Raw genomic sequence first — 57,671 nt, forward strand, 5'->3', positions numbered from 1 at the left:
CAGTTGCAAAAGCCATTGAAGTGAACAATGCCAAAGTCAAAGTCAAAATTATTTTTCTCATAAATTCTATTTTTTTAAAAGACGACAATCAATTTCTTATGTTGCAAAATTTCGGTCTTAAATGTTTTACAACGGTTAGTGTATGATTAGTTGCGGACTTTTCCAACGGAAATTGTCCGCCTGTATCGAAGATAGTTAATTGCAAGGATTTCCATTTTGGGAAATCCGCCCGCAATTAATTATACACCGTGTTGGCAATAGTTATTTATACCTTCATAATTCTGAATTTAGCAGAAACTCCCTATATAAACCAACGTAATGGGTATCTCCATAAACAACTAAAACTTTCTTTTTCTTGCTGTCGATTATTTTTTTAGCTAAATGTCTGTTTCTATAGTCTTGAATAAATTCCTTTTCGAATTTTTTACGTAAACTTTTATTAGCCATTTTGCATTTGTAATTTTTATCTTCTAGCCTAAATCTAAAATCACAATCTTCTAATTTTATTTCCGAATATTTTTTTTCAAATTCAGTTATCAATTCGGACAAATTCACATCGGCTTTTATTGAAGTATAAGTACTAACATTTAATTGAGTATACTTTGGTTGGTTAAACAATTTATGATTGCCTTTAAATTTTATTTTTCCAGCAATAATATTCGTAGTTGTATCTAAGTATTTATCAGGAAAAAATCCCATTAGTTTTCTCAATTTCATTCCGTTTTTTATTGTAATCAAAGAATCTGTTTCTTCATCAATAGCGCTTTCATAAAAAACCGTATAACCTAACTTTTGCAGGGAATCGATTTTATGTGCTACATCATTATAAAATTCCTTTTTGCCTACGTGGTGCATTTTAAGAAATAATATTTTCTGATTTTTATTCTTTATAATTCCCAACTCACTTCTTGTGTCGAAAACTCCAATTTTTTTAAGAGTACTATTTTGGGAAATTGAACCACAAGAAGTAAAAGTGTAAATAGTAAACAGAATTAGAAGTTTTTTCATTTCATATTAGGTGATTTTAATTATTGCTAACGGTCTCGTATAACCGTCAGTTACGGGTTAATATGCGTTAATTTTCGGTTTGGCACAGACTTTAGCAATTCCGAGTGGATTCGGACGTAGTCGAATCCGCCGTAATTGCGGTTATACATTGTTGGCAACTGGCTTTTACCATTTGATAGTTATAAAATATTCCAGAATTCTCAATCCGACAAATATTCCAAAAGCTATCAGAATTTTCACAAAGTATTTGCTTTTCGTCTGCCCTGTTTTTTCAGATGTCAATAACGTTTTTATACTTTTTATTAATTTTTCTTTATTCAACCATAAAATAATCAAAATCAATAACTGATATAAAATTGCAGCTTTTAAAGCTCCTAAGTGAACTCCAAAGTATATATCTTGAAAGATAACATTCACAAGGATAGTCGATGTGAATAAGCAGCCAATTATTCGAGTTCTTTTTATCAGAATTAAAATTCCGCCAATCAATTCAAAAATGCCTAATGTGATAGCAAATGACTTTGAGTAGCCATAAAATGCCCACATCAATTCCATTCCAGTCATTTCAGAAACAGTTTTGTCAATTTCAGCTGCGCCATCAAATTGAATTAGTTTAGCTCCACCGTAAATAAACATTGCTAAAACTACAATCCAACTGATAGAATTTTCAAATATTTCAATTTTGTCTTTTTTAGTGAAGTTCATTTTTAGTTCGGTTTTGTTTAGCTTGTTGCCAACGTTCTCGGCTATGATTTCGTTGTGGAATTTCACGCAGTGAACATTCCGCCCGAAATCAAACCTTGGCTTGAAGTTAAGGATTTCCGTTCAAGGAAATCCGCCCACAATGAATTATAGCCCGTGTTGTAGCACGTTTTTTATTTAATCACATTTATTTAGTTCAGAATAATATTTAATCGGATTGTGCTTAACATATTCTTTTCCGTTTATTGAATTGCAAAATTTTTCTTTGTCCATTTCTATTAACAATTCCAAATGTTCAATAAACCCTTCTGCAAATTCTCCATCTGCAAAACTTATAAGTTTTAAGCTTGGTAGGTAAAAGTCATTATTTTTTTCGGATGTAACTTGTTCTAAAATAAGTTGGGTGGTTTCGTGAAAAAATCCTGTTTCCGTCATTTTATGGTCAGGATAAGTTGTTCTGTAATACAGCTCAAATTCCAAGTAGTCTTTTGGAACTAAACGAACTAAAATGTCCAACGGAATATCTTGTTTAGACAAAAAATATTCAGTCGCAATATTTAAATTTTTCTCATATGCGGTTTCATTCTGATTATTTAGTTCATTCGTGTTAATTGAATACACAAACAAGCAGAAAATTAATAATGGTAACGTGAATATGTTATTCATATGTTGTTCTAAATGTGCTACAACGTTAAATGTATGGCGAGTTGCGCCCAGAAGAGCCCGTACCACACGGTTGGGAATAAATATAGTTAATGCGGTTGAATTTCCGTCTGGAAATTCGACCGCAATTAGCTATACATCTTGTTATAAATTGCCTGCAGGGCAGAACAAACCCTTGGCACAAAAGTAAAATTGATTTTCCAAAGTTTTGCCGCATTAATCGTTCCATACCCCGTCCACCTTGCGTAACCCTTGCGCACAGGCGGCAAAAAGGAGGGTAACAAGCCACAATCTACTTTAAGACCCAAACGTGTGACTTTGGACAGATTTAAGCAATGAAAGACAAGCATTTTTTGCTTTTCTGATAAACGTTCTACTTGCACATTGTTGCGTCCGACTAACACGCTAAAAGCAAAAAAGGGAAGGTAGCAGACCAAACTCTACTTTTTTAAGTGCGGGTTATTTATAACAATTCAATATCCGTCATATTACGGATATACAACTTTTAGGCTAAAGATAGAAATTATTCTTACGCAGAACAGTGAACCAATGCCAATAAAATAGCATGTATAAAATCGCATTAAACATAAAACCATCCCAACACATCTTATTAACTAAACTAAAAGATGCATTAGAATGGTAATTTTAAGCTAAAAACAAACTATTGGTATACGCGTATATAATCTATTATAAATTCTTGTGGCAACACACTGTCATCAATATCATACCCCCCAAATTTACCGCCTATGGCAGAATTTACAATAAGATAAAAAGGCTGGTCAAAAGGCCAAGTTTCTTTATTTTTTAGGGTGGGATTAAATGTATACAACACCTCCCCATCTACAGAAAAGGCTATTTTTTCTTCGGTCCATTCTGCCTCATACACATGGAAACCTTCTTCTATGTTGTCTATTCTGGTTTTCTTGGTATTTATTGTTTCGCCATGACTATCGGGTGTGTGTAAACTGGTAAAAACCATATGCGGTTCCCTGCCTACATATTCTAAAATATCTATCTCTCCACATGCCGGCCAACCTACTTCTCTATGGTTGGCACCCAACATCCAAATAGCTGGCCATATGCCTTTACCTACAGGCAATTTTGCACGAGCCTCTACCCTACCGTACTTAAAATCCAACTTATTCTCTGTAGTTATTCGTGTAGAGGTATAGAGCGAATCTTCTTTTTTAATCTTTATATGCAATTGGCCGTCTACCAACTCATGATTGGTTTTGGTATAGTGTTGGGGTTCATTATTACCCCAACCACATAATTCTGGGCAACCGTCTCCCAATTCAAAATTCCAATAGGTTTCGTCCAAGGTTGTACCGCTAAACTCTTCTGACCAAACCAAGCGTTCTTTGGAGGCAGTACAACTAGCCAATACCCCCGTTAGTACCAAAACAGGCATCCAATTAAAAAACTTCATAGATTGTCTCTTCTTTTATTGATATACGCGTATATAGTCCACTTCCATGGTAGATTCCGTAAATTCTGCATCTACTTCCCCGCCAAACGTACCGCCCATGGCCACGTTAAGTATCAAGAAAAAATCTTTGTTAAAGGGCAAACTACCATCGTTGCTCACCGTGTGATACACTACCCCATCTACGGCAAATTGAATTTCCGTACTGGTCCATTCTACCTCATAAATATGAAAATCGTCCGATACGCCTGGCACCAATGTAGACCCCGTTCTTGCATTACCGGCAGAATTATTTTGGTCATGTGTAGAACCAAATATGATATCTTGTTGGTTGCCTACATGTTCCATAATATCAATTTCTCCTGCTGCTGGCCAAGGGTTGGTTTGGTAATCTGCACCTAGCATCCAAATGGCAGGCCATGTACCACCACCTGTTGGCAGTTTTGCCCTAGCCGCTACCCTACCGTAGGTAAACTCTTGTAACCCTTCGGTTTTTATTCTTGCAGAGGTATACCCAGATGCAGCGGGACCTACTTCGCCAAAATCAAAGAATACCACAATGCGGTTATAGTTAAAATTACCAGCGGCAGAAAAATCAAACGTTAATTCTTCCCACGCATTGTTCACCGTGGTAGTAGCATCGGCTTCATAAAACTCATCGGTATTGGCTGCGTTCTCCAATTTAACTCGCACTACCGCACCTATCTTGGGCGACCATGTTTTTAGTTTGATGTTTTTATTGACGGATAAATCTATTGGCGTGCTTACTTCATAAAAACTTCCTGCAAAGAAAGCTGCACCAGGATTTTTGGTGAACTGTACCACGTTGCCCGAAGCATTCCCATTTGTATCTGGATTGGTTACAACCGTAGCACTGGCACCTTCAAAATCGGTAAATTCCGGAGCCGTTCCTTCAAAATCCGAGACGGTTTGCGTTACGGTTCCTGCATCATCGGCAACCGCTACATCATCAAAATAATAGACCTCCGCACCGGTACTACCCGTTGCTCTAGCTGTTATCTGTAAAACATCATTGGCTACTCGTACATTTTCAGTAGCATCTGTGTAGGATTGCAATTCGTTATTTCCCCAACCATTATCTCCCGTACCTAAGTCATACGTCCAATTAACTGGATTAGGCGCTCCGTCTACATCAAACTCATCTGACCAAACCAAGGTATCATATTGGGTTTCTAGCATTTCGCTACCCGTATCTGTCATCGTTTCGGGTACAAAAACCGCATACCAAGCCAGTGGGTCGTCTCCGTTAAAGGGTTGACTTATACCGCGTACCGCCAAACGGTTTTCTGATAACTCCAAAATTTGATATTGGCCAGGAATCACAGCCCAGTAACTTAAAAAACTACTACCCACATTCAAGGTTTGGGTACCATCTGTATTTTCTATTACCGCATAATTGGTGGTAAACGGCACTTGATCCGTAATATCCCTACACTCGTCCGCAAATTGTTGGGGCGTAGCATCTGGAAAAAAACGGTTTACCTCTGTCCAGTTGATAAATACTAGATTATCCTCACCCGCATCTAAAGAATAGGTATAATTATCGTTGCCATCGTGCTCAAAAGTTAAGACATCATCATACAAACAACTGTTTAATTGATTAGGGCCGGCACTAAAAAACTCAGGAAAATCATTAGTTAAAGGGCCTACACCAAAGTGCCCACCAACGGTACGGTCCCATACCCATCTTTTACTGCTAGGCGTAGTACCATCACCACCTGCCAATAATCCTAAGGTTGCCGCATCTATTCGCAACCGCACATTTAAGTCTACCAGCACCGTTGCACTGGAACTTAATCCGCCACGGGCAAAGGCTACTGCTGTAATAGGCTGTTGGTATTCTCCAGAACGGGTATATCTAAAGCTTGCCGTTTCCCCTGCTGAAACGACAACAGGTTCTGCTCCTGGATTAAAAAACACATGATAATACAAGGCATTTTCTGCCGTTGGTGTTACCGTAACAAAACCAGACTGGTCTTCTGCCACATTAGTGGTCAACACCAAATTTGTTGGCGTTACCAATGCTTGTAATTCTGGTTCTTCTTCTTGGCAAGCCAAAACCAAGCAAAGCAAGCCCAAAAGGTAACTTAATGTTTTTATGCTTTTCATAGTGATGTGTTTCTACTAGTTATGAAAATAAATATTGTCCACATATAGGGTCATGGCCCCAGAAGGGTTACCGGATAGAATTAACTGAGAAATCTTATCCCTATTGGTAAGTCCTGTAAAATCGGATAAGGGTATATCTAAACTTAACCATTGGTTCTGTGCAGGATTCGCAATAACTATTTCATGTTCTGTATCATCCCCACCATCAAAGCCACCATCAGCGCCAAAGTCAACTAGTTTAATACGAATTTCCGTAGCATCTGCCGTCCAAACGTCTAAATAAAAATGGGTCATACTAGTTGCATCTATCTGATTGGCAATTGTTTCAATCCCTACAAAATTGAGGTTGCTATATTTTTTTGTGGCATTGCCTGCAACCATCACATCCTCAAAATCTGCTTGAGACCAATCTGTACGCCACGTATCTACCGTTACATCCGTATATGCATCGCTATACAATGAAATTACATTGGCAGAGGCTACTGTTGGCGTAGGTGCCGCTGCTGTAGGTTCCGTGCTAGCCGCTGCTGCGGAATAGAAATAGATGTTATCTAAAAATAGCGTTGAAGCACCGGTTGGGTTGCCCGAATAAATGAGTTGTGCTATGTTAGATTTACTAGTTAATCCCGTGAAATCTGATAGGGGAATATCCAAACTAATCCATTCGTTCTGTGTGGGATTCGCAATAACTATTTCGTGCTCTGTATCATCACCGCCGTCAAAGCCACCATCAGCGCCAAAATCAACTAATTTAACACGGATTTCCGTGGCATCTGCCGTCCACACATCTGTACGAAAATGCGTCATGCCAGTAACATCTATTTGGTTTGCTACCGTTTCTATACCTACAAAACTTAGGTTGCTATACTTTTTTGTAGCATTTCCTGCAACCATGACATCTTCAAAATCTGCTTGCGACCAATCTGTACGCCACGTATCTACCGTTACATCCGTATAGGCATCGCTAAATAAGGAAATTACCGATGCTGCATCTTCATTTGGCGTTGGTGCAGCCATCATAGGCTCTGCAGTACCACCAGTGTTACCGCCACCTGTGCCTAGCATAATATCATCAAAGTAAAAATCCTCGTCACTACCTGCGGAACCAAAATCTGGGAACAGGATTACACGGTCATAACTAATATTGGTATCAAAGGCTGCCGCCGAAGTTAAATCGAACGCCAACTCTTCCCAAGCCATTGCCGTTGTAGTGGTTGCGGTAACCTCTACAAAAACAGAAGGGTTGCCGTTGTTATCTGGCGTAGACGAAGTATCTTCTATCTTAAATAAAATTGGTGTTCCCGCACGTGGAGACCATACTTTTACCAAGGCTGTTGTACCAGATGTAAAATCTATTGCCCCCTCTAATTGTAAGCTAGCTCCCGCCCAGACTTGCGCCCCTGCGGTTTTGGTAATTTCTACCACATTGGCGCTGGTATTGCTACCAGACATATCTGGATTTGAAATTACGGCAGCTGGAATTGGTCCAAAATCTGCCGCTCCAAAACCTACCCATTCATATGCCAAACCTGCTTCAAAATCTAGTGGTAATTGCGGCAATGCTACAGTAGCCGTTACTTGGCTCACATCGTCAAAATAATACTCCGTTCCATCACCAGCGGTACCAAAATCAAAAAACAACACTACTTTCTGTAGTTCTGTTGTAGTATCTATCCCTCCAAAGTCGAATACTAAATTTTCCCATGCATTTGCGGTGGTAGTTACCGCATCTAGTTCTGCAAAAACATCTGGATTTGTTGCATTCTCTAATTTTAAACGCACCGTAGCTCCACTTTTTGGCGACCAAACGCTTACTTTGAACGTGGTACTTTGGGTTAAATCTATAGGGGCACCCAATGTTAAGAATGTACCAGCCCATACTTCTGCGCCTTCGGGTTTCACCAACTGACCTACTTTGGCCGATGTATTGACTCCGGAAGCATCTGGGTTATCTATTACCCCAGCACCTGCATTACCAAAACTCTCGAACGCGTAGTTTATCGTAGCCGATTCAAAATCTATAGGTAATACAATTGGGTCTGTGGCCCCTGCAATACTAACCGTTTCCGTAGCTTCTATGGTTGCGGCACCTGCACCTCTGGCTACCACTCTTATAGTGTAATCGCCTATTTCTGCATAAGTATGCTCCGCAGATTCGCCATCCATAATTGTTGTGGGCTCCGCACCATCTTCTTCATCGCCAAAATACACATCATATACCGTGGCATTTTCCGCTGTTGGAGTCACCGTTACCATAAACGGATTGGTAGTAGATACCGCTACCGCAATGGCCAGTTCTGTGGGTGGTGTAAAGGAAATGGTAACCACGCGGCTCAGTTCACTAGTTAATCCGGTAGCACCTATGGCAACTACCCGTAAAGTGTATTCGCCCTCTACGTAAACATGACTAATAGTTTCACCCGGACTTACCGTAGTAGGCGTTTCGTCTGTGACATCTCCAAAATATACTTCAAAAGAAGAAGCACCTTCTGCCGTTGGTGTTACGGAAACTGTACCCGTATCATCATTGGCAATATCAAACACCGCATTTACTTTAGTTGGTGCGGAAACCTCTTGTAAAACAAAAGAAGTCTCGTCTGTTTGTTCACAGGCCACAATACCTGCTACTAAAACAAATAGGGTTATTATTCTGTTTATGGTTTTCATGCTGTTCAGTTTTAGTTTTATTAATATCCCGGGTTTTGTGCCCATCGGTTACCTGCTAATTCAATTTCTATGGATGGAATAGGAAATACCTCGTGCTTACCACTTGTAAAACCATCTATGGCATTTGCTGCTCTGCCCGTACGCACCAAATCAAAGAAATGGTGCCCCTCTCCCACTAGTTCTAATCGTCTATCCAAATAAATAGCTTCTAATAATTCTGGACCTGTTACCGTTACTGGGTCCAAGCCTGCCCGCTCACGTACCTCATTTAAATAGCCTTGTGCCCTGCCCTCATCTATGCCGCCACGTTGCAATGCTTCTGCCGCCATTAGCAATACATCTGCATAGCGTATAGCCCTGTAGTTGTTCGGGTTGGTTAGGTTGGCATCACCTGTGTTCAAATCGCCCTGGCGGGCCAAATACTTTCTATTGTAGTAACCGGTATGTTCAAAGCCCTCTACAAAACTTACATCGCTATTGGCCGCTGCCCAAGCCTCTATATCCAATATGGCCACATCTCTACGCAAGTCTGCTGGGTCAAACAAATTATAAACCTCCGCTGTGGGTACATTAAAGCTAAAACCAGACTCAAAAACCGGTCCTGAATAATTACGGATACCATTAAAGCCAACAGCTACATTACCCTCGCTACATTGCAAACAACCAAAACCGGCGCCTTCCACATCTGTGTACTGTACCTCAAAGACGGATTCTACATTGTTTTCAAATTCATTCTCAAACAACTGGTCGTACGTTTCTAAAAGGCTGTAATTATTCGTATTAATCAGTGTCTCTAAGGTAGTAGCCGCTTCTGTAAATTTATCCTGGTACAAGTACACCTTACCCAATAAAGCCAAGGCAGCTCCTTGTGTGGCACGGCCAACTTGTGTTTGCGTGGCAGGTAAGGTTTCGCTTGCAAATATTAAATCTTGTTCAATTTGAGCATAAACCTCCGCTTTAGGCGTGCGCTCTACTTCGTTTTGGGCCCCAAATAATAATCTTTGGTCTACCGCTAAAGGCACGTCTCCAAACCATTTTACCAGTTCAAAATAATAGTAAGCACGTAGAAAGGTGGCTTCGGCCAATACAATGTCTTTGTTGGCAAAATCGGTATTATCCTTAAATTCCAGTATGTAGTTTGCCCTGTTAACCCCAGCGAACATCCAGCTCCAAATGTCTCGTAATTGCTGATTTACCGGCGTATGTACCATATCATCTATTTCCTGTATTCCAGGTACATCCGTTGCGCTCTCACCACCTGCCAAGGTGTTATTAGAGGCTATTTCTCCCAGCATAACGTTAATGTAGGTAGACTGTAAAATATCATAAGCCGCAATAAGTGCGCTTTCATAATCTTCTTCTGAATTAAAGAAGTTTTCGGAATCTTCATCAAAAGAATCTACCTCGATAAAGTCGTCCGTACATGCCAAAGACAAAAACAATAGGCACAGCAAACTGTAAAAACTTAGGCTCGATTTCATCTGTGTTTTATATTGATTTTTCATGCGATTAAAAGTTGAGATTGATACCTAATAAAAATGTACGTGGCACGGGATAAAATCCTTGGTCTATACCAGCGCCAATTGGCGAGCCCGAAGAGGCACTTGGATCGTACCCGCGGTATTCCGTAAAGGTGAAAATATTGTTCGCAGATACGTACAAGCGTAATTTATCTGCCCCAAAACGGTCCATAAACGCCTGTGGAAAGGTATACCCTACCTGAGCATTTTGTAAGCGTACAAAAGAACCATCTTCCACAAAATAATCTGAAAACAAGGTGTTGGAAGTTGCTCCTGTGGTTAGTCTAGGCGTGGTGTTAGAAGTACCCTCACCTACCCATCTATTTATAGCATAAACCGATTTATTTACTAATGGTTGATTGCGCTCGTAATTACGTACAATTTCATTACCTACCGAAGCGAAAGCATAGGCTCCAAAATCAAATTGTTTGTAATTGATAGAAAGGTTAAAGCCCATTGTAGCGTCCGGAATTGGGTTTCCAATATCTACCCTATCATTAGCATCGATGATTCCGTCATTGTTTTGGTCTACGAATCTAATATCGCCAGGAGCGGCATTGGCCTGTGTGGCATGCGCGGCTACCTCGTCTACATTTTGAAATATCCCATCTGTTTCTAGACCATAAAAATAACCGATTGGTTTACCCGCTTCCATACGGGCAGGTGGGTCTTGACCAATACCAAAAGAACCGCCTTGTAAAAAACCGGCTTCATTGTTCACCTCGGTCACTTCATTATTTAAAAAAGTAACGTTGTAATTTAGGTCGATAGAAAAATCTTCTTGGCGTACAGGACTATACCCAATAGCAAATTCAAACCCTGAGTTTTCTACCGTACCACCATTTACTACGGGCGCTTGGGCTCCTGGAGCACTGGCTCCTAATATACCCGAAACCTGAGGTTGTAACAACAACCCTTCCGTCGTCTTTTTAAAGTAATCTGCCGTAATATCCACGCGGCTATCGAACAGCCGTAGGTCTACACCAATATCTAGGGTCTTCTGTTCTTCCCATTGAATTTCTGGATTAGAAAGCACCCCTACCGCTTGGCCAAAAACCAATTGGCCATCAAACACATAAGCACCTTCTCCATTAAGAATAGACCTAAAGGCATTACCCGGAATACGGTCGTTTCCAAGAATTCCATAACTACCCCTAAATTTCAGGAAGTTTACAACTGAATTATTGGCTAAGAAATTTTCTTCGGAAACTATCCACCCCAAAGAACCCGAAGGAAAATACCCAAACCGATTCTCTGGTCCAAATTTGGTAGAACCATCTCTTCTTAACACACCAGAAAATAAATATTTGCCTTTATAATCGTACTGTACACGGGTAAAGTAAGACAACAAGCGCTCATCAAACTTGCCGCTAAGGCCGCTGTCCTTTAATCCGTTCTGCAAGTCTACCGCATTGGCAATATCTGCTTCCGCGAAATTTACAGGCGACTCAAAAAAGCCTTGCGTACCACCAGAAAACTGGCCCTTGGTCACAAAAACCGACGAACCTAAGGTAAACTGAACTTTGTGGTTTTCTTTAAAAGTGTTGCTGTAGCTGATGTAATTATCCCAGGTGTAATCTTTAAAAATATCCTTATTTACCGTCAACGTATTTCTGCCAGAATTGTTAAATACCTTACCCGCGCCATAAAAGATGGTTGGCGTAAAGAAGCGTCCCTGAACTTCAGAATAGTTAAATTGAATACTAGAGTTGGCAGAGAAGTTATCCCAGAAATCATACGCCAATCCTATCTTACCACTTATACGGTCTACATCCGTACTATTAAAGGAATTTTCTATTTGGGCAAGCGGATTTATTACTTCATTGCCTAAACCTTCTGCAAGTGTAAAAGCCCCATTAGCATCCCTAACCGCAAAGGTAGGCGCATTGTTCAAAGCATTAAACAGCACAGAACCAATACCATTTTCCGAAAGGGTTTTGCGCTCGGTTCCCGTGTAAATTAAGTTGGTTGTCAACTTAAGATTTTCTAGTAAATCCGTGTCGTAATTTAAACGTGTGGTATACCGTTTAAAATTGGCCTTGCTACCGCCAACAATACCGTCTTGGGTTAATAGCGAAGCCCCAAAAGAATATCTGGATTTTTCGCTACCACCATTTACCGTAAGGTTATGATTGAATATGGGTGCATTTTGAAAAACCTCGTTCTGCCAATCGGTTCCCGTACCCAAGGTACTAAGGTCTGTAAAAGGTATTGCGCTACCACCAGCGGCAAAAGCTTCGTTCACCAACAACGCATATTCTGTTGCATTCAACACCGGAATTTTGCGTGATGTTTGTTGAAAACCTCCGTAAGCATCATAACTAAATTTTAAGGGCGAATTTTTACTACCCGTTTTTGTAGTTATCAATACCACCCCATTGGCCGCCCTTACGCCATAAATACCAGCTGTAGCATCTTTTAAAACGTTGATGCTTTCTATGTCGCCAGGATTTAAAACACTTAAATCCTCAATTACGTTACCATCTACAAGAATTAAAGGGCGGTTGTCACCATTTGTAGAAATACCCCTAATTCTAATATTACTACCACTACCAGGAGACCCTGATTCTGCCGTAATATTTACCCCAGCAACTTGCCCTTGTAGTGCTTGTTCTATCCTAGTTGGGTTTAGTTCTTCTATAGTCTCTGAACCCACAACGGCTACCGCTCCTGTAATTTCTTTCTTTACCTGTGTACCATAACCTATAACTACTACCTCATCTAATGCCGCCACATCTGGCTGTAGGCTAATAGCAAGGTTTGTTTGCCCCGTATACCTTACCTCTTTAGTTACAAAACTGATGTACGAAAAGACTAGGACATCATTTTCATTGACATTGGCAAGTACAAATTTTCCATCAAAATCCGTAGTGGTTCCAGTATTGCTATTCTTAATAACAACATTTACACCAGGTAAAGGTTCTTGGGTTTCGGAATCTAGTACAGTTCCGGTTACCGTAGTGCTCTGTGCCATTAGAAAATGGCCCATACAGAGAAATACTAAAATACGTATGCAGTTTTTCATTTTTAGAACAGTTTGCAGTCCTAAAATTAGAAAGCATTTTTACGAATTTGATAATTTACACCTATACAAATAAGCTACATTCGTAATTTTAACATCAATAAATTGCGTTATATATAATTTTTAATTGATAAGCCCTTTAAAAATGGGCATCTTAAGATTTGCCTAAATAAGCGTATTAAATACACTAAAAACACCTATGTATGGGTAATGTAGTGGTGAATTTTAAGTTTGTAGGGGGGGGTTAAATATTTAGGATGTATTCGGTAAGGTTATCATCATGCTCTAAATTCATCTTTTTACGCAAACGATACCGTTTTACCTCTACACTTTTTATGGAAATATTTAGCAACGGTGCTATCTCTTTGGAGGTTAAATTAAGACGAAGGTAGGCACAAAGGCGCAAATCGTTAGCAGTAAGTTCGGGATGCTTTTCTTTTATCTTCTTCAAGAATTTTTTATCGGCATTATTAAAAGCTTCTTCAAACAGTTTCCAATCGTCTTCATTGTTGATGTTTTTATCTATTAGACGAATAACCGATTTTACTTGAGTGGGATTTTCAGCGTTTGCCAAACGATTTTTTAGCACATTCAAGAATTCGTTCTTCTTGATCATGCTCATCGTAGCTACTGCCAATTCTCTGTTTTTGGCATCAATTTCTTGCTTTAGCTTTTCATTCGTCAGTTGTACTAATTTTCGTTTTGCTTTGTTTTTTTTGCGCTTTTCTTCTAGCGCATTCTGCTTCAGTAGTTTTTCTTGTTGCTTTTTATAATAGCCCCTGTAGGTTCTATGTATAAATGTTCCTAAGATCAAAAGCGTAAAAAAGTAACATATCATCGCCGCATAGGACCAATACCACGGCCTTTGGATAACAAATGGAATTTGCAAGGTATTTTCTGTCAACGTATCCCCAACCTTAGCGCGTACTTGCAAGGTGTAGGTGCCAAACGGTAAATTTTCAAATGAAACCTGTGACTCGTTTGTCCATTTACTCCAATCTGTATGGAAATTTTCTAATTTATATTGATAAAATACTTCTGTGTATTTATCATAATTAGGAACCGTATACGCAAACCGAAGCTTATTGTCTTTATAAGGCACAATTATAGTGGAGTCTAATGCTAAAGGGTTTGCATTAGCATCAAAATATTCACGCCATGCTGATTTAAAGTTAATCTTATATTCTACAGGCTTAACCGCAGCTAGGTCTAATACCACGTATCCATTGGAAGTACCCAGTAAATACTCATTTTTCTTAGTAGACCTAATGTTTTCAAATCCGGAAACGCCCAAATTTTTACGTAAGGTAGTGGCTATAGGTATTGTTTGAAGTTTGTATTCGTTGTTAATTTTGCCAGGTTCCACGTACATGATAGATTGGTCTCCCAACCGCCAGATACGCTCTTGTTGGTCGTCTTCTAGAACAATGCTTAAATTGGTATTTTTGGTTTCTTGAAATATACGGGTCAACGTAGTGTCCAATACAAAAGGCTCTGGTGCATTGGTAATGGTAAACACCCCGTTATTGGTAGCATAACGCAACTGGTGATCAAACTTAAAAATACTACTACCATACCCCATTTGTTCTTGGTGGTATAATTGGGTTACATTAGTAAGCGCAGCATCTAATTGCAACTTAAAAACGCCTTTATATTCGTGATTTACCCAAAGTGTTTTTGGATTTACGAATGCCAAAAAACGGCTAGAAATATCAAAACCATCTAACTTACGCTCAAAAGACCATTCGCCATTTACTTTTCTTAAAATTGCCAATCCTGTATAATTTCCTTGTATGAGCACATCTTCATTTTCTGGAATTGCCTTTACGAGCCAAGTACCCGGAATGGATGCAACTTGTTTGGCTGTAGAATCGGTAATCAAAAATGTTCCTTTATGGTGCCCACAAAACAATTGATCCTGTAATACTTGCAAAGACCATACTTGACCTTCGGTATTTGGAATCAACCTAAAATCTATACCACCCTTAACAGCATTCTCGGCAACATATAATCCCTGATTGGTTCCTAAATAAAGTTGGTTTTTAAACCATATAGAGGTGTATACTACCCCAATTTCCCCTTCTTTATCTATATATTCTTTAAAAAAAGAATTCCTGTTTATAATGCTTATCCCCTTATCGTGCCCTACCCAAATATTTCCCTTACTGTCTTCTGTTAGGGATAATACCGTATTGTCTTGTAAACCCTGTTTGATGCTAATTTGTTTTACAAAGTGGCCTTGACTGTTAAGCTGCAGCAACCCATTGGCTATAGTGCCCAATAAAATGCCACCATCTTTTAAGCGGTAACTGCAATAGATAGAGACAGGCCCTAAAAACGAAAAAGGGTTTTCTAAACCCTTTGCAGTACCATCTGGGCCAAAAACAACACGTTCGCCATTATCCAAGATAGCTTGCTTATTACCATCTTTCTCAGTAAAGCTCACTACTGCTTGTTTACCAATGACATTTTCAGGAATCAGCAATTTAGCACCCGACTTGTTCCAAACATACAAACCTTTATTTTTAACTTGATAATACAAACCATCTGCAAGTTCAAATATTGCCGCACGGTTTACCTCTGCAGGTATTTCTTCTATAGCTTCTTTATCCGGATTAAAAAGTAAGATTCTTGAGAAGGATTGAAACAATACCAAATCATCTACCACTTGAATATTCCAAAACTCTTCATCTTCTAGTAAAGAAACCTCAAGAAGTTTAGTTAAAGAGGTATAGATTAATGCACCCTGTTCATTACGCTCCCAATAACCAAACTCCATATAACAACCCGCATATAAACGTTTGCCATCAAAAGCCAAACTACGAATAACAGAACCATTTGGAGTACCATATTTAGACCAGCGTTCCCCATCAAAAGAAAGTATACTATGGTTGTTGGCAAAATACAAATAGCCATTTTCCCCTTCTTCTATGGACCAGTTCTGGTTTTCACCATCATAAGTTAATGGTGAAATTGCCTGTATAGGGGCGCTTTCTTGGCCCTGCACAAGTAAACACAGCAATAAAAACAATACCAGGTATACTCTTTTCATAGCTTTTGGTAGTGGTATAAAGATAAGCAACAATAAAAATTAAGCAGTTATAGTTTAACGCTAACAAAAAAGCCATACCGATTTCTCAGTATGGCTTTTTTATTATTTAATAAACCCGTTTTATTTAAAACCGATTTCTTTTAAGCCTTCATGGCTAATCTTAATAACCTCTAATGGTTTTTTATCCCACGTCATATCTTGCTCTACAAAATAACCTTCCATTCCAGATTTGTCTTTTTGGGCAAGAATTCGTTTAAAATCGATATGGCCTTCCCCAACAGGAGCAAATTTACCTTCATCGTCCATATCCTTCACGTGCCATAGTTTAAACCTACCTGGGTATTTTTCAAAATACGCCAAGGGGTCCGCACCTGCTTTGGTTACCCAGTATAAATCCATCTGAAAATTCACGTATTTTGGGTCGGTATTTTCTAATAAATAATCTATTAAAATACTGCCATCTTCACCTTTCATAAATTCAAAATCATGATTATGATAAAGTAATTGAACACCCGCGGCATCGGCTTTTTTACCTAATTCGTTTAAAATTTTTAAAAGCTGCTCATTTGTACCCTTCATACCCATTTTCATGGTACTTTGATCAAAAGTAAACATGCCCATTGGAGGTATAGGAACCACTACGTATGTAAAACCTGCGGCTTTGGCATCTGCCAATTGCTGTTCCGCATTATCTAGAGTGATAGAACTTTGGTGAGAACTTAACGGTTTAAGACCTAATTGCTGTAACGAATCTTTAAACGCTTCTGGTTGCATACCATAATACATACCATTGTCATAACCTGCTGCTTCTACGTAAGCATATCCGGTTTCTGAAACAGTTTTTAAGGTTTCAATTGGTGCCTTGCCCATATCGTCCCTAACGGTATAGAGGGCCAAACCGCCAAAATTGCCGTTGTTACAAGATTGTAATACAAATACGGATAAGCCAAAATAAATTAGCTTTTTAAGTTTTGATGTCATTTTATACAGTTTTTGTGGTAGTTAATAAAGATACATGATTAAAACAAAATCCATAAAAAAACCCGCTTTTAAACGGGTTTAAATTTTATGCTAAAGGATTTCCTTTTAAACGTTTTTCAATTTTCTTTTTCTTTTCAGTCAACCGTTTCATCAAATCCATAAGTTCTGAATCTTTGGTCTCCTTATATATTTCGTTGATATCTAAAATTAACTGTTTTGCTTCCCTTGAAGCTTCTACACGGTCGCTTGTGGACATATGACTTAGCGTCCTGTTCTCAAACTCCGTAGCCTTTTCCAATAATTCTGCAGTCATTTTTCAATAAGGTTATGTATGTTACACCAAAAGCGTACTAATCTTGAACTTTTATAGCCTTTGGCTCCATAATTATTACAAATTTATTTTTTAACATAAACAAATTTTGCAGCAAAAATGCAAGTGTTAAAAAATAATTTTCGAATATAGGGAATTAAGCGTTAATCTTAATATTAAATAATACTTAAAAAAACTTTTGGCAAATAAAAAGTTTCCGTTAACGGAGGCAACTAAATTGTATCTCTAGTTTTGATAACGTTTTTTAGTTCCTTTATTTCTAATAGAAGTTGTTTATTTTGGCTGTTTACCTGCTCTATTTTTTTATTCACATCTGCCTCTGTCAGGTATTTCTTTTTACCTACTAGCGTACCCAGCATACTGTAAACCGTAAATACAAAGCTAATGGCCACCGCGGCCAATAATGAAAACAAATACGCTTTTTCTTTTCTAAATTTCTTTTTTTGTTTTAACGCTAAGTCTTGCTTTTCTGTAGCAGATAACTTTCTATTATTAGACAGCTGATCTATGAATACGTCCCATTTCTCTTCTTCTTGAATAAATAACTGGGTAAAGCCACCTTCTTCCAAAAAATCAGCAGTTAGTGCAGTTGCGGAAAGCATAAAAATTTTTGAGCCATTACCACTCATTATATCTAGCAAATCATGGTCATAATCCATAATTTCCCGTATTAATCGTATAACGTATTCTAAACTATAATGGGGTCTTAAAAACTCATCGTAGAGCAATTGTACTTGGAAATAATCCTCACGATCCGCTGCATACTGCAAGAATTTGTCTTTTAGTTCTGCTTTAAAAAAGTTGCTCATGCTTGGTAAAACAGTTTGGTCTAGTTGGTTAGGCTAAAAACAAATATAGGCGTAAGACATAAAAACTGCCTTTTAAAAACGTAAAAGTATGGTTAGCAAAAGATTTATGCTAAACAATTTCTGCACTTAATCCTGCTTGCAATAACCGGGTACATCTTGGCTTAAGATCCTCATAATCCCCTGTCTTAACCGTGCATTTTCCGTTGTAATGTACAATTAAAGAACATTGCTCTGCTTGTTCTGGTGTATGTTCACAGACTGCAATTAATGTATTAATGACATGGTCAAAGGTATTTACATCATCATTAAACAATACAATCTCATTTTGATTGGCAACGTCCTCTTCTAGTAAAAGCTCTTCTGAATATTGTTCTTGTGCGCCCATAGCCCTTTGCTTCTTATCCTAAAATACATATTTTGCGGCAACCCAATTATTTTTGTCTAATTTTTTTTCAAATTGCAAACCAGTTGCTTCACATTTTGAGGATATCATTTCTAAATCCTCTAAATAGAAGCCACTTAAAAATAGTGCTCCGCCTTTATTAAGACAAGAAACATATGTTGGGATGTCTTTTAAAAGAATATTTCTATTGATATTGGCCAAAATAACATCGTAATTTTTATTGCCCAGTAAACTGGCATCGCCCTCTTTTACCGTTATCTTATTGCAATTATTACGTTCTGCATTTTCAAGACTATTTAGGTAGCACCAATTATCTATATCTATGGCCTCCAAATCAGTAGCGCCTCGCATTTCTGCCAAAATGGCCAAAACACCCGTACCACAACCCATATCCAATACAGATTTTCCCGTAAAATCATAATCCAAAATATGACTTAACATCATAAATGTGGTTTCATGATGCCCTGTCCCAAAACTCATTTTGGGCTCAATAATTATATCGTAAGTAACCTTCTGTTTTTCATGGAAGGGCGCCCTTACCATGCATTTATCTTGGACCAGTATGGGTTTAAAGCTTTTTTCCCATTCGGCATTCCAATTTTGTTGTTTTACCGTTTTACTGGTCCAAGTAATGTCAAATTCTTTTTGTTGAAATAGATAAATTTCTTCTAATGCGTTAAGATCAAAAATATCTTTCTGCACATAAGCTATTAAGCCATCTTCTTGCTCCACAAAACTCTCGAACTCCATTGCATCCAACTCTGCAATCAAAATATCCGATGCAGGTTGTAATGGCGAAATTTTAAATGCTATTTCTAAGTATTCCAATTTATATCGCTTTCACTATATCTATAAAATCATCGCTTTTTAAGGAAGCCCCGCCAATTAAACCACCATCTACATCTGGTTTGGAAAAAATGTCTTTGGCATTAGCTGGCTTTACACTGCCACCGTAAAGTATGGTTACATTTTCTGCAACACCTGAATTTACGGCATCTGCAATAGTTTTTCTGATAAAAGCGTGCATTTCTTGCGCTTGTTCTGGAGAAGCTGTTTCGCCTGTACCTATTGCCCAAACCGGCTCATAGGCCAATACTATTTTACTCCATTTATCTGCAGACAATCCAAATAATACATTTTTTAGTTGGCGCTCCACAACTGCAAAGTGATTATCTGATTTTCTATCCTCTAATTCTTCACCAAAACAAAAAATAATACGCATGTTTTTTTCTAATGCGGTTTCTACTTTTTGCACTAGTAATTGGTCATCTTCACCAAAAAGGGAACGTCTTTCTGAATGCCCCAAGATTACCGTATCTACCCCTATATTTAATAACATATCTGCAGAGATTTCTCCAGTATAAGCCCCGCTTGCGGCAAAGTGCATGTTTTGCGCGGCTACTTGTATAATAGACCCATCTAATTCCTTAACAGCGTTAGAAAGATTTACAAAAGTTGGTGCTACTATAACCTCTGCTTGGGTATCTGGAAGTTTGGCTGCTAATTCTGACAAAAGCGCCTCCGTCTCTTCTAAGTTTTTATTCATTTTCCAGTTGCCTGCTACTATTTGGCTTCTCATAGGATTCTATTTTAATTTAAGTGTTTCAATATCGTTGTAATGTACTTTCTCTATTATGGTTCCTTTCTCCAGTACCAATATTCCCGGGTTAGACCTTACTATTGTTTTTAGGGTAGTTTGGTCAGTAAAATAAAAATCAAATTCCAGATTGTATTCTTTTCTTACCACCTGGGCTTGTTGGGTGTTAGAGGCAGACATTCCAATAACCTTATATCCTTTTTTAATGGCTCTATCCGTAATTTTCTTTACCGCTTCAAAAGCCTCTAATTCCGCCTTGGCCAAATCATAAGAAATAACCATGACCAATTTGGGCTCTGCCAACATTTCCAAAGTAAAATCTGCTCCATTATGCTCTATGGTAAAATCATGAATTGGCGGCTCATAACCTTTTTGTATCTCTACGGTTTCTACTCCAATAAACTCTCCATCCACATTTGGATAATCACCGTTGGTAACATATTCCTTTTCAGTACCGTTTTCATTGAACGTCCAAGTATATTCGTATAAAGGTTGAGGCGCATTTTCTGGAACAGACATACCTTGCCCTATGTTCGCACCAATTTTATAGGGCCTAAAATCTTTTGAAGGCAAATGGTTTAATACGTGATAACAAAAAAGCACACAAGATAAGGTAGCAAGCCCAACAGCCCACCATTCTTTATTTTTGGGCAGAATTGGATTAATGTATTTAAGGCCTTTTAGTAAAATTAAAATAAGTACCAATAGAATTACATCCTTTGTAAAAGATTCCCATGGCGTTAACTTAATGGCATCTCCAAAACAACCACAATCCGTAACCTTATTAAAATATGCCGAATAGAACGTTAAGAAAGTAAAGAAAATAATCATAGCCAATAAACTCCAAACCGTAAATTTGGCCTTAAAACCTATAAGAAGCATAACGCCCAACAACACTTCTACAATGACCACAAAAATAGAAATGGCCAAAGCGTATGGTTCTAGAAAAGGTAAGTCCAACACGGCCGGGCTAAAATATTCTTCTAATTTGAATGAAAACCCTACTGGATCATTCAACTTTATGAGTCCACTAATAATAAATAAAACCCCAACAAAAATTCTGCTAATCCCCGTTAAAACCTTCATACTATTCCGCTTCATTTAAATGAATCATGGCAAAAACCGCATAATTGAACATGTCTTGGTAATTGGCCGCTATACCTTCGCTAACAATTGTTTTACCTTGATTATCTTCAATTTGTTTTACCCGTAGTAATTTCTGTAAAATCAAATCGGTTAAAGAACTAACACGCATATCTCGCCAAGCCTCTCCGTAATCATGATTCTTATTTTCCATTAAGGTTTTACATACGGTTACTTGCTCATCATATAAAGCTAAGGCCTCTTCTGCTTTTAAGTCTGGCTGATTGGCAATTCCTTTTTGTATCTGTATCAAAGCCATTATAGCGTAATTGATAATGCCAATAAATTCCGATTTTTCGCCTTCGTCTACTTTACGAACATCTTGTTCTTGTAAACTTCTAATACGTTGTGCTTTAATAAATATTTGATCGGTAAGCGAAGGTAATCTTAAGATACGCCATGCCGTACCATAGTCTTTTGTTTTGTTTTTGAACAATTCCCTGCAGCTGGCCACAATGGCATCGTATTGTTCCGAAGTCTTCTGCATGTATCTGCTATTTTACGTAATTTGAGCCCAAATTCAGAGCTATAACTGCTCTGAGCCAAAGATAATGATTCGCATTAAAGCAGCTGTATTTTATGACTATAAACTGCAAGGGTAACTTAGTAGACCTTACCGCCCCAAAAGTGATGGGTATTTTAAATCTCACCCCAGACTCGTTTTATGATGGTGGTAAACATAAAAACCTTGACGATGCACTTAGGCAAACCGAAAAAATGGTTACAGACGGCGCCACTTTTATAGACATAGGTGCTTATAGTTCTAGACCAGACGCGAAACACATAACCGAGGAAGAAGAGTTAAGCCGTCTTCTACCCATTTTACAAAAAGTGGTAAAGGTTTTTCCTGAAATTCTAATATCTGTAGATACATTTAGAAGTAAAATTGCGCAAATAGCCATAGAAAATGAAGCAGCTCTTATAAACGATATTTCTGGAGGCCAATTAGACCAAAAAATGTTAGAAACAGTAGCCCAGCTTCAAGTGCCATATATAGCCATGCATATGAGGGGTACCCCCCAAAATATGAAGCAATTAACTTCTTATGATAATTTGGTGAAAGATGTTATACGCTACTTTTCTAACCTAAAAACACAAGCAACGGCACTAAAGTTGAACGACCTTATTATAGACCCTGGTTTTGGGTTTGCCAAAACCCAAAACCAAAATTTTGAACTACTCTCCAAAATGCATCTATTGCAACATTTAGAACTTCCAATTTTAGCCGGAATAAGCAGAAAATCCATGATTTACAAAACGTTAGGTATAACAGCTCAAGAAGCTTTAAACGGTAGTACGGCATTACATATGGTTTGCCTACAACAAGGAGCCAAACTATTACGGGTACACGATGTTAAAGAGGCCAAAGAAACCATAACCTTATGGCAAAACTTGTATCCAAATAATTTTTGAGCGGTACTAACTAGATTTTTCTAAATTTACAAAAACACACCACTTTTGGAATTCCTTAATTTTCTAGAGTTTAGAATTACCGACTTTATAGATATTGTACTGGTAGCCATATTGCTCTATTATATTTACAAATTAGTAAAGGGTACGGTAGCTATTAATATTTTTATAGGCATTGTCATAGTTTGGGCATTATGGAAATTGACCGAATTATTGCAAATGAAAATGATTAGCAGCATGGTTGGTGGCTTTATGAACATTGGCTTGATCGCACTAATTATTGTTTTTCAACAAGAAATTCGCAAGTTTTTGTTATTGATAGGCTCTACCAATTTTGCATCCAAAAGAAGTTTTATAAGGCATTTTAAATTTTTAAAACAAGAGGCTTTACCTACAGATGTAGATGTAGATGCCATTGTAAGTGCTTGTAAAAATATGGGGATAAGTAAGACAGGGGCACTATTGGTAATTGAGCGCAATAACAGCTTGGATTTTATAAAAAGTAGTGGCGATAAAATGAACATAGAGATTACCCAACCCATTTTGGAAAGTATTTTCTACAAAAACAGTCCTTTACATGATGGCGCCGCCATTGTACAAGACAATTTTATTACGGCCACACGTGTAATACTACCCGTAAGTAATGATAGAAGCATACCACTACGCTACGGCTTAAGACACCGTGCCGCAGTTGGCATTACAGAAAAGACCGATGCGCTTTGTTTGGTGGTGAGTGAGGAAACCGGGAATATAACCTACATTAAAACCGGAGACTTTGTGCCCTACAAAAGTATTGAAGAGTTAACCGAAATGATAAAAAAGGACCTTGCCTAACCCATGGAATGTAAAAACTGTCTAGACCAACTTAGAACCGACTACAGTTACTGCCCAGGTTGTGGCGCCAAAGTAATTAGAAAACGCATAACCATGAAGAATTTGTGGTTTGATTTTACTGAACGGTTCTTTAATCTAGACAACACCTTTATCCGCACTTTTGTAAGTCTTTTTACCCAACCAAAAGATGTAGTATTGGGCTACATTAACGGTACCCGTAAAAAATACATGAACCCAATTAGTTATTTTATGATTGCGGTTACCCTAGGCGGACTCTTCTTTTTTTTACAGAATAAGTTTTTTCCAAATGCCATGAGTTATCAATTTGAACTATTGGAAGAACAACAAAAAGGACCTTCTGGAATTTTTGTGACAGATTCCGTATTAAAGTGGCAGAAAATCTTGGCAGAATACCAAAGTATTTTTTACATGCTAATGATTCCAATAATATCTCTGATTTCTAGATTGGTTTTCATCAACAGAAAAGAGTTGAATCTAAGCGAACATTTGGTTCTAAATCTTTACGGTTATTCACAGATAAGTATTGTTATAAATGTACTTTACATTCTACTTATTTGGAACTCCAAAGCCATTTATTATATTGGATTCTACGGGGGTATTTTGGGCTATATTGGTTACTACAGCTATTATCTTAAACAAATATTTTCGCTTAGTTTTAAACAATTACTACTTAAAATTCTTTTTTTCCTAGCCATTGGCCTAATCCTATATATCGCAATTGTTATACTAGTAGCTATTTATCTTTTTGCTTTTACCGATACCTTTAAAAACCTTTCTCAGACCGCTTCTTTGGCCATGAATTGGGCCTCATAAAGATCTCTATAATATCCTTGCTTATCTAACAATTCTTGGTGGGTACCCATTTCTATTATTTCCCCGGCATCCATTACTATAATTTTGTCTGCCTTTTTAATAGTAGCTAAACGGTGGGCGATTATTATGGAAGTCCTGCCTTCTGTAATTTTATTGGTTGCCTCTTGTATTAGTTGTTCCGTGTACGTATCAACGGAAGAAGTTGCTTCGTCTAAAATTAGAATACTAGGATTACTTACATAAGCGCGCAAAAACGCTATTAATTGTCGTTGCCCACTAGATAGCATAGTACCCCTTTCTTTTACATTATAGTTGTACCCATCTGGTAACTCGTTAATAAAATCGTGCACCCCAATAGCTTTTGCCGCAGCTTCAATAGCGCGGATATCTACCTTATCTGAATTTAATGCAATGTTATTCTTGATAGTATCTGCAAACAAGAATACATCTTGTAGTACAATTGCAATATGGGAACGTAAGGATTGAAGCGTAAAATCTTTGATAGCTATACCATCTATCTTTATAGTTCCAGAGTCTATTTCGTAAAAACGATTTAATAAGTTTATAATGGTAGACTTACCTGCACCAGTAGCACCAACTATTGCAACCGTTTCCCCCGCTTTTACATTAAAACTAATACCGTGCAATACTTCTTCTCCGGGAACATAACTGAACGTAACATTTTCAAAATTCAAATTTCCCTTAACCTTGGAAACCTCTTGGGTACCCGTATCTGCAATATGGCTATCTGTATCAAGAATTTTAAATACTCTATTGGCAGCAACCATTCCCATTTGTAAGGTGTTAAACTTATCCGCTATTTGGCGTAACGGCCTAAACAGCAAGTCCATTAGAAAAAAGAAAGCAAAAATAGAACCAACGTTATCTAGCTGCGCGCTCTCTATTCTCATGATTACGCCAAAGTATACCACCAAGCCAATACCAATAGAAAAAGAGATTTCTGCTACCGGAAAGAATATAGAATTGTACCAAACCGTTTTTAACCACGCGTTCTGGTGTTTTTCATTGATGGCTCTAAATTTTTCCTTTTCAATTGCCTCTCTATTAAAAAGCTGAACAATTTTCATCCCTGCAATTCGCTCTTGCACAAAAGAATTAAGATTAGACACCTGCGCCCTAACTTCTATAAATGCCACCTTCATAGCTTTTTGAAACAAGCGGGTTGCCACCAAAATAATGGGCATAATTGCAAAAACAATTAAAGCCAAGCGCCAGTTCATATACAGCATTACCCCGGCTGCGGCAACCATTTTCAATAAATCTGAAACAATAACGAAAAAACCTTGACTAAAAATCTCGCCTATACGTTGCATATCTGCCACGGTACGTGTTACCAATAACCCAATACTAGACTTATCAAAATAGGTCATTTTAAAAGCCATCATTTTTTTAAACAACCTTATTCTTAAATCTTTAATTACAGACTCTCCTAAGAGGTTAGCATAGTAATTAAATGATAATTGACTTACTACCTGCCCCAATAAAACACCTCCCATTAATAGTACCAAAAAAGTTAATTGGCCTGCATCCTTATTGGGCAATGCTTCATTTATAATTCGTTTTACGAGCACCGGTGTACAAATGGCAAAGGCCGATAAAAATATTGCGGTAATTGCCACCACCCAAAAGATTAACCTATAAGGCCTTGTATAGGCAAAAACACGCTTAAATAATCTAAAGTCAAATGCGGTTCCACTTTCTTTTTCTTTACTCATCTATTTCTATATCTGAATATTCTACTCTTGTTAAATATAGTCCTTTAGCTGGTACGGAAACACCAGCTTCTCCTCTGCTTTTACTCGCAATTACCTTTTTAATATGTCCACTAGGTTTTTTATGCAAGCCAACATCTAAAAGCGTACCTACCACCGCCCTTACCATATTGCGCAAAAAACGATCTGCCGCAATGGTAAACACTAATTTATCCCCAACTTTTTGCCATCCTGCTTGGGTAATAGTACAGAAATAAGTGTGTACATCTGTATGGGATTTAGAAAAGCACTCAAAGTCTTGCCGTCCTATGAGGTCTTTTGCTTCTTGGTTCATAACTTCTACATCTAATGGTAAAAAAACATGATGTGCACTTTCTTGACTAAAAGGGTCTTTAAACGGAACAATTATATATTCATAAGCTCTTAAGGTAGCATCAAATCTTGCATGGGCATCTGCTTTAACCGGAAAAATACGTTTAATAGCTATATCCTTTGGCAGATAATTATTAAGCCTTTTTACCAGTTCATTCACATCTAACTTCTTGGCTACATCTAAATGGGCAAACATCTGTTTTGCATGTACGCCAGCATCTGTTCTACCCGCCCCAACTACATTAATTTTTTGACGCAACAATAAAGAAAGTGCTTCTTCTAAAACCTGTTGCACAGAAATGGCATTGGGTTGCCGTTGCCAACCGTGATAAGAAGTACCGTTGTAAGCAAATTCTATAAAATATCTCAAACTTGGTAATTGAAGCGTTAAAGATACTTTAATCTATTGGTAAGTTCTGGTACAAGTATTTTTTTAGCATATTTTTAGGGCATGACTAAAGTCTTACTCCTTTCTGACACACACAGCTACATAGACGAAAGAATACTAGCTTATGCCAAAAAAGCCGACGAAATATGGCATGCCGGAGATATTGGGGATTTATCCGTAACGGATGCCCTTGCTAAAATAAAACCGGTAAGAGGCGTATACGGCAATATAGACAACCATGTAATTCAAAAAGAATTTCCAGAGAACAACAGGTTCTTATGTGAAGAGGTAGACGTTTGGATTACCCATATTGGCGGTTATCCTAACAAATACAATGTTAGGGTTAAGGAAGAAATAAAGGCCAATCCGCCAAAATTGTTTATCTGCGGACACTCTCATATTCTTAAGGTGATGTTTGACAAAAAACTGGATTTGCTCCATATGAATCCGGGTGCTTGCGGCAAGCACGGTTTCCATCAGGTACGTACTATGCTTCGTTTTGTAATAGATAAGGATAGGATAACAGATTTAGAGGTAATAGAACTAGGAAAAAAATAGCCATCTTTAGCCTTTTTATTGTTCAAACAAATACATTAACATCGACCAATTATGAATAAAAAAAACGCAATTGCCACCTTGTTATTTGTAGTTATTCTACAACTTTCTTGCAAACAAGAACCTAAGGATAACATCAGTTTTAGCACCCATACCAAACTAGAGGAACAAAAACCAATATATGACACCAATAAACCCAAAGAACTACTTAAAATGGTTGCCCATGCTCATGGCGGTTGGGCCGACTTATGGAAAAAGAAAGATGTTGAGTTTACCTATAATTACGAAATAACCGCTGAAAATAGAGCAGACCAATCTTTAGAGCGTTATATCTTTGATAATGAAATTTCTTATGGCGCTTATAACAGGCATGAAATAAATGTTTTTCCAAAAACCAAAGGCCCAGTGGTTCACCTTTTTAATGGTGATTCTACTACCGTAAGCCTTAACGGTAAATTGGTTGATGACGGGAACGTAATAAACCTATCGGACTTCATAAGACGGGCCAATTACTTTTGGTTTACCATGCCCTACAAGCTTAACAACCCAGGTACCATTGCCAAATACCTTGGTAAAGAAGTGCACAACAATACCAACTATGACCTTATTGAAGTAACTTATGATGCTACCGTTACAAGAAAAGAGCAAAACGATATTTATATCCTATACATTAATCCTGATACCAAGTTAATAGACCGTTTTAAATTTTCGTTACCCTTTGCAGGAATAACAGAACCCGTAATACTTACAGATTACAGTTATAAAAACATACAAGGACAAATGATAGCAACTTACCGTGCCTATTACCTACCCAACAAAGATGGCTCTTACACCAAAGAACCTTCTTTTATTCAAACTTTAGAAAACATACGGTTTAACAACGGATTTAATTTGGATAATATTAATCAATAAAAAAAGCCCTTGCATCAACAAGGGCTTTTACGCACTAATACTACTAAGATGTTAGGTCTAACGTAAACGATCTACAGATTTTACAAGATCTTCATCCTTTTTGATCGCCCTGTTGGCCAGGACTAGAAAAACGATAGAAAATACAGGAATCAGCATCCCAATACCCTTCTCAGAAACCGCCGTCTCTCCGGATAAGTTTAGTGATCGGTAAACGAAAAATCCTAGTAAAAAAAGGTTCAATAGCATATTTAAACGGTTCACCACAAATTGATTTTGTCTCTTTTTGAACAACAATATGCTTACAGCGGCCAAAACGGCCACACTATAAAATAAGATAGAAATAAGAACATCATCTTTGGCAAATAAAGGCCCCGCTTCTGTTTCTACCCATAAGTTCACAAAAAAGGGCAACACAGCCGCCAAAAGCACCACTATTACTAAATACAATGTCTGTATTCTTTGAATCATTCTAGATTAAAATTGGATTGCAAAATTAAGGCTCTTTTAGTTAAAAATAACAGTAGTTCTTAAAATTTATTTTGTATACTTGCAATGTTATTAGTTAGCGCACTTGCCCCGGGAATACTTTCCCACTGTAAAATCAACTAACTCAATTTACTTCATAACAAAATTCAAGTTTAATTTATTGATTTTTTAATGTTCGAGATTTCCGACCTAAAAGCAAAAAAACTTCCTGAATTACAGGAAATTGCAAAAGAATTAAATGTTCCCAAGTACCGTTCTCTAAAAAAATTAGATTTAGTGTATCAAATCTTGGATTTGCAGGCTGCCAATCCAAAAGCCGTTAAAGAAAGTGCCGTTTTAGATGTAGAAGAAAAACCTAAAAGACAAAAACGCACTAGAACCCCAAAACAAGAACCGGCACCAACCGAAGATAAAGCTAACAAACAGGCAGAAGAAAAACCAGCACCTGCTGCTAAGAAAACTCCTGAAAAGAACAGCCATAAAAAGGATGAGCCTAAGCAACAAAAAGACAACAATAGGCAAAACAACAACCAAAACAAGGGGCAAAACAATAGAAGAAACAATAACAACAATAGAAACCATCAAGACAAGCGTAATAGCAATTTTGACAAGGATTTAAAGAATAGGTATAAAGAGCCTGAATTTGAATTTGATAGCATTATTGAGAGTGAAGGTGTGCTAGATATTATGCAAGACGGTTATGGTTTTCTACGTTCTTCTGATTACAATTACCTTTCTTCCCCTGATGATATTTATGTGTCACAATCTCAAATAAGATTGTTTGGTTTAAAAACAGGAGACACCGTTTTAGGTAGTATTAGACCTCCAAAGGAAGGAGAAAAATATTTTCCACTGATAAAAGTGACCAAAATTAACGGTCTAGACCCGCAAGTGGTTAGAGACCGCGTATCTTTTGAACACTTAACACCTTTATTTCCAAAAGAAAAATTCAACATTGCAGATAAGCAAAGTACTATTTCTACCCGTATCATGGACCTTTTCTCTCCTATTGGAAAAGGACAAAGGGGTATGATCGTGTCGCAACCTAAAACAGGTAAGACCATGTTACTTAAAGATATTGCAAATGCCATAGCCGCAAACCATCCTGAGGTCTATCAAATAATCTTATTAATAGATGAAAGACCAGAAGAGGTTACGGACATGCAACGTAACGTACGTGGCGAAGTTGTAGCTTCTACTTTTGACAAAGAAGCTACCGAGCACGTTAGAGTAGCAAATATTGTTATAGAAAAAGCAAAAAGGTTGGTAGAATGCGGACATGATGTTGTAATCCTATTAGATTCTATTACGCGTTTGGCAAGAGCCTATAATACGGTACAGCCAGCATCTGGTAAAGTATTAAGTGGTGGTGTAGACGCTAACGCATTGCACAAACCTAAACGATTCTTTGGTGCCGCTAGAAATATAGAAAATGGTGGGTCTTTATCTATAATTGCCACCGCCCTAACCGAAACCGGTTCCAAAATGGACGAGGTTATTTTTGAAGAATTCAAGGGTACGGGTAATATGGAGCTACAGTTAGATAGAAGAATTTCTAACAGAAGAATCTTCCCTGCCATTGATTTAATCTCTTCTTCTACAAGACGTGACGACTTGTTATTAGACGAAAATACCATACAACGTATGTGGATTTTACGCAAGTATCTTGCCGACATGAACCCTGTGGAAGCCATGGAATTTATTGAGCAACGAATAAAGCAAACACGAAATAACGAGGAATTTTTACTTACTATGAACGAGTAGATTTTCCGAGCAAATTATTAACAAAACCCTCTTTGGAAAATTCCTTGGAGGGTTTTTTATTTGGTGGTTTTTTCTTTTGCTGTATATTTATGGTGTTCCCCACAGCGTTTAATTTAATTAACAACCAATGAAAACACACACCACAAATGCATGGGGCCATATCCGCTCCTTGGGGCTACTTACTTGTACTTTTCTGTTGCTAAGTGCCTGCAACGAAACCCCAAAATCTGAAAAACCAAATCCTGAAGAACCGGTGCAAGAAACACCAGAAATGGTAAAGGCACCCAGACAAATAATTTCTTTGGATAAGGCAGATGGGCTGTATAAAAATTACAGCAAGAACAGGGCTGAAAGCATTGCTGAAATGGAAGCGCCAACAGAAGATGGCAAACCCTTTGTACCCACTAGGTTTTTAACCATAAGTATTGAAGATTTAGAACAATACATAGCTTTTGCAAAACAAGAAGCAACCAAAGGCGAAGCGGAAATAGATAGTTTACGTATCTACTTAGCCAATTATGGTAAAGTAAAAGGAAAAAAAGACCGTAGAAATACACTTTTTATTTTACCTGCCGCTGAAGCAGAAGGTGATTATGGCGGTATCTACATAGGCGAAGACGGTAAGGCAAAGCTTATTAGAAATTACTTTAATGCAAATGCCATGGAACAAAAATCCAAAGCCTCCTTTATGCCCAATTTTAAACCCACGGTAGCAAATCAAGGCGGGCAAAGCTTAATTCTTAATGATCTAGGTGATTCTCCACCACCTAAAGAAGATTTTTAATTACCCATTAAAAACCAAGTGATGTTAGATTTTTTATCCAAAAACTATTTTTTGGCACTTTATGCCATCACTTGGTTTATTTCTTTATTTACGTTTAGAAAGTACTTTGACACCTCTTTGAAATACTTTCCCATACTATTGGCTTATACCTTTTTTACAGAGCTTTTAGGATGTATGGTAATATATTTTGAAGACTTTCAGTTAATTTATGATACCAAAGCAACTTTTCACTCCTCTTCTATCTACAACATCTACCATTTTATTTACTACATCTACTTTTTAATTGTCCTACAGAAGAGCTTGGCAGTATCCAAACACAAGAAACTTATTTATCTTTTTATTGCAATATTCGTACTCGTTAATATTTTAAATCTCTTCATACAAGACCCAAGAACCACTTCTATGGTTTACGCCTATCTAGCAGGTACGGTTTTACTCTTGATAACCCTGGTTATTTATTTTAAACACCTCATAACCATACGTAATAAATTTGTTTTTAAGTACAATTTACTCGCGTGGATAAGTATTGGTTTAGTAGTTTTTCATGGAATCTATTTTCCTATTAAGATTATTAAAGAATTTTTTACGGACCTCTACGCCGCAGCATTTAGAGACATACATATTGCCATTGTTATTTGTATGTACATATTGTTTTGCATTGGATTTATTGTAGGCAAAAGAAGAGCATTTAGATAAGTACAATTTTCTATTTTTGCCTTCTTAACACTTCCAGATTGTACATACTCTTTTTTTATTTACTGGCATTAATTTGCAGTTTACTACGCTATAGAAGTTTTACGGATACTCCATTGGCCTATTTTCCTTTGTTAATAGCTTATACCCTGTTTAATGAATTATTGGGTTTTCTAGTTTCTGAATTTCCTGAGTTCAGTTTTGTGGACCAAAAACAGTACGCCAATCACAATACAATTATTTACACCATCTATTCCGTTATTTTTCACCTTTATGTATTTTGGGTATATAAAAAGGTCTTAGCACAGGATAAACATAAGATGATAGCGAAAGCGTTTTTTCTCATGATTATTCCTATCTATTTGATATCCAATTGGTTTCAAGATATTTTACATGAAAATTTTTATGTAGCCAAAACATTAAGTTCTTTATTTACCATTATTATTGTGCTTTTGCACTTGCGCCAATTAGAAACCACTGCAAAATCTCCTAAAAAAATTAATCTAATGTTTTGGTTTGGATTAGGCATGTTACTCATAAACCTTTACATGCCTATTTTTATGCTTGTAGGCAATCTGTGGACAGAATGGTATTACACCTTGCACCTACGCACCGTGCTCTTTGTAATAGTAGCCACTATGTACTGTCTGTTCAGCTACGGTTTCTTAATACATAAACGTTGGGCTTTTAACTAACCTATATCAAGGAAAAACCTCAAGCACTTTTTTAGGTTTACCATTTTTGTCTAAAATGCCCATATTTTTTTGTGGTAAGGTACGCCATGGTAAGGAACCAAAAACCTCTTTAGGCAACTCAGGAAAATCATACAATGTCCAAGCTATAAAATGTTTTTCTCCCTCCTCTAGGAACTTAAATATATATTGGAAATGTTCTGCTTGTGCCTTTTCAGAGTTACCAAAAAAAGCTTTCTTCCATGTATGCAAACCAAATTCCCCTAAGACCACAGGCTTATTGGATTCTTTTAAAAGTTTTGGATATACGACCGGAAAACGAGTGGTCTTTTCATAAAAATGAAAGGTTAAGAAATCTGTTGTTCCGTTTTCTATAAAATACGGGTGTGGATGTAGCCAACCAATGGTTACTAAATGATTTGGGTCATAAAACCGAATTCTTTCTAATGCAAACTCCAACCAATGCTGTACTTGCTCCACGGAGTGCACGTTCATATCTAAGTCCGCTTCGTTTTTAACATCCCAAGCTAAAATTGCCTTATGCGCTTTAAATGGGGCCACTATGCCCTTTAAATGTTGTTCTGTGATAGACCAGTTAATAATATCATATTGTCCAAAAAAATCAAACAGGGTTACAATTACCTTTAAGTCTTGTTTTTCCGCAATATTCAAAGTAGCCCTTAACTGTTCCAAATATTCTGGTTTTACATTTTCCTTTCCAAAATCGGTAAAATTCACAAAGATTCTTACGGTATTAAATCCTAAGTCAGCAACTTTTCTAAAATCTTGTTCTATTATAGAATCTTTAAATTTTGGTCCAAACATTTCCCATGGAGAATCTTTAGGGTAATAATTAATACCCTTTATGTAAAAAGGTTTATTCTTATACATGAGTTTTTTTCCCTCACGCGTTACCAAATCCTCTACCACCGTATCTTTGGAGCCAACCACAACTTCATTTGCCTGCTCCCTAACCATATGGCGTATACGCCAAAAACCATCCTCTAAGAGCATTACAACCTTGTAATTAGAAGTTGTGGTATTGCGGGCAATTAAAGAGTCTTTTTGATAAACCTTATAAACTTCTGTTACATTATTATCATCAAAAGATACCAGTTTGCCATCTGCCGAATAAAAATTAACATCAATAGCATGGTTTAATGTTGTGCCGTGAACAGTTATGTTATTCTTCTTGTTTAAATCTATGTTTCTATAAATATTAACCCTACTACTATCTGTATAAAAATCTGCAATTCCTTTTTTAGAATTGACACTAAAATTTAAGTTTTTCACATACCAAGAATCGGCATAATCTCGCTGTACTTCTTTCTGATTTTTTTCTAAAAATTCTCTTCCGGGATTTTCTAGGTTTCTCCAAGTAAATACTGGTTTGTAATAATCATTTACCTTTAAAACCTTGGCCATCATTTGTTCCCTATCTGCGCCAGACTTTATAAACGCCAGGATACTTCCAATACCTCTAATGATAAAAAAGTTTACGGCCATAAATACCGCAATGATAATAGTTCTATACACCCACCTATTCATCTGTCAATTTTTTAAGCTTGGTTTTTTGAATCCCTAAGGCTTTTATATTCATCTGATAAACGCCATTTGGATAGTAGAAATCCCTTAATATAAATTCGGTTTTACCGCCCACCGTATATTGTACTTTTGTCTCGTCTTTATTCTCGCCTTCTATATGCAGGGAAACTGCCGTGCCATTTGGTACTAATTGCCCCATATAACTTTTTATAGGACCAACAATTAAACGCCTATTGGATGCTTTAAAGTTGATCGGTAAATCTATGGTTATAGACTTAAAATCTATGGTTATGATATTGCTTTCTGCTAGACCGGGCACAAAAGCCTGTACCTCCCAACTATCTGCTTCATATGGATGTTGAACTTTAGTGGTCGCAATTCCTTTAACGGTTTTAGCATAAGCTGTCAATTTTTTACCACTTTCTGTATTTATTAGAAAATGCACCATTGTTCCATTTTGAAGCACATTACCGTAGATATCTTTTAATTGGGATGTCCTAAAGGTTACCACTTCGTTACCATCAGAAAACGAATGTTCCTTGGTATGACTTATGGAAAAATCTTGTGGCGTAAAAGGATAAACATCTGTGGTTTTTTCTTTTGTAGTTACACCATTCTGGCTCTGCATGCTAACTGTTATCTTACCTGTTTTGTTATAAGAATAAAACCTCTTAAAAGCCGTAAAATCTTTTATTTCTAGTTGATGTGATTTTTGTACTTCCTTAAAATTCTCATTTACCTTAATTTGTGTTCCATTAGGCATAGGATTATCAAAACTATCTGTTGGAGCAACGGTTAACATGGTATAATCCCTACCACCTGCCAATATAATTCGTGGACCAAAATAAGACTCAATAAAATTGATATTATCATCGTTTGTTACCACCTCAGCGGTAAACTTCTTTAACTCTTTTTCACCATAAATGAGAGAAAATTCATAATCACCGGTTTTCTGTACTATAGCTTTGGGTAATTCAAAGTTTAGTTTACCATTAGCTATGGTATCTTTTAGTACCAACACCCCATACCCTCCTTTAACCATTAAATTCATTGGTATATCAGGATAGCATGGCAAATTAAAACCAAGACTCGTCCTTTCTCCTACACCTATGGTAGTCAATGGTAAAACTTCAACATCGCAGTCATAAGAAGCATATGTTCGCTTTACATAGGGTATTTTTTCTGTATGGGTTAATCTACCCACTATAAACATGGTTATAAGCACAAACAGCAAAGGAGCAATTATGCCTAAACCCCTATTGGTCTGATTTAATTTTTTATAATCTGCAAAAGGATAATTTAGCGTTCTTAGAACGTACTTATAATTGACCCAAATAAACTTCAAAGGCCAAAATAGCCAGCCTTTGCGATACCATTTGCAATACTTGGCTCGTGCTTTAAAAAGTAATCTCCTAATGAAATTTCTAATATCTTTCAATAGTGTTCCTAGCATACTTAATCTGGCGAACCAATGTAATTGTTGATTTCAATTTTAATTTTAGAATAAATATCCCCTTCTACCGATATGAAATCTTTGTAAAAAAGCGAGTCGTTTCTATATTCCAAATACTTTTGTTTTATGTCATCATTGGGCAGGCCATTTACGAACCAATTATCTTTTTCTTGATGATAGTTAAAATAACAATCAAAATTTTCCAATTGAAACTCAAAAGGACTTTTCCGTTGTGGTCTAATCGTTTGCATTACAATATCCTCTTGCACCCATACTAATTCATTATTGTTATTATAATAGGATATTAACAATTGAGGTATGGTTACATCAGAAATACCGTAATTGTACAAGTAACCACTTACCTTACCGTTTTCTACTTTTAAATCGTTAAGGGTTATTTCTCTATACAAATCTTGGCTACTACCATTTGCGGCAACCTGTAAATCATATTTACTAGGTACATCTTCCCAAACCATTGGGCTAAAAGTATTAGGGTCAAATACAGCGGGTATACTGTCCTTTATTTTCTGCCAAGCTACTGCCTCAAAATGAATCTTAAATACCGTGTGTTCTTTTGGCAATAATTTGTGTTTCACAAAATTCTGGGCATTATAAACCCCTAGTTCTTTGTCTTTTCTTGAATATATGGTGGATTTTAAATCAATATCTGCTGGTAGATTATCAATATTCTGTAATCTCCCAATTATATAATATTGATTGTTATTTTCAATAAGCTTAGCCTCTAACACCTCAACTACTGGTTGTGGCACTATGTCTTCATGAAAGGTTTGTTGTGTGGTAACCCTACGCCTACCATGATTCTTGTATTTTGGCTCGGCCACACTAAATAATTGCTCGTTAGGTATGTCTACGTCAAAAACCTCGGGTACTATGTACCACTTACCATCTTTTTTCTTGTTTAGTTCATATACTGTGGTATCCCTAACGTAGGTAAGTGGGGTAATATATTCCGTGTATACTTTTGCCTTGGCATGATTTTCTGTACGCTCAAAAATATCAAAAGATACATCGTTCAACTTACCGTAGGAATTTAATAATCCATCACTAACCGAAGTTTCTAACATGAACTGATCAAACGTTTTTCCATAATCCGCATCATAATACGAGTGTGCCTTTTTAAACCGTTTAAAATCCAGATCGTCATGATAGGCTAATATTACATTTTCCGGTGAAATCTGCTCTTGCGATTGAATAAAGAATAGGTAAATAATATAAAATATACAGCCAAGGGTAAATAAAAACCAAGCCCCCATTAAACCCGCAAGTTTTGGTTTAAAACCATTGGTCTCTACTTTAAATTTTTCATAGGCATTAGGTTCAATCTTTTTTAATTTAAATGCAGAAATAACAATGAGCCTAATGTTTACAAATAGGGCAATAAGCACTGTAGAAACAGGAATTATACCCCACATAAGACGTTGGTACCTAGGATAATCTTTATACGGCTTAATATCTGGAATTGGCTTAATACCCAGTCGTTGCCATACTGCAATACCGTTTGCTAAGGGTTTAATGCGCTCCCATCCACAGAAATAGAGGATAGGATCATAAAATTTATCATTAGAAAAGATGAATTTAATATTGTACTTGTCCGGAACGGTTAAAAATTGCTGTAATGATCCTAAACCCTCTACACCTAAAAATTTCGCATTTTCTAATCGTTCTACTGCCCTAGTAGTAAGCTCTGGCAACCTCCTTGCAGAATGATAATTGCCATCTATTTGCAAAGCATCTGTATTTGCGGACAACCAAGCCATTTGATCACCAAAACCCAAGGTTAAATAGCGCCATTTATAATGCTCATCTGCTTGTAAAAAGTTGATGATGGGCTGCATGTTGATTTTTTGAGGTTGTAAGGGCTTAAAGTATCCTAGATTAACAATAGAAACAGCATTGAAAATTATTAAAAATCCTACCACGGCCCCAATAGCCCTATGCGCTACAGATCCCACTTTTTTCTGAATAAGGGCTTTTAAATCTGTGTGGGCAAAACGGTAGAGAAACTCGCCATAAAATGGCAAAGCCATAATAGAACCCCATAGCGTAAACCGGTCTAGGGTTAGTATATTAAAAGCCGTATCGCCCAATAACATCCTAGGTAAAGGGGTGGTACCCCCTGTTCCCAACAAGGAAAGCATAGCAAACGAGAGCCCGAAGAATATAAATCGTTTGGAAAAAAAACGATAATAGAGATAAGGAAAAATGAACATGATAAATCCCCAAGGAATTATAAAAAACGCCAACCCTGAAGAAGTTACCTCAAAAAAGTTATCCCTAGACCCATGCGGTATTGGCACTTGTGTTATAGGTTCGTTATGCGTTGTAATCCAATAAGGCAGAATTAACATTACCAAACAAAACACCACAGATAAACCAAAAATTATTATTCTTGGCAGACAGGGTTTTAGAGCCTCCATAAAATGCGCCAACCTAACCGCTTTAAAACTTCCGGCCTTTTCTGAAGCAACATCCATTACCACTGTTCCCATTAGGGGAGCAATAAAAAAGACCATTCCAAATAATGGGGTTACATGATGACTGGTAATGGTAAACGCCATCATTGACATACAAACCAAATAAAATTTTGCTTTACCTGTTTTTATGTATTTGTAAACTTCTGGCATGGCATGCATTAGCATAGAGACGCCAAACAAACTTGGCAATTGCCCAAACACATGCAAGGTCTCTATAAAGGAAGAGGAGAATACGGCTATCAAAGCGGTAAAACCAGCAATGTCCCTATTGCCTGTCATTAACTTACCATACCTATAGGCCCCGGTGGTAAATAATATTATTGCTACGAAACAGCATACAAACAAGCCAAACTTTAAGCCCCCTATATAAGAAAAAAGTGCAATCAGTTGATGCACTAACGGTGGGTAGGTCATTACGGAAAAACCTGTATACCATCTTGGCTCCCAAGGATCCCACCAACTATTTGCGTAGTGATCGGCAAAGAATAGATGAATCAAGGCATCATAGGTCTTCTCTATAGTAAAAAAGACCCCGGCACCATGAAATATTAGGGCTAACAGTAAAGCCGCTATTAGATATTTATTAGTTGTTATGCGCATTATCTATTAAACGCAAAATTATGCACTTTAGGATAATTCAAATTTTTAAATATGTCAATTCACCACTATTTTGTAGGATTTTACAACATTTATAAAAACTTACTAATAAATAGACAAAAAAAAGCCCTGATTATTCATCAGGGCTTTTTTTAACAAAATTGTTTTATGACTTACATGGTAGCCACTTTTTTCATAAGCTTGCTTTTTAAGTTAGCTGCTTTGTTACTGTGAATAACATTCTTTTTGGCCAACTTATCTATCATACCTACAACAGACGGCAATAAAGCTTCTGCTGCGTTCTTATCTTCTTCATTACGAAGTTTCTTTATAGCATTACGAACAGTCTTGTGTTGGTATCTGTTACGTAAGCGTACAGCTTCGTTTCTTCTGATTCTTTTTAATGCTGACTTATGATTTGCCATTTTACAATTTTTGTTTTGTAGCCCGTAGGGGAATCGAACCCCTGTTACCAGGATGAAAACCTGGCGTCCTAACCCCTAGACGAACGGGCCATTAAAATATGAACAATACGTTTAAAAAACTTTGTAGCCCGTAGGGGAATCGAACCCCTGTTACCAGGATGAAAACCTGGCGTCCTAACCCCTAGACGAACGGGCCATTAAAATATGAACAATACGTTTAAAAAACTTTGTAGCCCGTAGGGGAATCGAACCCCTGTTACCAGGATGAAAACCTGGCGTCCTAACCCCTAGACGAACGGGCCATTAAGGTTTGCTTAATTGCGGATGCAAAAATACAACTATTTTTTACTATTGCAATAGTAACCTTATTTTTTTTTAATTATTAATACGCTTTAGCAAAAAGCACCCTATGATTGGCCGGTTTACCCGTAACCATACATTTACCATTTTCCTGCTCAACATCAATAGGAATGCACCTAATGGTTGCTTTGGTCTCTTGCTTTATTTTTTCTTCGGTTTCCTTGGTTCCATCCCAAAATGCAGCTAAAAACCCACCTCTTTCTTCTAATACCTTCTTAAACTCATCATAGCTATCTACTTTGGTAATGTGCTCTTGCTGATGGTTTTTGGCTTTGTTATAAATATTTTCTTGAATTTCTGGTAAAAGGGCCTCTATCCTTGCAACTACAGAATCTATTGGAACAGATGATTTTTCCAAGGTATCTCTTCTAGCAATTTCAATGGTTCCATTTTCTAGGTCTCTATTACCTAAAGCCAGCCTTACAGGGACTCCTTTAAGCTCGTATTCATTAAATTTAAAACCTGGTTTATGTGTGTCCCTATCATCAAACTTAACAGAAATATTTTTGGAGCGTAATTCGGCAACCAATGGGTTTATTTTAGATCTTAAGGCCTCTAATTGCTCTTCTCCCTTATATATTGGAACAATAACAACTTGTATGGGTGCTAAATTTGGTGGTAGAACCAAGCCATTATCATCGCTGTGGGTCATTATCAAAGCCCCCATTAACCGTGTAGACACTCCCCAAGAAGTTGCCCATACATGTTCTTGCTTGCCCTCTTTGGTGGCAAATTTTACATCGAACGCTTTTGCAAAATTCTGACCTAAAAAGTGAGAGGTTCCTGCCTGTAGCGCCTTACCATCTTGCATTAATGCTTCAATACAATACGTTTCTACAGCACCTGCAAAGCGTTCACTCTCTGTTTTTAATCCCTTTATTACGGGTACTCCCATAAATTGCTCCACAAAATCTGCATATACTTTTAAAATAAGTTCTGCCTCATCAATAGCTTCTTGCTCCGTTGCATGTGCGGTATGGCCTTCTTGCCATAAAAATTCTGCTGTACGCAAAAACAAACGCGTACGCATTTCCCAGCGCACAACATTAGCCCATTGATTCAATTTTAAAGGCAAATCACGATAAGACTGAATCCACTTTCTATAGGTATCCCATATTATGGTTTCTGAAGTGGGCCTTACAATTAATTCTTCTTCCAATTTAGCATCTTCGTCTACAACGATACCACTGCCATCCTCGGCATTTTTTAAGCGGTAATGTGTAACCACGGCACACTCCTTGGCAAAACCTTCTACATGACTCGCCTCCTTACTCAAATAGGATTTTGGAATAAACAATGGGAAATAAGCATTTTCATGACCCGTCTCTTTAAACATTTTATCCAAAGCGGCTTGCATTTTTTCCCATATAGCAAAACCATATGGCTTAATTACCATGCAACCACGAACGCCTGAGTTCTCTGCCAAGTCTGCCTTGACAACCAATTCATTATACCATTTAGAGTAATCCTCTGCCCTACTCGTTAAGTTTTTTCCCATCCAATTTAGTTTGGCACAAATCTTGTGACTAGTTTAACAAAAATAGAACGGTAAAACTAATTATTTTTTAGTATGTTCAATAATAAAAAGACGTGTTATGTACCTTAATTTACCCCACTCCAAAATAATTACCTATTCTTTAGGCGTACTTACCTTATTTATAACCTCTTGCGGCTCTTACCAACAAGCCTCCTATTATGATGATGATGGCATCTACGGCAATGGCAATAGAACGGTTTCCGTTGAAAAAAGAAATTACCAAGGGGTAAGGAACCAACAGGTAGAAACCGATACCTATGGTCAATACTTTGGTGAAAAAGCCAACGAATACGACGAATTTTTAGACTCAGAAATATTTACAGATGTAGATGACTATTATGGAGAAGAGCCTGTAGATAGTGTTGGGGTAAACATACCAGAAGAATACTATTTAGAAAACAGCTATAACGGAAACGCCGGTTGGGGAGATAACCCGTCAAGCGTACAAATAAATATCTATGACAATACCCCAAACTTTGGTTTCTGGGGCTGGAACGACCCATGGCTATGGAATGCCGGATGGGGTTGGGGTTGGAATAACTGGAATTATGGCTGGGGATGGAACAATCCTTGGAGATGGAACCGTTGGGGCGGTTACGGTTGGGGCTACGGCTGGGGCTGGAATAACTGGGGCTACGGCTGGGGCGGTTATTATGGTAATTATTGGGGTAGACCATATTATAATAACTACAGAAATTATGGCTATATAAATGGTAGAAGAGGATATAACAATGCGTATGCCTATAACAATTTAAGAAGCCGCAATCTTAGAACCACGTCTAGAAACTCTGCTTACAGAACCAATAGTGGTAGAAGCAACTTAGGCAGGAGTAGCGCGACCCGGTATAGCACAACTAGAAACAATAGCGGAAGAAGCGTAAGCCGTTCTGCAATACAGAGAAATCAAAATTACCGATCAAGTAGAAGTACCAGGGTAACTCCAAGATACAGTGGCACTACTAGAAATTACCAATATTCCCGTTCTTCTAGTACAACACCAAGGAGTAATGGTAGCTACAGTAGAAGTGGTACTACAACTAGAAGCTATGGTAATTCTTCTGGTAGTTATAGCCGTTCTAGAACCGCTAGTCCAAGAAGCTATAGCAGAAGTTCAAGCTCTGGCTCTAGGGTGAACAACAGCAGTACACGAAGAAGCAGTAGCTCTTACAGCAGAAGTTCTAGCAGCAGTTCTGGTAGAAGCGTAAGAAGCTCTAGTTCTAGTTCTAGAAGTAGCGGCAGCTACCGAAGCTCTGGCGGTTCTAGTAGATCATCTTCTAGCGGCCGCTCTAGCTCAGGAAGAAGCAGTGGCGGAAGAAGACAATAAATTTCAAAATACTTAAAGAAAAATAAAAGCTATGAGAAACGGAATATATCTCGTACTGGGTTTGTTTTGCCTAGGTTTAAATGCACAAACTATGGCAGATGTAGTACGCCTAGGAACAGAAGAAAGCCAAGGAACAGCAAGGTACCAAGCAATGGGAGGGGCGTTTGGAGCCTTAGGAGGTGATTTATCTTCTTTAAATGTAAACCCAGCTGGTTCGGCTGTTTTTAACTATGGTCAATTTAGTATAACCGGCAGCAATTACAACAGAGACAATGAGCAGTTATACGGAAACACTTTTAATAATGCCTCCTTAAATTCTACTGAATTGAACCAAGCAGGCGGAGTTTTTGTTTTTGAAGGAAAAGGCAGTAATTGGAAAAAATTAGCCCTTGCCATAAATTATGATTTAGTAGATAATTTTGATAATTATTACGAGTTTAGAGGAGCAACCACATCTGGTTTAGACAATTACTTTTTAAATTACGCAGATGGCATTCCCTTCAACTCAATTCTTAGAGGAGAAAATGAGTATGTAGAAATTGGCTATTTAAGAACGGGAGAAGATTTTGGCTACGCGGCCCAACAAGCTTATTTGGGTTACTATGGCGGCCTAATAGACCCAGCGGACCCAGAAAATGAGGACGGCACTTCCTATATTTCTACAGCTAATTATGACCAAGTAAATCAAAGATATAGGCAAACAACAAACGGCTATAACAGTAAGTTTACGGTAAATATGGCCGGGCAATATCAAGAGAATCTTTATTTGGGCGCATCCTTAAATTTTCACTCTATATTCTATGAACGCCTATCTCTTTTAGATGAGGATGGTTATGCCGATGATTCACAGATAACGTTTGCAACATTTGACAATTTATTGCAGACCGAAGGAAATGGATTTTCCTTTAGCCTAGGTGCTATTGCCAAACTAAATGAAAACATAAGAATAGGCGGTAGTTACCAATCACCTACTTGGTATTATTTAACTGACAATGCCTCACAGCGAATCAACTCTTCCTTAGCAGATGAAAATATTGACTTCTTAGATTTTGACGAGATAAACTACTATCCCGATTATACCATTAAAACACCCGGTAAGATTAGCGGTAGTGCAGCTATTATTTTTGCAAAAGAGGGCTTACTAAGTTTTGACTACGGTTATCAAGATTTTAGCAATGCTAGGCTACGCCCAGAAAACGATATTGAATTCTCGAATACAAACCAAGCTATAAGCTCAGAGCTACAAGCGGTAAATACTTATAGAATTGGTGGCGAGTATAGGATAGAAAGATTGAGTTTAAGAGGAGGATACCGCATTGAAGAAAGCCCTTATGTAGATAAGACCATCTTGGACGACTTAACCGGTTATTCTGCTGGTATAGGGTATGATTTTGGCGGCAGTAAATTAGACGCGGCTTTTGTAAGAACGGAACAAGATACCAACTTTAGATTATATGATGCCGGCCTTGGCAATAGTGCAGCCAGTACATTTATAAACACAAATGTTACCCTTACCTACACCTTAAAATTTTAGAAAAAAATTGCTTGAATATAGCATCAAGGCCAAGGAATTTCCTTGGCTTTTTTTATCGAATTAAGGAAAAGTGGTTCCTAACATTTTTAGCCACTAAAACACCTTCTTCGTCCCTGTTATAATCCAGGCGAAACCAGTAGTCTGAAGCCGGCAACCTTCTTCCATTAAAAGTGCCATCCCAACCTGCATCTATTGCGTTTAACTGTTTTAACAACTTACCATAGCGATCAAATATAAACACCACTGGGCTATCTAAAGTCTCTATTCCCTTTACCTGCCACAACTCATTCTCACCGTCTCCATTAGGTGTAAAAAACTTATCATAACCTACTACTAAGAACTCCAACGGCTCTGTTGTACCACAACCATTTTTATCGTTGATTACAACCGTATTAATACCTGCAGGTACATCTAAAAAAACAGGATCATCTTGAAATTCACCTTCATTAATTGCGTACTCATAATCACCATCGCCAGCTACAACTATCTCAACGGCGTATTTATCTGGATCGTTGGCATTGGTTAAATCCTCCATTACAATAACCTCCTCCAAAGTAGGCGTAGCATAGAATGTTATTAAAATATCATCAGAATAAACAACCCCAAAACTATCGGTAATTGAGGCAAAATAACGTCCAGAATCTGGACTCCTGACCACTAACTCTGCATTGAAATCTCCTGATCCAGGAAGTGTGGTATCAATAGTACCGTCATCATCATAATCTACAGACCAAACAATACTTGCTATATCACTTCCGGCGGGTGAATTTAATGCAGAAAGTGTAATATCCGGGTCTCCTTCGCAAGCAATAATATCAAAACCTAAAAATTCGTCTCGTAAGGTACAATCCAGTGCGGTATTTTGGTCTTCATCTACAGAACTACCCGTAAAGGTTAACATATAAGACTCTGCGTCACCGTCAAAATTAGTTTGGTAATTGTTAATGAATAAATAATATATCTCTCCAGCGGTTACGTCTAACCATTCGTCATAGGTATTTTGGCTTCCCGTTAAATGTGGCTCTCCTTGTTGACCACTGACCGGATTAACACCCACACCGGTAAAACCTGTACCGTTTACTTCGTAATTACAACGTATGGGTTGTGCACTTGCATCTCCTATTACACCACAATAATTGATGTTATCTTCTTGGTCAAAGGGTCCGTATAGCGCAAAATCCCATTCTGAAGTAATAGGTGCACCAGGACTTACCGGTAATGCTTCAATATCAAATCCTATTTGACCATCGGTTCCTGCCCTAAAAACGAACCAAGAAGTATTGTTCTCTATATTAGCAGAAATAACACTGCCTTTTTCCAAACAACCAGATTGCCGCACCACATCTGGATCAAATTCATCTATATCCCCGCCACCATCTGCAGTTCCTAAAATAGGACCATCTGCACAAATTGGTATAGCAGTTCTACAATCTGCAGAATTTTGGGCATAAGTATTTAATGTAAAAACTAATAATATCGTTAGGGCACTAAATAGTGTTCGCATGGATTGGAGCTATGCTTGGTTGTTCAACAAGTTTAAAACTGCAAATAGCACCTTTTTATTATAAATTACCCCCAAAAAGAACTGAATTTCGATAAAAAGCTATTTTAGTTAAAGCTTTAAGGCGAAGTGATTTTGGATATATTTGGCCGTTCTACGCTCTCCTTGGTCATTTTCGTATTGTAAGCTAAACCAGAAATCTGTTGGCGGCATAAGTACATTGTTATAAGTTCCGTCCCAAGATGTATCGTTTGGCCCAAATTGTTTCAAAAGTTTACCATATCTATCAAATATGGCAACAACGGGGTTGCTCAATTCTTCCAGACCGTATATTTGCCAAACATCATTATTTCCATCGCCATTTGGTGTAAAAAATGGCATAAAACCCATTACAACAATTTCTTCCCTAACCACACCACAGCCAAAGGCATCTCTAATATGTATGGTATGCAGACCTGGTAAAACGTTTTCAAAAACGGCTGTTTCCTTAAAGTCTTCATCATCTATTCGATATTGAAAATCACCTTCTTCTACTACGTTTACGGTTACCGTGGCCTTAAAACTAAAGTCGTCTACCACAATGTCTTGAATCTCTGGTATTATGGACTCTTCTACCGTAAATACCTTGGTGCGAATACAGTTTACATTACCAAAACTATTTTCTGTAGTTAAAATGTAAGTTCCTGGAGTGGTTACCGTTATTATTGGGCTAACCTCACCTGTACTCCAGCTATAATTAATTGACGAATCCGGGTTGTCTACACCAATTTGAACAGACCCATTGTTCGCACAAATTAGCGCAGTTTCATCTGGACCTAAATCTGGCGATACTAAAGTGTTGAGCTCAAATTGTACAGAAGCATCATAACAATTTGGATTTAGTCTATTGGTTAAACGTACGTATATAATCTCCTCCCCTGGATTGGTCAAATAAGGTGATTCTAACCTATTAATACCCAGATTGGCATCTGATAGCGTTGAATGATAGCTTACCAAAAACGCCTCCGCGCTTTGTGCTCCAAGTACCTCAGCATCTTTATCCGTAAGTGAAAAACCAATTTCATTTTGACACACGACTTCGTCTTGAACAGCCATGGCAACTGGTACGGCAGAAAAGCTTACTTGTACATCGCTTATTAAATTTTCAGAACCAGTAAGTACCTCAACACGATACGTTCCATCACCGGTAACCTCTAAAATTGCATCATGTTCTCCCGTAATTTGTTGATAGCCGCTATTTGTATTTATAAACCAATTGTAACCTGTTGCATCTTCTGTTGTAGCGTCCAAAGTAACTATTTCACCTTGGCAAGCAACTTTTGGACCTCCTAAGATATTATCCAAAATATCGCAATCTAACGCATCGTAAGGGTTTGTAGTAAATATTTGACCGGTAAATTGTATACTAAAGCCATCATTATTGTTGCTAAAATTATTTACCATTAGGTAGTACTGCTCTCCAGGGGTTACCGTTAACCAGTCTTCATATTGTACTGAATCTGCAATTCCATTGGGGTCTTCACCTACTCCAGTTGCGCTAGCACCTTCCCTATTATCAAAAAAATTACACCGTACCGGCTCACCCAAATTACTGCAATCCGTAGCCCTGTAAAGTGCAAAATCCCAGTCTTCTTCTGGTCTATGCTGTATGTTAAATCCTAATTGACCGGATGCGCCTATTCTAAAATAGTACCAAGCAGAGTTAGATTCTATGGCACCGGTAGTAGTTGCTTCCAAACACCCACTAGAAGTTTGACCGTTAAAATCGTCCGCACCAAATCCGTTGGTACCACCATTAATTGGTGTATCATAACAAATGGGAATAGCAGTACTACAATCTGAGGATACTTGGGCATAACCAGCAACCGAAATAATGAGTAACAATAAAGTTATGTAGTTAGGAGCAATTTGCATCTAGTACCTTAAATTTCTAACATCGCAAAACTACCTGTCTTACCTACTTAACAATAATTTATGTTGTCAACACTACATAACAAGATGTTAAATAGGGCATTAATGTATATCTTTGTGGGCCATATTTAGGGCAAATGAAATTAAATCAGACATTGGAAGAACAGTATGAGGAAAGAGGCAACGACCATGTTGGCTCCGCATCTGACACCCCTTTGAGGGGAGATGCATTTGTATTGAGTGACGAAGAAAAAATGGACCGTATCCAAGATAACGTAAGAGACATCTTATTAACCTTGGGAATGGACCTTGAAGATGATAGTTTAAAAGGTACACCAAAGCGGGTAGCCAAAATGTTTGTCAAAGAAATATTTGGCGGCCTGCACCCAGAACGAAAGCCAAGCGCCTCCACTTTTGACAATAAATACAAGTATGGTGAAATGTTGGTAGAAAAAAATATTACACTCTACTCTACCTGTGAGCACCATTTACTACCCATAGTAGGCCGTGCACATGTGGCTTACATTTCTAATGGTACCGTTGTTGGTTTATCCAAAATGAACCGCATAGTAGATTACTACGCCAAAAGACCTCAGGTACAAGAACGCCTTAACATACAAATAGTAAAGGAGTTACAAGAAGTCCTGGGCACGGAAGATGTTGCCTGTGTTATAGACGCCAAACATTTATGCGTTAACTCTAGAGGTATTAGAGATATTGAAAGTAGTACCGTTACCGCAGAATATGGCGGCAAATTTAAAGAGGAAGCCGTTAGAAGAGAATTTTTGGAGTACATAAACCTAGACACAGAATTTTAATGCAACTTTACGACCAGCAAACCTTAAAAGTTACCAATTCACTTACTGGAAAAAAAGAAGTCTTTAAACCTATAAAAGATGGCTACGTGGGCATGTATGTCTGTGGCCCAACCGTTTATAGCAACGTACATTTAGGCAATTGCCGTACGTTCATGTCTTTTGACATGATTTTTAGATACTTAAAACACTTGGGGTTTAAAGTTAGGTACGTAAGAAACATTACAGATGCCGGCCATCTAGAGAACGATGCGGACGAAGGTGAAGACAAAATTGCAAAAAAAGCGAAATTAGAGCAAATAGAACCTATGGAAGTAGTGCAACGCTACACTGTAGATTTTCACGAAACCTTGCAAAAATTTAATTTACTACCTCCAAGCATAGAACCAACCGCAACCGGACATATTATTGAACAAATAGAAATAATAAAATCTATTTTAGAAAAAGGATTTGCCTACGAGGTAAATGGATCGGTTTACTTTGATGTGGTTAAATTTAACGCTACCAACGATTATGGCAAACTAAGCGGTAGAAAGCTAGAAGATATGATAGCCAATACCCGAGAATTAACCGCACAGGACGATAAACGAAACCCACAAGATTTTGCTTTATGGAAAAAAGCGGAGCCACAACATATCATGCGTTGGCCCTCTCCATGGGGCGATGGTTTTCCTGGTTGGCATTTAGAATGTACGGCCATGAGCACCAAATACCTTGGAGAAACCTTTGATATTCATGGTGGTGGTATGGATTTAAAGTTTCCGCATCATGAATGCGAAATTGCCCAAGCAGAAGCCTGCAACAACACGTCTCCTGTTAATTATTGGTTACATGCCAACATGTTAACGCTCAACGGAAAAAAAATGTCCAAGTCTACGGATAATAACATTTATCCGTCAGAGATTTTTAATGGAAACAATACCATTCTAAGCAAGGCTTTTTCTCCATCTGTAGTGCGCTTTTTTATGATGCAAGCGCACTATACCAGTATTCTAGATTTAAGTGATGAAGCTTTATTGGCTTCTGAAAAAGGCTATCAAAAATTAATGGAAGCCATTAAAAACTTAGAAAGCCTACCAACTGCCCAGAACACGACCAATTTTAACGTTGAAGCATGGAAACAGGAGTGTTACGATGCCATGAACGATGACTTTAACACCCCTATTTTAATTGCAAAATTGTTTGATGCGGTTAAACGAATTAACCTTATAAAAGACGGTAAAGAAACAATATCTGAGGCAGACAAAAAGAAATTGACCAATTTGGTAGCCAGTTTTACGTTTGATGTTTTAGGATTAGAAGAACAACAAGCAACAGAGGGTTCTTCTAACGCATTGGATGGCGTGGTTAATTTACTGATCAATCTTAGAAACGAGGCAAGAGCCAATAAAGATTTTGCAACGTCAGATAAAATTAGGGACGAATTACTAGCAATGGGTATTCAGTTAAAAGATGGCAAGGATGGCACAACCTTCAGCATCAACTAGCCTAAAAAAAATTCTGATTGCCCCATTTGTACTTTTGGTACGTTTTTACCAAAACTTCATTTCCCCGCTAACACCCCCCACTTGTAGGTACAGCCCCACTTGTTCACAATACACGTTGGAGGCCTTACAAAAGCATGGTTTATTTAAAGGTGGGTGGCTTGCAGTTAAAAGAATTATTAGCTGTAACCCATGGGGAGGCAAAGGACATGATCCAGTGCCCTAATTATAAGCTTTATTTACAAAAAACTAACGCTAGGCTTATTAATTTGCATCAATGTAAATAATTATCTTAGCCCAAAACAAACGCCAATGCATTTTCTAGGTATTACTTGGAACCCAGACGACACTCTTTTCAAAATAGGTTTTTTACAAATCAAATATTACAATCTTTTATGGATAGCCGCATTTATCCTTGGTTTTTACATTATGAAGAAAATCTTCTTCAACGAAAAAAAGACCTTGGAAAAACTAGATTCGCTATTTGTCTATGCAATGGTATCCATTATGCTTGGCGCAAGATTAGGCCACGTGTTTTTTTATGATTGGGATTATTACAAAAACCATTTAGTAGAAATATTACTACCCATAAAAGAAAGTGTAAACAGCAGCCTATTTGGAATAATTAACGGTTATGAGTTCACTGGTTTTGCCGGTTTGGCAAGTCATGGCGCTGCTATTGGTGGTATTATTGGCCTTTATCTGTTTTCTAGAAAGTACAAAGACATGAGCCTTTTATGGTTATTAGACCGGGTAGCCATAACCTGTGCCATTGGTGGTGCTTTTGTACGTTTAGGAAATTTCTTCAATTCTGAAATTAATGGCAAGGTTGTAGAAAAGAGTTTTCCGTTGGCAGTTAAATTCATAAGAGATTCAGACGATATGCCTGCTTACCAAGCCATTAGCCTCACCAAGCAGAAAACAGCCAGTGCAGCATACAAAGCTATAGAAACCAATCCTGATTTTGCATCTGTTTTAGAAGCTATTCCCTATAGACATCCTGTACAATTGTACGAAGCTATAGGCTATCTTATAGTGTTTCTAATTATGTATTTCTGGATGTATTGGAAGACCAATTTACCTAAAAAGGAAGGTTTCTTGTTTGGGTTTTGGCTGGCAACAATGTGGGGGCCCATCCGTTTTTTCTTGGAATTCTTTAAAAAGAGTCAAGGCGGATTTGAAGATAACTTGGGAGAAACCTTGAGCACGGGTCAATGGCTAAGTATTCCATTTGTATTAATTGGCATGTATTTAATGTTTAGACCAACCAAAGAAAAAACAGCAATACGTTAACTATGAAGCAGATAATTTCAGTTATTACTTTAATACTCTTATTGGGCAGTTCCTGTAAAGAACAGAAACGTAATAGCCTAGAAGAGGAAAAAATTGGTTTTACAAAAGAAGGTGAGTTATCTATTTTCAAAAAAGATTCCCTTTTAGTAAATCTTGATATAGAGTTTGCAGAAACGGATTATGAAGTACAAACTGGCTTAATGTACCGCGATAGCATGGAAGAAAAGCAAGGAATGCTATTTATTTTTCCAGACGTAAGGGTACATTCTTTCTACATGAAAAATACGGCAATACCACTAGATATCATCTTTATTGACGAAAATTTACAGATTGTAAGTTTTCAAGAAAACGCAAAACCATTTGATGAAACAGGTCTATCCTCTCTAGTTCCTATAAAGTATGTTCTAGAAATAAATGCTGGCCTTTCTGAAAAATGGAACCTTGAAGTGGGTGACCAAATTAAATACCAAAAGTAAATGCCTATACACCTTCTAGAAAACGTAACCACAGAAAGATTACTTTTTAGAAAGGTGGCTCCATCAGATTTTCAAGCTTGGCTCCCTTTCTACCATGATCCTAGCAGTACACTATATTGGAATGGTTTACCAAAAGACCCTATCATTGCTTGTAACGAACAGTTTTATCGCATTTTTGAACGTTACGAGTTAAATCTAGGAGGAATGAATGCGCTAATCCATAAAAACACCGGGGAATTATTAGGTCTATGCGGTTTACTTTTACAAACCGTGGATGGGGTAAGCGAATGGGAAATTGGCTATTCACTTTTACCAAAATTCAGAAAAATGGGGTATGCTACAGAAGCTGCAAAAGCGTGTAAAACTTATGCAACAAATAACAAACTGGCCCCATCTTTAATTTCTATAATTCACATAAACAACAATCCCTCTATACAGGTTGCTATTAAAAACGGGATGCGTTTAGATAAAACCACCACTTATAAAAACAACCCTGTGGCCATTTACAGGGTTCAACTTTAAAATTGTTCAATGGAACACACAGCCATTTTAATAGACAATAGCGTTAACACAAATAAACTGGCTAACGGTCTTTTAAATAACGTCTTTAAAGAGATTTATTTAAAACCGCATAACACACTACTCTTTAGCACGCAGACCATAGACCATTATATAGATTTAGAAGAGCGATTAGAACAAAAGATAATTAACAAAAGTAGTGCTCAGCCGCTTAAAACCATGAGTAGTGGTGAGCGGAAAAAACTGCTCCTGGAATACCAATTAACGCACAATCCAGAAACCATGATTTTGGTTAATCCGTATGACAATTTAGATGCTGCCACACAGCGTTATCTAAAGGATAAACTAACCCAGATAAGCACAAAAATTAGCATCATTGAAATTTTAACAAGGTTTAAAGATGCCTCTACTTTTATAGACCAACATTATAATTATATAGATGGTAAGTTGGTACCGTTTGTTAAAGGAGACCAAAATAAATTACCGCTGTCTATTGCACCTATACCACAACCTATAGATAAACCAGCTTTACCTAAAGAATTAGTTATTTTTAATGAGGTCTCTGTAAGTTATGGCTCTAAAAAAGTGTTGAATAATATATGTTGGGAAATTAAACCCAACACATTTTGGCAACTAATTGGACCAAACGGCAGTGGTAAAAGTACTTTATTAAATATGATCACCGGAGATAACCCTATGGGTTATGGGCAAGATTTGTGCTTGTTTGGGGCAAAAAAAGGTAGTGGCGAAAGTGTTTGGGATATTAAAAAGAAAATCGGTTACTTCTCACCACATATGGTAGATAAGTTTGCCGGATATCATTCTTTGGAGCACATGCTCATATCTGGAATTCATGACTCTGTAGGATTATATACCATACCTACAGTAATGCAGAAAAACCAAGCTAAAAAATGGTTGCACTTATTAGGAATGGAGCATAGAGCCCAAGAACATTTTAGAAATTTGAGTAATGGGGACAAACGCTTAATTATGACGGCACGTGCCATGATTAAACATCCGCCCCTATTAATATTGGATGAGCCTACCGTTGGCTTAGATGATTCTAGTGCCAATTTCTTTGTTGCTTTGGTTAATGCCTACAGCAAACAAAGTAAATCTGCCATTTTGTATGTTAACCATAGACCAGAACTTGGTTTAGAGCCACAGTTTACCTATGAGTTACTGCCGAGCAACCAAGGAAGTCATGGCGTTGAGTCATAAAACTAGGTAGTAATTTTTGGAATACAACCCTTTTATAATTCAAAAGCCCAACTAGTATAGATTTGAAATACCCCATGTTTAATACGGGAGTTATTTTTTGGAAAGTTACTTAAACCGGCATTATACCGTAAACCGAAAGATAAGCCTAACTCTGGCAATTTATAACCTGCGCCAAAACCAATACCAAAGTCTACCGTTTTTATTTGTTGTGTAAATGGGGCTTTTTCACCATTGCCTATAGCTTTTTCATTTGCCGAGAGTAAAAACCCAATTTGCGGTCCAATTTCTCCATATAAACCTTCAATAGGATAAATTTTACCCATTATGGGCAGATTTACATAATTGTAAACGTCTTTTACATTTTCAAAGGAAGCTCCTTGTACAGAGAATAACAGTTCGGGTTGAATGCTTACTAAATCTATAAGTTGAATTTCTACTATACCACCTACGTGTAATGCCGCCAAACTCCTATCATTTGTAACAGCTCCAGAATAATTGGCCAAATTTAACCCAACTTTAGGCCCAATACTTACGGTCTGTGCAGATACACCCAACGTAGTAAAACAAACAACTAACAGTACTTTAAATAAATTTTTCATGGTCTTATTGTTAATTAATACAGCTAAGAACTTTATTAAAAAACTTACTTTGAAAAATCATACCTAAAATACTGGAAAACCAGTAGTTTTTTTACTTAAAAACCAAAGCACCATAAACAAAAAAGGAGGCAATTGCCCCCTTAAATTATACCTAAAACCCTATTATTTAGGTTTATACCAAAACTTTTTCAATAGCAATTTTTACCAGCGAAGCTGTATTAGAGGCATTCATTTTTTTCATTAAATTTCTACGATGTGTTTCTACTGTTAGTGGACTAATAAAAAGTTCATCCGCAATTTTATTGGTAGTCTTACCAGATACGATCAGTTTTAAAATTTGCTTTTCTCTTTTAGTTAATCTTGGGGTATTGCCCAAAGTATGGAAAATTGTATTTGCCATAGCTTTTTGAATTTCAATACCATAATAATAATGCCCCCTGTACACTTTAGAAATGGCTTCAACTAATTCTGATTCTGTTACATTTTTTAGGAGGTAGCCTTTTGCTCCATTAGATATCATTTGATTTACAATACTCCGTTCCCCATAAGTACTTAAACCTATTACGTAGGTATTTGTGTATTGCTTTGCTATTAGTTTACAAATTTCAGTACCACTTATATCTGGTAAATTTATATCTAACAAAACAATATCTGCTTGGTGCTGTTTAAAGAACGCCAAAGCTTCGGCACCTGTGGTGCAACAAGCTTGTACCTTAATATCCTTATGACCCTTTAAGAGCGATTTTAAACCTTCTATAACCAAAGGATGGTCATCTACTATAACTACGCGTATTTTAATGTTACCTAATGCCATGCTAGATATTAATTACAATATGAACCGTTGTACCTTCATTGGGGGTAGAATCAAAATCTATTTCACCATCTAAGAAAGCTACTCTTGTCTTTAAGTTGTTTAATCCCATTCCACCCTCTTTGGAACGCTCCGCTTCTAAAAACCCTTTACCATTATCTTCTACGGTAATACTTATTTTATCGTCTTCTACCAAATATTGCACCAACACCTCGGTTGCCATAGCATGTTTAACCGCGTTATTTATCAATTCTTGGAATATTCTATAAATGGTTAAACTGGTTTTTTGGGATAAGCCTTCTCCAGAATCATAAAATTGCAAGATAAACTTTGTGTTCTTGGCTGCTTTACCAATACTTGTGCAATAATCTTCGATAGCATTTTTAAGCCCGTATCTAAATAATGTTTCGGGCATTAAATTCATTGCAATATTCCTCAATTCAAAAAGTGAATCATCAATATTTTTTACCGCTTCTACAAATCGCTTGTTATTATTTTTAGCAGTGGAATTTTGCGCTAATTTTTCTAATTGAATTCGCGTTGCAGACAACCTGCCGGCCAAACCATCATGTAAATCTATTGCTAGTCTTTTCCGTTCATTCTCCTGCCCTTCTAGCATAGCATTATAAACCTTAGAATCTTGCTCATACTTAAGCTGGTTTAATTCGGCTACCTTTAACTGTTCTCTCTTTTTAATATTTCTATAACCCAAATAAGCTATCCCTGCCAAAAAAAACAAGCCTAGAGATATAGACCAGAGTACATAATTTTGAGACCGTTTTTTGGTCAATTGTAGTTCTACATCGTTATTTTGATTTGTAAGCTCTAAAATTTCACGTTCCTTTTTTTCAGATTGATATTCCGTTTCTAACCTTATAATTTCCCTTTCTAGTTCTGGGATATTTAAACTGTCTGAAATGGTAACATAATTGGCTAAATTCTCGAAAGCTCTATTTGTATTATTAAGTTTTGAATAGAAGTAGGCTATTTCCTTATATAGCTCGGCTTCTATAATTTTATTTTGATAGAACTTAGCTAGGTCCAAGCTTACTTGAGCATATTCTAGTCCCTTTTTATAGTTTTTATTGGCTCTATACACCTTAATAAACGCCATGAACAAAGGCAATTTATTTTGTTGTATAGGATTGCCCTCCAATAATTGCAACGCCAGTTCCAAATTCTCTAGTGCCGCATTATAATTAGACTTTTTTACGTAGTACTCTGCTAGAACGGTATGGTACAATTGTGTTTTATCATCTAATGCCAATGAATCTACCACAGGTGCAATAAAATCCAATTTCTCTTTGGCACTTTCTATAGAATCTAGCTGAATTAAGCAAGAGGCAAATATTAATTTATTAATAGTTAAACTTTTGTAATCTTTTGCTTTTAAATGTTGTTCTCCGCCAATAACAAAATAACTATGAGACTTTTTAAGCTGGCCATTGTTAAAAAAACCAATGGCAATATTGGTGTTTGCCTTTGCTATAATCTCGTAGAACCCAATTTTTTCGGCTATGGGCGATATTTTGTTTATATAATAAATATCCTCATTAAAGCCTTGGTAAGACCTTACCACCCCAATATTGAACGTGTTTCTAACCCAAAGTTTTAAGTTAGCAGAGGAGGAATCAGATTTTATTAACGCGGATAGTATCGTATCCGCTTTTCTATAATACTGCTCACCTTTAAACGGATAACCATAGTCTGAATAGAAATTACCAAGCAAAAACAAGCCTTTGCCAATTCCATAGCTATCCTTATCATTCTTAGCCTCTACCAGACCTGTTTTTACGTATTGTAAGGCAGAAGCTGAATCATCGTCTTTAAGAATCTCCGCAATTTTGTATTTAGTTTGGTAACTAGCTGGATTTTCTTTTAAAAACCACCGTAAGCTATCTATTTGCCGGGAATTATCTCCTTGGGCACAACAAATAGAAGCTAGAAAGAGTGGTACTACCAAAAAAATGGTATTTAGTTTCAAAGCACTAAGGTTAATAGACCAAAGACCTAATATAGCAATGAAATTTATTTTCAACTTAAAAATCACTAGTAAGCTTACCGCTTAAACAATAACGTAAGAGTTGCATTAACCCTCCAAGTAAGCGTATTTCCCGTAATTGTAAAGTCCATTGCCTCATCTCCTATATAGTAAAAATCTTCTTCTATGGTTAAAGCTTCTGTGCCTACTAAAATTTCGGTGCAACTGCCATCTTCATTTAAATCTAGGATATAAAAACTTATATTTTCCCCGTCAGATTCAATATAAGAATCGTTATAGCAATCTAAATCAGTAACATCTTCATCATCTATCTGAACAAGATTCCATAGGCCAATAATAGCATCGCCTGCAACTATGGCTTCCTCTTCCACGGTAGATTTTTCACAACTGAAAAGAATTAATAAGCATAAAAAAGTTAATGGTTTGAAAATTGATTTCATCGTGTTTAGGTTTTTGTGTACTTCAAAAAAATCCATATATCTTAAGACATAAAAACCTACTTTAAAAAATACTGGTTTTCCAGTAGTTTTATTTACTAAAAATCTTGTAGTCATTTATGGAAACAAAAAAGCCACTCGAATGAGTGGCTTTTTTTTACAATATTTATTAATTGCCGTTAAGCTATTAACTCTCTTTCCCGGAAGAAATTCTTTTCTTCAACGAATCATACATTACAGGTGTTGCAATAAATACAGATGAGTAGGTACCTACAAGTACACCCACAATCATTGCAAACATAAATCCTCTTAAGCTTTCACCGCCAAAAACAAAAATGGCTAAAAGCACGATCAAGGTAGTTAAAGAAGTATTTAACGTACGACTAAGGGTACTGTTCAATGCCTCATTAACATTGTCGCC

50 protein-coding genes and 3 tRNA genes (1 of these 53 running past the window's edge) are annotated in these 57,671 nt (G+C 37.2%); 18 read left to right on the forward strand and 35 right to left on the reverse strand.

All coding sequences use genetic code 11. From position 1 onward, the window contains the following. Nucleotides 1-273 precede the first annotated feature (273 nt). The 17 genes from BUL40_RS11695 to BUL40_RS11775 form a co-directional block, all read right to left on the reverse strand. Nucleotides 274-1,008: a hypothetical protein gene (locus tag BUL40_RS11695; protein ID WP_010517839.1), complete on the reverse strand. Its 735-nt coding sequence runs from the start codon at nt 1,006-1,008 to the stop codon at nt 274-276. 165 nt (nt 1,009-1,173) lie between these two features. After that, complete coding sequence (locus tag BUL40_RS11700) at nt 1,174-1,713, reverse strand: DoxX family protein (protein ID WP_080319529.1); 540 nt, start codon at nt 1,711-1,713, stop codon at nt 1,174-1,176. A 174-nt stretch (nt 1,714-1,887) separates the two neighbouring features. Beyond that, entirely contained in the window at nt 1,888-2,376 is a 489-nt protein-coding gene (locus BUL40_RS11705) for a hypothetical protein (RefSeq protein ID WP_080319419.1), read from the reverse strand. 658 nt (nt 2,377-3,034) lie between these two features. Next, nucleotides 3,035-3,802: a glycoside hydrolase family 16 protein gene (locus BUL40_RS11710; RefSeq protein WP_394336968.1), complete on the reverse strand. Its 768-nt coding sequence runs from the start codon at nt 3,800-3,802 to the stop codon at nt 3,035-3,037. Nucleotides 3,803-3,817: 15 nt separating this feature from the next. Next, nucleotides 3,818-5,929 (reverse strand): glycoside hydrolase family 16 protein, encoded by a 2,112-nt coding sequence (locus BUL40_RS15850; protein WP_080319421.1) that lies wholly within the window; start codon nt 5,927-5,929, stop codon nt 3,818-3,820. Between the two features lie 15 nt (nt 5,930-5,944). Next, entirely contained in the window at nt 5,945-8,596 is a 2,652-nt protein-coding gene (locus tag BUL40_RS11720) for a phage tail protein (RefSeq protein ID WP_080319422.1), read from the reverse strand. 20 nt (nt 8,597-8,616) lie between these two features. Further along, the gene (locus tag BUL40_RS11725) at nt 8,617-10,077 is read right to left on the reverse strand and encodes a RagB/SusD family nutrient uptake outer membrane protein (RefSeq protein WP_080319530.1); all 1,461 of its coding nucleotides are present in this window, start codon (nt 10,075-10,077) and stop codon (nt 8,617-8,619) included. A 28-nt stretch (nt 10,078-10,105) separates the two neighbouring features. Beyond that, on the reverse strand, nt 10,106-13,141 hold the full coding sequence (locus BUL40_RS11730) for a SusC/RagA family TonB-linked outer membrane protein (protein ID WP_176465478.1): 3,036 nt from the start codon (nt 13,139-13,141) through the stop codon (nt 10,106-10,108). A gap of 241 nt (nt 13,142-13,382) precedes the next feature. Beyond that, nucleotides 13,383-16,190 carry a helix-turn-helix and ligand-binding sensor domain-containing protein gene (locus tag BUL40_RS11735; protein WP_080319424.1) on the reverse strand — a complete coding sequence of 936 codons (2,808 nt, stop codon included), beginning with the start codon at nt 16,188-16,190 and terminating at the stop codon, nt 13,383-13,385. A gap of 120 nt (nt 16,191-16,310) precedes the next feature. Further along, nucleotides 16,311-17,171 (reverse strand): sugar phosphate isomerase/epimerase family protein, encoded by an 861-nt coding sequence (locus tag BUL40_RS11740; RefSeq protein WP_080319425.1) that lies wholly within the window; start codon nt 17,169-17,171, stop codon nt 16,311-16,313. A gap of 85 nt (nt 17,172-17,256) precedes the next feature. Beyond that, a complete protein-coding gene (locus tag BUL40_RS11745) occupies nt 17,257-17,484 on the reverse strand; it encodes a hypothetical protein (protein WP_010517853.1) in 228 nt (75 codons plus the stop codon). Nucleotides 17,485-17,714: 230 nt separating this feature from the next. Beyond that, on the reverse strand, nt 17,715-18,311 hold the full coding sequence (locus BUL40_RS11750) for a hypothetical protein (RefSeq protein ID WP_010517854.1): 597 nt from the start codon (nt 18,309-18,311) through the stop codon (nt 17,715-17,717). Nucleotides 18,312-18,420: 109 nt separating this feature from the next. Beyond that, nucleotides 18,421-18,696 (reverse strand): ATP-dependent Clp protease adaptor ClpS, encoded by a 276-nt coding sequence (locus BUL40_RS11755; protein ID WP_010517856.1) that lies wholly within the window; start codon nt 18,694-18,696, stop codon nt 18,421-18,423. A gap of 18 nt (nt 18,697-18,714) precedes the next feature. Then, entirely contained in the window at nt 18,715-19,542 is an 828-nt protein-coding gene (gene prmA, locus BUL40_RS11760; protein WP_080319426.1) for a 50S ribosomal protein L11 methyltransferase, read from the reverse strand. A 1-nt stretch (nt 19,543) separates the two neighbouring features. Continuing rightward, nucleotides 19,544-20,293 carry a triose-phosphate isomerase gene (gene tpiA, locus BUL40_RS11765; protein WP_080319427.1) on the reverse strand — a complete coding sequence of 250 codons (750 nt, stop codon included), beginning with the start codon at nt 20,291-20,293 and terminating at the stop codon, nt 19,544-19,546. 6 nt (nt 20,294-20,299) lie between these two features. Further along, complete coding sequence (locus tag BUL40_RS11770) at nt 20,300-21,397, reverse strand: BT_3928 family protein (RefSeq protein WP_080319428.1); 1,098 nt, start codon at nt 21,395-21,397, stop codon at nt 20,300-20,302. A 1-nt stretch (nt 21,398) separates the two neighbouring features. Next, nucleotides 21,399-21,941 (reverse strand): DUF1599 domain-containing protein, encoded by a 543-nt coding sequence (locus BUL40_RS11775; RefSeq protein ID WP_010517861.1) that lies wholly within the window; start codon nt 21,939-21,941, stop codon nt 21,399-21,401. Nucleotides 21,942-22,033: 92 nt separating this feature from the next. Between BUL40_RS11775 and folP the strand changes: the two genes are divergently transcribed. Genes folP through BUL40_RS11790 form a run of 3 tightly spaced genes read left to right on the forward strand, consistent with a single transcriptional unit; the run spans nt 22,034 to nt 24,532 of the window. Then, a complete protein-coding gene (folP, locus tag BUL40_RS11780; protein WP_080319429.1) occupies nt 22,034-22,867 on the forward strand; it encodes a dihydropteroate synthase in 834 nt (277 codons plus the stop codon). Nucleotides 22,868-22,912: 45 nt separating this feature from the next. Next, entirely contained in the window at nt 22,913-23,698 is a 786-nt protein-coding gene (cdaA, locus tag BUL40_RS11785) for a diadenylate cyclase CdaA (protein ID WP_010517863.1), read from the forward strand. A gap of 3 nt (nt 23,699-23,701) precedes the next feature. Then, the gene (locus BUL40_RS11790; RefSeq protein WP_080319430.1) at nt 23,702-24,532 is read left to right on the forward strand and encodes a DUF3667 domain-containing protein; all 831 of its coding nucleotides are present in this window, start codon (nt 23,702-23,704) and stop codon (nt 24,530-24,532) included. On the opposite strand, the gene BUL40_RS11795 is transcribed toward BUL40_RS11790, so the two are convergent. Continuing rightward, the gene (locus BUL40_RS11795; RefSeq protein WP_080319431.1) at nt 24,496-26,268 is read right to left on the reverse strand and encodes an ABC transporter ATP-binding protein; all 1,773 of its coding nucleotides are present in this window, start codon (nt 26,266-26,268) and stop codon (nt 24,496-24,498) included. The two genes, BUL40_RS11790 and BUL40_RS11795, sit on opposite strands and share 37 nt — an antisense overlap. Further along, nucleotides 26,261-27,007: a tRNA pseudouridine(38-40) synthase TruA gene (gene truA, locus BUL40_RS11800; RefSeq protein ID WP_080319432.1), complete on the reverse strand. Its 747-nt coding sequence runs from the start codon at nt 27,005-27,007 to the stop codon at nt 26,261-26,263. Before truA ends, BUL40_RS11795 begins: the two co-directional genes overlap by 8 nt. A gap of 81 nt (nt 27,008-27,088) precedes the next feature. Here truA and BUL40_RS11805 point away from each other — a divergent pair, with 81 nt between their 5' ends. Further along, the gene (locus BUL40_RS11805; protein ID WP_080319433.1) at nt 27,089-27,583 is read left to right on the forward strand and encodes a metallophosphoesterase family protein; all 495 of its coding nucleotides are present in this window, start codon (nt 27,089-27,091) and stop codon (nt 27,581-27,583) included. Between the two features lie 51 nt (nt 27,584-27,634). Next, nucleotides 27,635-28,492: a DUF6503 family protein gene (locus tag BUL40_RS11810; RefSeq protein ID WP_080319434.1), complete on the forward strand. Its 858-nt coding sequence runs from the start codon at nt 27,635-27,637 to the stop codon at nt 28,490-28,492. Between the two features lie 57 nt (nt 28,493-28,549). On the opposite strand, the gene BUL40_RS11815 is transcribed toward BUL40_RS11810, so the two are convergent. Next, nucleotides 28,550-28,960: a DUF4293 domain-containing protein gene (locus tag BUL40_RS11815; protein ID WP_080319435.1), complete on the reverse strand. Its 411-nt coding sequence runs from the start codon at nt 28,958-28,960 to the stop codon at nt 28,550-28,552. 189 nt (nt 28,961-29,149) lie between these two features. Between BUL40_RS11815 and rho the strand changes: the two genes are divergently transcribed. From rho to BUL40_RS11835, 4 genes are all read left to right on the forward strand, one after another. Next, a complete protein-coding gene (rho, locus tag BUL40_RS11820; RefSeq protein WP_010517882.1) occupies nt 29,150-30,742 on the forward strand; it encodes a transcription termination factor Rho in 1,593 nt (530 codons plus the stop codon). Nucleotides 30,743-30,869: 127 nt separating this feature from the next. Beyond that, entirely contained in the window at nt 30,870-31,526 is a 657-nt protein-coding gene (locus tag BUL40_RS11825) for a hypothetical protein (protein WP_080319436.1), read from the forward strand. 21 nt (nt 31,527-31,547) lie between these two features. Beyond that, complete coding sequence (locus tag BUL40_RS11830; RefSeq protein ID WP_080319437.1) at nt 31,548-32,222, forward strand: hypothetical protein; 675 nt, start codon at nt 31,548-31,550, stop codon at nt 32,220-32,222. A 38-nt stretch (nt 32,223-32,260) separates the two neighbouring features. After that, nucleotides 32,261-32,914: a hypothetical protein gene (locus BUL40_RS11835; RefSeq protein WP_080319438.1), complete on the forward strand. Its 654-nt coding sequence runs from the start codon at nt 32,261-32,263 to the stop codon at nt 32,912-32,914. 6 nt (nt 32,915-32,920) lie between these two features. On the opposite strand, the gene BUL40_RS11840 is transcribed toward BUL40_RS11835, so the two are convergent. The 8 genes from BUL40_RS11840 to proS form a co-directional block, all read right to left on the reverse strand. After that, the gene (locus BUL40_RS11840; protein WP_080319439.1) at nt 32,921-34,459 is read right to left on the reverse strand and encodes a cellulase family glycosylhydrolase; all 1,539 of its coding nucleotides are present in this window, start codon (nt 34,457-34,459) and stop codon (nt 32,921-32,923) included. Continuing rightward, nucleotides 34,452-35,801 (reverse strand): hypothetical protein, encoded by a 1,350-nt coding sequence (locus BUL40_RS11845; RefSeq protein ID WP_141239662.1) that lies wholly within the window; start codon nt 35,799-35,801, stop codon nt 34,452-34,454. Before BUL40_RS11845 ends, BUL40_RS11840 begins: the two co-directional genes overlap by 8 nt. A 110-nt stretch (nt 35,802-35,911) precedes the next feature. Then, nucleotides 35,912-39,004: a membrane protein gene (locus BUL40_RS11850; RefSeq protein WP_010517892.1), complete on the reverse strand. Its 3,093-nt coding sequence runs from the start codon at nt 39,002-39,004 to the stop codon at nt 35,912-35,914. Nucleotides 39,005-39,174: 170 nt separating this feature from the next. Next, on the reverse strand, nt 39,175-39,426 hold the full coding sequence (gene rpsT, locus BUL40_RS11855; RefSeq protein WP_080319441.1) for a 30S ribosomal protein S20: 252 nt from the start codon (nt 39,424-39,426) through the stop codon (nt 39,175-39,177). 18 nt (nt 39,427-39,444) lie between these two features. After that, nucleotides 39,445-39,516: transfer RNA gene (locus BUL40_RS11860), tRNA-Glu, on the reverse strand. A gap of 34 nt (nt 39,517-39,550) precedes the next feature. Continuing rightward, nucleotides 39,551-39,622 (reverse strand) — tRNA-Glu (locus tag BUL40_RS11865). Nucleotides 39,623-39,656: 34 nt separating this feature from the next. After that, a tRNA-Glu gene (locus BUL40_RS11870) sits at nt 39,657-39,728 on the reverse strand. A gap of 80 nt (nt 39,729-39,808) precedes the next feature. Beyond that, nucleotides 39,809-41,284 carry a proline--tRNA ligase gene (gene proS / locus BUL40_RS11875; RefSeq protein ID WP_080319442.1) on the reverse strand — a complete coding sequence of 492 codons (1,476 nt, stop codon included), beginning with the start codon at nt 41,282-41,284 and terminating at the stop codon, nt 39,809-39,811. A gap of 97 nt (nt 41,285-41,381) precedes the next feature. Between proS and BUL40_RS11880 the strand changes: the two genes are divergently transcribed. Together BUL40_RS11880 and BUL40_RS11885 are read left to right on the forward strand one after the other, a co-directional pair. Next, nucleotides 41,382-42,647: a hypothetical protein gene (locus BUL40_RS11880; protein WP_080319443.1), complete on the forward strand. Its 1,266-nt coding sequence runs from the start codon at nt 41,382-41,384 to the stop codon at nt 42,645-42,647. Nucleotides 42,648-42,678: 31 nt separating this feature from the next. Then, nucleotides 42,679-44,181, forward strand: a complete 1,503-nt coding sequence (locus BUL40_RS11885; protein ID WP_080319444.1) for an OmpP1/FadL family transporter — start codon at nt 42,679-42,681, stop codon at nt 44,179-44,181. Between the two features lie 52 nt (nt 44,182-44,233). Here BUL40_RS11885 and BUL40_RS11890 read toward each other — a convergent pair whose 3' ends face one another. Both BUL40_RS11890 and BUL40_RS11895 read right to left on the reverse strand, forming a co-directional pair. Beyond that, nucleotides 44,234-45,685, reverse strand: coding sequence for a T9SS type B sorting domain-containing protein (locus tag BUL40_RS11890; protein WP_080319445.1), 1,452 nt, complete (start codon nt 45,683-45,685; stop codon nt 44,234-44,236). 108 nt (nt 45,686-45,793) lie between these two features. Beyond that, the gene (locus BUL40_RS11895; protein WP_317044019.1) at nt 45,794-47,566 is read right to left on the reverse strand and encodes a T9SS type B sorting domain-containing protein; all 1,773 of its coding nucleotides are present in this window, start codon (nt 47,564-47,566) and stop codon (nt 45,794-45,796) included. 164 nt (nt 47,567-47,730) lie between these two features. Here BUL40_RS11895 and folE point away from each other — a divergent pair, with 164 nt between their 5' ends. From folE to BUL40_RS11930, 7 genes are all read left to right on the forward strand, one after another. Then, nucleotides 47,731-48,411, forward strand: a complete 681-nt coding sequence (gene folE, locus BUL40_RS11900) for a GTP cyclohydrolase I FolE (protein WP_080319447.1) — start codon at nt 47,731-47,733, stop codon at nt 48,409-48,411. Next, nucleotides 48,411-49,895 (forward strand): cysteine--tRNA ligase, encoded by a 1,485-nt coding sequence (gene cysS / locus BUL40_RS11905; RefSeq protein WP_080319448.1) that lies wholly within the window; start codon nt 48,411-48,413, stop codon nt 49,893-49,895. The genes folE and cysS overlap by 1 nt, the downstream gene beginning before the upstream one ends. Beyond that, on the forward strand, nt 49,870-50,118 hold the full coding sequence (yidD, locus tag BUL40_RS11910) for a membrane protein insertion efficiency factor YidD (protein WP_080319449.1): 249 nt from the start codon (nt 49,870-49,872) through the stop codon (nt 50,116-50,118). The genes cysS and yidD overlap by 26 nt, the downstream gene beginning before the upstream one ends. Before the next feature lie 86 nt (nt 50,119-50,204). Beyond that, nucleotides 50,205-51,185, forward strand: a complete 981-nt coding sequence (gene lgt / locus BUL40_RS11915; RefSeq protein WP_080319450.1) for a prolipoprotein diacylglyceryl transferase — start codon at nt 50,205-50,207, stop codon at nt 51,183-51,185. A gap of 2 nt (nt 51,186-51,187) precedes the next feature. Next, nucleotides 51,188-51,661 (forward strand): DUF192 domain-containing protein, encoded by a 474-nt coding sequence (locus tag BUL40_RS11920; RefSeq protein ID WP_080319451.1) that lies wholly within the window; start codon nt 51,188-51,190, stop codon nt 51,659-51,661. Beyond that, nucleotides 51,662-52,183, forward strand: coding sequence for a GNAT family N-acetyltransferase (locus tag BUL40_RS11925; RefSeq protein WP_080319452.1), 522 nt, complete (start codon nt 51,662-51,664; stop codon nt 52,181-52,183). Between the two features lie 9 nt (nt 52,184-52,192). Continuing rightward, nucleotides 52,193-53,401: an ATP-binding cassette domain-containing protein gene (locus tag BUL40_RS11930; RefSeq protein ID WP_080319453.1), complete on the forward strand. Its 1,209-nt coding sequence runs from the start codon at nt 52,193-52,195 to the stop codon at nt 53,399-53,401. A gap of 32 nt (nt 53,402-53,433) precedes the next feature. Here BUL40_RS11930 and BUL40_RS11935 read toward each other — a convergent pair whose 3' ends face one another. The 5 genes from BUL40_RS11935 to secDF all read right to left on the reverse strand — a co-directional run. After that, entirely contained in the window at nt 53,434-54,000 is a 567-nt protein-coding gene (locus tag BUL40_RS11935) for a porin family protein (protein ID WP_010516871.1), read from the reverse strand. Between the two features lie 172 nt (nt 54,001-54,172). Next, nucleotides 54,173-54,814, reverse strand: coding sequence for a response regulator transcription factor (locus tag BUL40_RS11940; protein WP_010516872.1), 642 nt, complete (start codon nt 54,812-54,814; stop codon nt 54,173-54,175). A gap of 1 nt (nt 54,815) precedes the next feature. Continuing rightward, nucleotides 54,816-56,795, reverse strand: coding sequence for a tetratricopeptide repeat-containing sensor histidine kinase (locus BUL40_RS11945; protein ID WP_141239663.1), 1,980 nt, complete (start codon nt 56,793-56,795; stop codon nt 54,816-54,818). A 74-nt stretch (nt 56,796-56,869) separates the two neighbouring features. Continuing rightward, complete coding sequence (locus BUL40_RS11950; protein ID WP_141239664.1) at nt 56,870-57,253, reverse strand: lipocalin-like domain-containing protein; 384 nt, start codon at nt 57,251-57,253, stop codon at nt 56,870-56,872. Between the two features lie 184 nt (nt 57,254-57,437). Beyond that, nucleotides 57,438-57,671, reverse strand: the 3' portion of a protein-coding gene (secDF, locus tag BUL40_RS11955) for a protein translocase subunit SecDF (RefSeq protein ID WP_080319456.1). Its footprint extends 2,733 nt past the window's final position; the window shows 234 of its 2,967 coding nt (coding positions 2,734-2,967); its start codon lies beyond the right edge, outside the window; the stop codon is at nt 57,438-57,440.

The sequence above is a fragment of the Croceivirga radicis genome (assembly GCF_002072105.2).
GTDB classification, from domain to species: Bacteria; Bacteroidota; Bacteroidia; order Flavobacteriales; family Flavobacteriaceae; genus Croceivirga; species Croceivirga radicis.

What these genes read in the sequence shown, in the direction of transcription:
- BUL40_RS11695 (WP_010517839.1), bottom strand. Translation starts at nt 1,008, where the DNA reads ATGAAAAAACTTCTAATTCTGTTTACTATTTACACTTTTACTTCTTGT.
- BUL40_RS11700 (WP_080319529.1), bottom strand. Translation starts at nt 1,713, where the DNA reads ATGAACTTCACTAAAAAAGACAAAATTGAAATATTTGAAAATTCTATC.
- BUL40_RS11705 (WP_080319419.1), bottom strand. Translation starts at nt 2,376, where the DNA reads ATGAATAACATATTCACGTTACCATTATTAATTTTCTGCTTGTTTGTG.
- BUL40_RS11710 (WP_394336968.1), bottom strand. Translation starts at nt 3,802, where the DNA reads ATGAAGTTTTTTAATTGGATGCCTGTTTTGGTACTAACGGGGGTATTG.
- BUL40_RS15850 (WP_080319421.1), bottom strand. Translation starts at nt 5,929, where the DNA reads ATGAAAAGCATAAAAACATTAAGTTACCTTTTGGGCTTGCTTTGCTTG.
- BUL40_RS11720 (WP_080319422.1), bottom strand. Translation starts at nt 8,596, where the DNA reads ATGAAAACCATAAACAGAATAATAACCCTATTTGTTTTAGTAGCAGGT.
- BUL40_RS11725 (WP_080319530.1), bottom strand. Translation starts at nt 10,077, where the DNA reads ATGAAATCGAGCCTAAGTTTTTACAGTTTGCTGTGCCTATTGTTTTTG.
- BUL40_RS11730 (WP_176465478.1), bottom strand. Translation starts at nt 13,141, where the DNA reads ATGAAAAACTGCATACGTATTTTAGTATTTCTCTGTATGGGCCATTTT.
- BUL40_RS11735 (WP_080319424.1), bottom strand. Translation starts at nt 16,190, where the DNA reads ATGAAAAGAGTATACCTGGTATTGTTTTTATTGCTGTGTTTACTTGTG.
- BUL40_RS11740 (WP_080319425.1), bottom strand. Translation starts at nt 17,171, where the DNA reads ATGACATCAAAACTTAAAAAGCTAATTTATTTTGGCTTATCCGTATTT.
- BUL40_RS11745 (WP_010517853.1), bottom strand. Translation starts at nt 17,484, where the DNA reads ATGACTGCAGAATTATTGGAAAAGGCTACGGAGTTTGAGAACAGGACG.
- BUL40_RS11750 (WP_010517854.1), bottom strand. Translation starts at nt 18,311, where the DNA reads ATGAGCAACTTTTTTAAAGCAGAACTAAAAGACAAATTCTTGCAGTAT.
- BUL40_RS11755 (WP_010517856.1), bottom strand. Translation starts at nt 18,696, where the DNA reads ATGGGCGCACAAGAACAATATTCAGAAGAGCTTTTACTAGAAGAGGAC.
- tpiA (WP_080319427.1), bottom strand. Translation starts at nt 20,293, where the DNA reads ATGAGAAGCCAAATAGTAGCAGGCAACTGGAAAATGAATAAAAACTTA.
- BUL40_RS11770 (WP_080319428.1), bottom strand. Translation starts at nt 21,397, where the DNA reads ATGAAGGTTTTAACGGGGATTAGCAGAATTTTTGTTGGGGTTTTATTT.
- BUL40_RS11775 (WP_010517861.1), bottom strand. Translation starts at nt 21,941, where the DNA reads ATGCAGAAGACTTCGGAACAATACGATGCCATTGTGGCCAGCTGCAGG.
- folP (WP_080319429.1), top strand. Translation starts at nt 22,034, where the DNA reads ATGACTATAAACTGCAAGGGTAACTTAGTAGACCTTACCGCCCCAAAA.
- BUL40_RS11790 (WP_080319430.1), top strand. Translation starts at nt 23,702, where the DNA reads ATGGAATGTAAAAACTGTCTAGACCAACTTAGAACCGACTACAGTTAC.
- BUL40_RS11795 (WP_080319431.1), bottom strand. Translation starts at nt 26,268, where the DNA reads ATGAGTAAAGAAAAAGAAAGTGGAACCGCATTTGACTTTAGATTATTT.
- BUL40_RS11805 (WP_080319433.1), top strand. Translation starts at nt 27,089, where the DNA reads ATGACTAAAGTCTTACTCCTTTCTGACACACACAGCTACATAGACGAA.
- BUL40_RS11810 (WP_080319434.1), top strand. Translation starts at nt 27,635, where the DNA reads ATGAATAAAAAAAACGCAATTGCCACCTTGTTATTTGTAGTTATTCTA.
- BUL40_RS11815 (WP_080319435.1), bottom strand. Translation starts at nt 28,960, where the DNA reads ATGATTCAAAGAATACAGACATTGTATTTAGTAATAGTGGTGCTTTTG.
- rho (WP_010517882.1), top strand. Translation starts at nt 29,150, where the DNA reads ATGTTCGAGATTTCCGACCTAAAAGCAAAAAAACTTCCTGAATTACAG.
- BUL40_RS11825 (WP_080319436.1), top strand. Translation starts at nt 30,870, where the DNA reads ATGAAAACACACACCACAAATGCATGGGGCCATATCCGCTCCTTGGGG.
- BUL40_RS11830 (WP_080319437.1), top strand. Translation starts at nt 31,548, where the DNA reads ATGTTAGATTTTTTATCCAAAAACTATTTTTTGGCACTTTATGCCATC.
- BUL40_RS11840 (WP_080319439.1), bottom strand. Translation starts at nt 34,459, where the DNA reads ATGAATAGGTGGGTGTATAGAACTATTATCATTGCGGTATTTATGGCC.
- BUL40_RS11850 (WP_010517892.1), bottom strand. Translation starts at nt 39,004, where the DNA reads ATGCGCATAACAACTAATAAATATCTAATAGCGGCTTTACTGTTAGCC.
- rpsT (WP_080319441.1), bottom strand. Translation starts at nt 39,426, where the DNA reads ATGGCAAATCATAAGTCAGCATTAAAAAGAATCAGAAGAAACGAAGCT.
- proS (WP_080319442.1), bottom strand. Translation starts at nt 41,284, where the DNA reads ATGGGAAAAAACTTAACGAGTAGGGCAGAGGATTACTCTAAATGGTAT.
- BUL40_RS11880 (WP_080319443.1), top strand. Translation starts at nt 41,382, where the DNA reads ATGTACCTTAATTTACCCCACTCCAAAATAATTACCTATTCTTTAGGC.
- BUL40_RS11885 (WP_080319444.1), top strand. Translation starts at nt 42,679, where the DNA reads ATGAGAAACGGAATATATCTCGTACTGGGTTTGTTTTGCCTAGGTTTA.
- BUL40_RS11890 (WP_080319445.1), bottom strand. Translation starts at nt 45,685, where the DNA reads ATGCGAACACTATTTAGTGCCCTAACGATATTATTAGTTTTTACATTA.
- folE (WP_080319447.1), top strand. Translation starts at nt 47,731, where the DNA reads ATGAAATTAAATCAGACATTGGAAGAACAGTATGAGGAAAGAGGCAAC.
- cysS (WP_080319448.1), top strand. Translation starts at nt 48,411, where the DNA reads ATGCAACTTTACGACCAGCAAACCTTAAAAGTTACCAATTCACTTACT.
- yidD (WP_080319449.1), top strand. Translation starts at nt 49,870, where the DNA reads ATGGCACAACCTTCAGCATCAACTAGCCTAAAAAAAATTCTGATTGCC.
- lgt (WP_080319450.1), top strand. Translation starts at nt 50,205, where the DNA reads ATGCATTTTCTAGGTATTACTTGGAACCCAGACGACACTCTTTTCAAA.
- BUL40_RS11920 (WP_080319451.1), top strand. Translation starts at nt 51,188, where the DNA reads ATGAAGCAGATAATTTCAGTTATTACTTTAATACTCTTATTGGGCAGT.
- BUL40_RS11925 (WP_080319452.1), top strand. Translation starts at nt 51,662, where the DNA reads ATGCCTATACACCTTCTAGAAAACGTAACCACAGAAAGATTACTTTTT.
- BUL40_RS11930 (WP_080319453.1), top strand. Translation starts at nt 52,193, where the DNA reads ATGGAACACACAGCCATTTTAATAGACAATAGCGTTAACACAAATAAA.
- BUL40_RS11935 (WP_010516871.1), bottom strand. Translation starts at nt 54,000, where the DNA reads ATGAAAAATTTATTTAAAGTACTGTTAGTTGTTTGTTTTACTACGTTG.
- BUL40_RS11940 (WP_010516872.1), bottom strand. Translation starts at nt 54,814, where the DNA reads ATGGCATTAGGTAACATTAAAATACGCGTAGTTATAGTAGATGACCAT.
- BUL40_RS11950 (WP_141239664.1), bottom strand. Translation starts at nt 57,253, where the DNA reads ATGAAATCAATTTTCAAACCATTAACTTTTTTATGCTTATTAATTCTT.